Source organism: Methylobacterium nodulans ORS 2060 (assembly GCF_000022085.1).
In the GTDB taxonomy this organism is placed as follows: Bacteria; Pseudomonadota; Alphaproteobacteria; order Rhizobiales; family Beijerinckiaceae; genus Methylobacterium; species Methylobacterium nodulans.
Genome location: NC_011894.1, coordinates 553,153 through 609,143, shown reverse-complemented (window position 1 = coordinate 609,143; position 55,991 = coordinate 553,153). Strand labels below are relative to the sequence as shown.

Sequence of the window (55,991 nt, the reverse complement as noted above, 5' to 3'; positions counted from 1 at the left end):
TCCCGGCGCGATGTTTGGCAACCAGAGCACTGAAACGCTTCAGGAATTTGCCCTCGCCAACATCTTCGTAATGAGAGGGTCGGGGGTTCGAATCCCTCTTGCGGCACCACCAACTAGCTGATTTTTCCCATTCGGTTTATAGGATCAGGGTAACGCAGCGGGTAACAGCGCTGCCGTCCACTGAGGCATCTCGATTCGTGGGCCGGGTCTCCGGCTGACACCGGGCTCAAACCGAATCACTATGGGATCCACTCGCCTTCCAGCGGTTCGGCGTTACCCATGGCGCGCAGGTCGTTGATGATGTTGAGCGCAAGGTCCGTCTGCCCGGAACTGACCGCCTTCGCTTTAACAATGACTCCCTCCAGGGTCGTGGCGGGCATGCGCTCCATCGGGCGAACCCACGTCGATCATGGCGTGATAGGTCTAATCCATGCGCGCGTTGTAGGCATCCCACGCAGCGCGGAACTCGGGTGTGCCCTTCCCGTATCTCGCTTCGGCGGCATCCATCGCCGCCTCCTCGCCGTAGAAGGTGCGTTCATTCTCAGCCCAGCGCTCGGCGAAGGCGGGATCCGGCGCCAGCAGTTCGGCATCTGGGTGCGCCTCGGCGTTGAGGCGATAACGCCGGCCAGCATGCGCGCAAATGCGATTGTGTCTGGATGCGAAACCTCCTTGGCGGCCGCAACAACCTTGAGGCTTTGGGGAGCGCGTCCGGGTCAGGCGGTCGCGTGACGGGCTTGGCCAACGTGGGTTTCACCTTCAGGCGATCACGCAGCACCAGGTCTGGGGAGCGGCCCTTCAGGACACGTTGACGGCGGCCGTTGTGGGCCGTGTTGAAGCCGGCCAGCACCGCTTCAAGATCACGATGGCTATCGAGTGTGATGCCCAAAACCTCGCGCGGCACCCGCCCGTTGAAGTGCTCAACCATGATGCTGGTGCGCGGCGTGTAGCGCTTGGCGAGCACGCCGGAGGGCTCGGGGAGCGAGCGGTTTCGGCGCGCACGGCCGGGGTGGTGCGGGCATTGGGATGGATTGCGAGCATCAGCGCGTCCTCCGGGACGAGGAGCGCCGCCGTGTCGGCTCGAAGCACCAAGCCTGCTCCTCGATCTCCCAACGTACCTGATCCCAACAACGTTCCGCTACCAGAGAGGCGCCCAGCACAAGGCGAGTGTGGTCATCGAGCGTCCCTCGCCGCGTACAAGCTGCTGAACGAGCCGCCGCCGGCCGACCGCAGCCTCACCGCTCAAGAGCTGATCGCGATGGCGCGTGCTGCACGGGCACGGACGAGCCAGCACTAACGCAGCATTGAACCGGCGGCCAGGCCGACAGGTCCGGATCAGCCCGGCCACCAGCTGCAGCAACCAGTCCGCCGAGCCCTCGTGGCGGTCTGCCGGTCGCTGCCTTCGCCTGCTCAGATCCGTGATGACAAGAGCAGGCGGTCTCGGAAATTCAGGAGCAACGGCCCAGCGCTCTGCCAACAGGTTGACTCTGGGTCGTAGCCTTTGCCAGCTCGGGGTCTCCGGTTCGGCTGTCGGCAGGCTGTGGCGGAATGGTTGATGAAGCCTTACCGACAGCTGAACGCCCGGCCGGGGCTCAGGACCCGCACACCAGCGGATACAGTGCAGTGCTCATCAATGGTATGAATGACAGTAATGATCATCAAATCCCTGGTATGGTGAGCGATTGAGGTTGCAATCAGAGCACTGCGTCGCCCAATTTCAGCTCACGGGACGGTCTAAATTTTAAATATTTGGGGTGACACCATGTAGATGGTCCACACTGAGGTCATTCTAAAGGCGATGCTTCCGGACAATATTTGCTTCCATGCCGGCATCTCTTTGTGCATTACATGCCAGTCCGCCCCACGATAATCGGCGGAGTTGAGCCTGGATTACCCAACGCACTGCCGGCTGGGTCCTGCCCGAGCCGGCTTTCCTTCACGCCTCTAGGAGGATGACGGCCGGGCCGATGGGGTAAGACCGGACGCTAATGACACCCGCCGAGCAAAGAGGCAGGGCAGGCGTGACAAGCGCAGGTAGGACTGCTTCAGCGCGTAAGCAACCAGTTCGTTCCAGTCTTGCCGGATTTCTGCTATTGAGAGGCCAATAACGTCCCCGAACGTGGGGCGGATCAGAACGGAGAGATGCGGATGGAAGCTGATGCATGGGGGAGCAAGCGGTTTCGTGTGCTTGTGTTCCGCAACGGACAGCGCAGGCCCGATCGAACTCGGGTGCCAGCGCGAGCAATTCCGCATCCGGATGCGGCGTCGGCAGGATCGGATCGGTGCCCGCCATGAGCTGGGCAAGCGCGATCGGCATGCGCGACTTCGATCATGAGCTTGATCGCAGCGGCGCCGAATGGCGCCCCCGCCGACGAGACGTGGCCCGCCACGCCAACTCGGCCGACATGTCCCGCAGAGTGCGGCGGCCGGCGAGTCTAGTCGTTGGAAATCCGCAAAACAGCGATTATATCGAATCGTTATCGGCTCCATAACGAGCTATCCCGCGATCTCTGAAATAGATCGCCGCGTTAGCTATGGCGACTCTCATGCTGAAAGAACATGAATCAGGCCATCTGGCTAATTTGTCAGATGTTGATGCACAATATCATCAAGATGAAACCTTTGTTGTGGATAATTTCATAACGCACGGCTCGGCAAGGAACTATGTTGGTCGAATGCCTCTTAAAAGAGAACTGGTGGCCATGTCGTTCAAGGACCGCGTGGCCGCACTGATGCAGTGTGCAGACCACCATTTAGAAGAGATGGACCGCCTTGAGGATCGGGGGCAAACGGGCCGCTTGAGTGAGTGGGATCGGCGGCAGCTTTCTAGCCACCGCGCTAGTCTGAAGCGAGTACTTGACCGCGCGCTTGAGTTCGGAATCAAGCTGTCTGTCGTGGAGGAGTAATCCATCCTCAAAGGCGCCCAACTGCTCTCATCGATCAAAAACGGACCAGCACGCGCTGCACCTGCGTCTTGCCGATCTCGAGCTGCAACTGCCTCCTCGCCCACGTAATCTTACTGAAACATGCGTGGTGCATTGCCCGCGCACATACTCAGGGCGAGGGGAATGACATGACCGGCATGACGGACCGGCCCACCATTGGCGACTTGCTCAGACTCAAGATCGTGAGCCGCGACGAGCTGCAGGCGGCCGTGGACGGCTACATTGCTGACCCGAAGCCGGGCTGGCGTGAAATCGCAGGCGGGGTCGGCATCGACATCGCGGCGGCTGTCAACGCTGACGCCCATACAAAGCAGCTGATGAGGTGGTCGGATGTGCCGTTGGCGACGCGTGAGATGGCGCTAAGGACAGCGATCCTAATGGCCAAGCCGGAGGGCATGTGGCGGACCAGGTTGCCACGCCCAAGAGGGATTGCTCGGGTGGTCAGCGCAATGCCACAAATGCAGGAAGACCTCTGGCCCTCGCGAGCTGAGAGGCGCCTTTCCATGCAGTCAGGCGCCCAGCAGGATCGGAACCCTCCGCCGGGCGTTTTGCTGCCAGACCATCGTTGAAGCAGTCAGCTTTTTGCCTTGTCTGTGCTGCCGGTGCCTTTCACCTCCGAGGTGGCCTTCCCGTCCGGGCTGATCTTCGCGGCAGGCGGGGGCGGGCCGGCCGCAGTTGGATCCGTGGCGGGCGGGGTCTGGAAATCGGCCTTCTTACCGTTGTCGGGCATTGGGGCCTCCATGGCTGGGGCAGCGATAGGTAGAGCCCGACGGTTGCGCGGCGACTGTGCTGACATGTAGGGTCTGGGGAGATCATTTCACCTCGGCCGGCGGCTCGGCTCCACCAGCCCCGCGGGATCGGCGGCCTGATACCTCCGCCACTATTTGCGCAGCGTCGGGCGCGAGATGCCGCAGCGCTGGCAGACGAGGCCGGCATCGCCGGTCTGGGCATAGAGCTCGACCCATCCCAGACGTGCCTTCGCCAGATCCATGGCCGTCTCCCGCCCCGGCTGTGGATCTGATGGACAGCGCGTGCCGCGCTGCCCACAGCTCCACAGCCGCAACAGCATCAGAAGGCCAGATCAGCCAGACACTGGGGCGGTGAAATTGAAACGATGTCGCCGAACCTCACAGCGAGAAGCCGCCTCAGTCCGGCTGACAGCCTCGGCTGCACAACGCGCCGCGGCGCGGGTGCTACCGTGCCGCCTGCCAAGCGGCCCGCCCCTCCTGATCAAGAGCGTTAAACTCTTCAGAAGTCAGCTCAACGGTGGCGCCCCGCATGTTCTCGGCAAGATGTTCAGGGTCGCCCGTACCCGGGATTGGCAGCATGACAGGAGAGCGCTTGAGGAGCCAAGCGAGCGCTATGGCTCCTTCTCCCACACTGTGCCGGGCTGCAGCTTGAGCGATGGCTGAGCCGTAGCGGGCCAGCGCCCCACGATCCAGAGGAGCCCATGGAATGAACCCAATGCCGGCCGATTCGCAGTAGTCGAGCACCGCCTCACTGGTTCGGTCGACCAGATTGTACCGGTTCTGCACTGCCGCGACGGGGAAGAATCGCTGCGCAGCCTGGATGTCGTCGATCGAGACCTCGCTTAGGCCGACATGCCGGATCAAGCCCTCGTCGCGCATCCGCGCAATCGCCTCGAACTGGACCTCGCGGGGACAGTCAGGGCCGATGCGGTGGAGCTGCCAAAGATCAATGCGCTCCAGGCCGAGCCGACGAAGGCTCATCAGCACGCATTGGCGCAGGTAATCGGGGTTGCCGACCGGACGCCAGATATCCGGCCCATGGCGAGTCAGACCTCCCTTTGTCGCGATCACAAGACCCGTGTACGGGTGCAGCACCTCGCGGATGAGGTCCTCGCTGACGAACGGACCGTAGCTGTCAGCGGTGTCGATCAGGTCGACGCCAAGCTCCGGCACGCGTCTCAGGGTCGCGATCGCTGCCTCTCGGGAGGCCGGCTCGCCCCATATGCCTGGCCCGGTGATGCGCATGGCACCGAAGCCGAGACGGTGCACCACCAAGTCGCCGCCGATTGCGAAGGTGCCGGACGGATTGAGTTCGGTCATACAGCAACTCCACTGGTGTGACGAACGCGGATATGACTGCGAAACCCGCGGTATGCAGGCGATGTTGCGCTGAGCCGCGATCAACAACTCTCGAACGTAGGGGACGTGCACGGAGCCGCCACCTGGGCCGGCATTTCGTGGTGCCCTCGCTGAACACGCCGGACGGAGCTTTGTAGCTGAACCTCTCTTTAGCGGTCTGAGCAGAAACGACAGTAGTCGCAAAATATCGCCATGCCGGATAGAACAAAATTCAGCTTGCTCATGTCGGTCATCGTTCATTCAAAGAAAGATGATCTTGTCATTTCTTGATTTTCGATACGCCTGGTGTCATCGCCTGTTTATCGATGTGATCAGTAATGAAGGTGATAATTGACATGTTGCACGGTAGGATGCACAGTTTTCATGTCGCTGCTGGGGCATGACCCGTATGGGGTCGGTAGCCGAATCACCTCACGCCGACCCCAGCCTGACCGGCGGAGGCTCAATCTTCGCTGTGCGGTGCGACGGTTTCGAACCCTTACGCAGCTGATAAAAGCCGCATGAGATGGCCACGACCGATCGACGGGAAGGCTGGCGGAGGACGTACGTGAACTGGCGCCAACTCGATCTCAATCTCCTCGTCATTTTCGACGCGGTCGTCCAAGAGCGGAGCGCCAGTCGAGCCGCCGCCAGGCTCAACATGTCTCAGCCGGCTCTTAGCCACGCCTTGGCGCGTCTGCGCAGTTCGCTCGGTGACGAACTCTTCGTGAGAACTCCAAGTGGTATGGAGCCGACGCCATATGCAGAGCGGCTTGCCAGTCCCGTTCGCGCCGCACTGGAAAACCTGCGGCTCGGATTAGAAGGTGCGGCGGAGTTCGACCCGAATACTGCCGAGCGTTGTTTCACGATTGCGGTCGACAATAGCGCGGCGCTGATCCTCGCGGCGCCGCTTGCAGCCGCCATCGCCGCAGAGGCTACGGGTATTGGTCTCAATCTGCGCCCAAGCGGTACCATCGACCTTGCCGAGCGACTCGACCGCGGTGAGATTGATCTCGCACTCGGTGGCCTCGCTGCGCCGGGCGAGCGGTTCGCAGACCGTAGGCTCTTCGACGGCGGATTCGCGGTTCTCCTGCGGCGTGGGCACCCTGCCGAGCGGAACGAAACTCTCGATCTCGATGCACTCGGAGCCTTCCCCCACCTGATCGTGTCCTCTACGCGCGAAGGCACTGAGTTCGTCGATGTCGAGCTGGCCCGCCATGGCTTGCAGCGGCACATCGCGCTGCGAGCCCCACTGCTTGCAACCCCCGCCGTACTGGCACAGTCCGACATGCTCGCCGTGCTCGGAGAGCGCGCGGCCCGTGAGTTTGCGCGCGTGGCGCCACTTGAGGTGCTTCAGCTGCCATTCGTATCGCCGAGATTGCAAACGGCCATGCTGTGGCACCGCCGGTTCGACGATGTCGCCGCACACGCATGGTTGCGCAGCATCGTGTTGCGAGTCGCCCGGGCGTTCAGACGGCCTCGTCACGATGCCGCCTCGTGAGGCCCGCCCGATCGCGTCACGTTGCACACGCGGTCATACAGCTTCCGGCTGCTGTGCTCGCCTACTTCATGCACCACACTCATGGCCGCGAAGCACCAACCTCCGGGCGCCGAAGTCTCTGCAACTTATGTTTGTGGTCCCGTGCCTGTTGTCGCCCAAGACCACTTCACCAAGACCACCTCACATGTCGCATACCGAATATCGCCATGAAGGCTCTGCATGAGACTTCATCATGCATCCTGGGTTCTACGGTAACGAGAGCGTCGTAGATCACCTGGAGTATGCACCGTGTTGTCACTCTGCAGACTCGATGATTATCGCTGGCAGGATCGTGTCGTCACAATCCGTCATGCCTTTGTTGATTCGTGTATGGCGGCAGCGGTTCTCGCTGCAATGGTAACGGTCGGCTCGTTCGAGCAGGCCCCCAATCAATGCCGCCCGGAACACAGGCCGATCACTGCCTCAGCGATGTCCTATCCGGACCGCACCGCCTCCGTTGGGGAGTGCTGCCAACGCCAGATCGTCCGAATGCAAAGACGCTCTGATGAGCAGAGATCGTCATTCTTCTGACCCGGGCAGATAATCCATGAGGATCTGGTCTCGCGTGCTCGTGGCGAGCCTGACGCTTGCTGCTGTCGGATTTGCTGCTGAACTCCACCTTGCGGGCCAGCAGCACCAAATTCAGCCTGCTCCGCCATCACCTGTTCCGGTCGTCATCGCCACCGTCCAGCAGCACGACGTGCCGCTGGTCCTGAGCGGGGTCGGCACAGTTCAGGCGCTCAATGCGGCAACCGTCCGGACACAGGTCACGGGCATCCTCGAGAACGTGGAATTCACCGAGGGGCAGTTCGTCAAGCGCGGCGACGTGCTGGCGACGATCGATCCACGCATCTACCAGGCGCAGCTCGATCAGGCCCGCGCCCAGCTCGCCCGCGATCAAGCCCTCCTCACCAACCAGGAGACGAACCTCAGGCGCGACGAGCCGCTCCTCCAGCGCGGCTTCGCCACGGACCAGCAGGTCGTCACCGAGCGGGCCCAGATCGCGCAGACGCAGAGCACCTTGAGGGCTGACCAGGCCCTGATCGACAACGCCGCGACGCAGTTCGACTTCGCGACTCTGCGCGCACCTTTCGACGGCGTCACGGGCGTGCGGCTCATCGACGTCGGCAACGTGGTTCATCCCACGGACCCGACCGGCATCGTGGTGCTGACCCAGGTGCAACCGATCAGCGTGATCTTCACTCTCCCGTCCGCGGACATCCCGGCCGTGCAAGAGGCGCTGGCGCGCGGACCCGTCCAGACCGCCATCTACGACCAGTCGGGCACGCGCCAGCTCGACACCGGCACCCTGCTCCTGATCAACAACCAGGCGGACCCGAACTCCGGCACGGTCCAGCTCAAGGCGACCTTCCCGAACGCGCACCGGCAGCTCTGGCCGGGTACTTTCGTGAACGCCCAGGTCATCACCTCGGTCGGCCGCGGCGCCCTGACCATCCCGACCGACGCCGTGCAGCAGAACGACCGAGGGCAGTACGTCTTCGTCGTCGGTCCGGACCGCACGGTCTCGATGCGCCCGGTCCGCGTCGCGCAGCGCGTGCGGGGCACGGCCCTGATCGCGTCGGGCCTCACCGCCGGCGAGAGCGTGGTGGTGCAGGGCCAGTACCGCCTCACGCCCGGGACGGCCGTCGTGAGCGCACCGGCCTCCGAGGTCCCGAACACCACTACGGCGAGCGCGGGGATGCTGCCATGAACCTCTCGGCCGGCTTCATCACCCGCCCGATCGCGACCGCGCTTCTGATGGTCGCCATCGTGGTGCTGGGCGCGATTAGCTACACGCTGCTCCCCGTCGCGGCGCTGCCGAACATCGACACGCCCACCATCCAGGTCACGGCCCAGCTCCCGGGCGCCGATCCGAGCACGGTCGCCTCCTCGGTCGCGACTCAGCTCGAACGGCAGTTCGGCCAGATCCCCGGTCTCACTCAGATGACGTCGAGCAGCGGCACCGGCTTCACCCAGATCACCCTGCAGTTCGACCGCAGCCGCACCGTCGACTCGGCGGCTGGCGACGTGCAGGCCGCGATCAACGCCACGCAGGGGCAGCTGCCGGCCGCTCTTCTCAACCCGCCGACCTACCACAAGACCAATCCGGCCGACACGCCGATCCTGCTGATCGCGCTGACCTCGGACGTGCTGCCGATCATGACGGTCAGCGACTACGCGAACTCGATCCTCGCCCAGAAGATCTCGCAGATCCCGGGCGTCGGCTTCGTCGGGGTGGGCGGCCTGCAGAGCCCGGCCCTCCGCATCCAGGTCAATCCCGCGCAGCTCGCGGCCGAGAACCTCGACTTCGAGACCGTCCGCTCTGCCCTCGCGAACCTGACCGTCCTCCAGCCGAAGGGCCAGCTCTACGGCCCCCAGCAGGCGGTCGCCCTGCAGACCAACGACCAGCTTATGACCGTGTCCGGCTTCGAGGACGCCATCGTTGCCTACCGCAACGGCGCCCCTATCCGGGTCCGCGACATCGGCCGTGTGGTCAAGGCCCCGCAGGACACCACACTCGCCGGGTGGCTGAACGAGAAGCCCGCCGTGCTCTTGGCCGTCCAGCGCCAACCGGGCGCCAACGTCACCTCGACCGTTGCGGCGATCAAGGCCGCCCTGCCGCAGCTCCGCGCATCGCTCCCACCCGGAATCCAAGTCGAGATGGTCTCCGACCGCACTCAGACCATCCAGGCGAGCCTCGCGGACGTCCAGTTCACGCTCCTCCTCACGATCGCGCTGGTGGTCGGGGTGATCGCGCTGTTCCTGCGCAAGCTCTGGGCGACCGTGATCCCGGCGATCGCCGTGCCGATCTCGCTGGTGGGCACCTTCGCGGTCATGGATGCGCTCGGCTACTCGCTCGATAACCTGTCCCTGATGGCGCTCACCATCGCGATCGGCTTCGTGGTCGACGACGCGATCGTCATGGTCGAGAATATCGTACGCCACATCGAGGAGGGCGCGGCGCCGCTGCAGGCCGCGCTCAAGGGGGCGGGCGAGATCGGCTTCACCATCCTGTCGATCTCGATCTCGCTGATCGCGGTGTTCATCCCGTTCTTCCTGATGGGCGGCGTCGTCGGCCTGCTGTTTCGCGAGTTCGCCGTCACGGTGGCAGTCTCGATCCTCGTCTCGGTGGTGGTATCGCTGACGCTGACCCCGATGCTCTGCGCGCGGCTGCTCCCGGCCGGCGAGGGCAGTCCCGGGCGGATGTCGCGTCTCCTGGAGGATTTCTTCACCTGGCTGACCCGGGCGTACGGGCGCGGGCTCCGGGTTGCTCTGCGCCACCGCTTCCTCACGCTGATGAGCTTCCTCGCCACGGTCGCGCTCACCGGATACCTCTTCGTGATCATCCCGAAGGGCTTCTTCCCGCAGCAGGATACGGGCCTGATCATCGGCATCAGCGAGGCGGCCCAGGACGTCTCTCCGCAAGGCATGCGCCAGCGCCAGGAGGCGATCCTCGCCATCGCCAGCCGCGACCCGGCAGTGGCCTCTGCGGTCGGCTACATCGGGCCGGGCGGCCCGACCGTCACGGAGAACAACGGCCGCGTCTTCATCACCCTGAAGCCCGAGGGCGAGCGGGACGTCACCGCGGATCAGGTCATCGTCCGCCTCGGCAAGGCACTGGAGCAGGTCCAGGGCATCACGCTCTACATGCAGGCGGCGCAGGACATCACCATTGGTAGCCGCCTGTCGAAGACGCAGTACCAGTACACGCTCACCGACGTGAATCTCGACGAGCTGAACCTCTACGCGCCGAAGCTCCTGGAGGCGCTCCGGAGGCTGCCCGAACTCACCGCGGTGGCGAGCGACCAGCAATCGACCGCGCGCACGCTCACCGTCGAGATCGACCGCGCCGCCGCCTCCCGCCTCGGGATCGACCCGTCGCTCGTGGACGCGACGCTCTACGACGCGTTCGGACAGCGCCACGTGGCGCGGATCTACACGGCGCTCAACCAGTACTACGCGATCCTGGAGGTCGCCCCGAGCTACCAACTCGGCCCGGCGGCGCTCAACCGGATCTACGTCCGCTCGCAGAGCGGCACCTCGGTTCCGATCAGCCAGATCGCCCGTCTCGTGCCGGGTGTCGCGCCGGCGGCTGTCAACCACCAGGGCCAGTTTCCGTCCGTCACCCTGAGCTTCAACCTGGCGCCGGGCGCGACGATCGGGGCGGCGGTCGCCGCGGTGCAGAAGGCGACGGTGGATCTCCACCTGCCGCCCTCGATCGCGACGAGCTTCCAGGGCAACGCGCAGGCCTTCCAGAGTTCGCTCGGCAGCACCCCGCCGCTGATCCTGGCGGCCCTGTTCGCGGTCTACGTCATCCTGGGCATGCTCTACGAGAGCACGATCCATCCCCTGACCATCCTGTCGACGCTCCCGTCCGCGGGTTTGGGGGCGCTCGCCACGTTGATGCTGTTCGGCCGCCCCCTCGATCTGATCGGGATCATCGGCATCATCCTGCTGATCGGCATCGTGAAGAAGAACGGCATCATGCTGGTCGATGTCGCGATCGACGCCGAGCGGCACGGCCATGCATCGGCGGAGGAAGCGATCTACGACGCCTGCCTGCTGCGCTTTCGGCCGATCCTGATGACCACGATGTGCGCGCTGCTGGGCGGCGTGCCGTTGATGCTCGGGACCGGGACGGGCTCGGAGATCCGGCAACCTCTCGGCTACGCCATCGTGGGTGGCCTTCTCGTGTCGCAGGCTCTCACGCTGTTCACGACACCGGTCGTCTACCTCTCCATGGATCGGCTTAGCGGCGCGCTGGCATCGCTGTGGGGACGGAAGCAAGCGTCAGGAATCGAGCCAGCATGAGCAACCCGATCATCGAGGCGCCGATGATCTCGTCACGAAGGGCTTTCGTCCCGGAGTCGACAGCATCCGCCAGAGTGCTCCGGCCAGTAACTGATCTGTCTGGCCGAGCTGTCGCGTGGTATGGTGTTGCTGCGTTCTAATCACCGAAAAAATAGAAACCAGGGTATGGGTATAGAGGGAGGATTCACATGGCCGTCAGCATGCGACGTCGATCTTTCTTGGGTGGTCTTGCGGTATCCGGCGTGATCGGAGCCGGCCACCTCGACGTCTTCGCCAGGGCTTGGGCTGAGACAGCCGAGTGGAAGCCTGAACCCAATGCGAGCCTCTCGCTGCTGCGGTGGAAGCGGTTCGTTCCCTCGGAGGATGAGGCATTCATGCGACTGGTGGATGCGTTCATCAAGGCGACCGGCGTCAGAATCAGTGTCACCAACGAGTCCTATGACGACATCCAGCCCAAGGCATCCGTCGCTGCGAATACGGGGCAAGGACCCGACCTGGTTTGGGGGCTCTACTCCTTCCCGGCATTGTTTCCCTCCAAATGTCTCCCCGTCGACGACGTGGCTGCATCTCTCGAAAGGAAGTATGGTCCCTGGCTTCCGGCCGCCGCGGCCTATGGAAGGATCAAAGGCAGGTGGCTCGCCATACCAGTGGCTTTCACCGGTTCGGGGATCAACTATCGCATCTCATCCCTGAAGAAGGCGGGATTCAGTTCGTTTCCGGCCAACACAGAAGAGTTCCTGGAACTCTGTAAAGGTCTGAAGCGGAATAACACTCCTGCAGGAATGGCGCTGGGCCATGCCACGGGCGATGCAAATTCCTGGCTGCACTGGGCCTTGTGGGCTCACGGTGGCGGCCTCGTGGATCGGAACGAAAAGATCGTCATCAATTCGCCCGAGACCACCAAGTCGCTGGAATATGTGAAAGCGCTTTATGAAACCTTCATTCCGGGCACCGTGTCTTGGAATGATTCATCAAACAACAAGGCTTTTCTGGCCGGCGACCTTCATCTTACCGTCAATGGCGTGTCGATCTACGCAACGGCAAAGACGGACAATCCTCGGATCGCTGAGGATATGGATCACGCGCCGCTGCCGATTGGCCCAGCAGGGAAGCCGACGGAGTTCACCCTGGCCTTCCCGATACTCGCCTACACATACACCAAGGCGCCAAACGCCTGTAAGGCATTCATGGCATTCATGATGGACGCCGCGAATTACTGCCCCTGGCTGAACGATGCTCAAGGCTACTTGGTGGAACCCCTTTCGGCTTATCCGGCAAACCCGGTCTGGGCGAAGGATCCGAAGCTGGGCGCAATCGCCGGAGGCGTCAAACGCTCTCTCGCCGCTGGTGGGAGTGCGCCCGTGAGCGAGCGGATAGCAGCGGCTCTGGCTGAGTTCATCGTCGTCGACATGTATGCCGGTTACTGCACTGGGCGCGAGGATGTGCGAGGGGCGATGCGGATGGCGGAGCGGTCAGCACAACGCATTTTCCGCAATGCGTGATTGCCGATAGTGAGCCAGGAACGCTCATCCGACGAACCGGAGGTGAGGGTGACCGCACCGCCAGTCCCTGCTCATCCGAAGCAGGACAAGGCCGCGCTCCTGGCCGCGTTCTATGGCTATCTTGGTGGACGGATCGACTCGGTCGCACGCCGGTCTTCTCTTCTGATGGCCTTCCTTGCCTCGTTCCTCGGCTTCGCGATGTCGCCCTTGATGAAAAGAGACGCCGCTTCGGTATCCGAGAAGGTCGAATTTGTTCTCTCTCATCCATCTCTACTGATCGGCGTTGCTGGAATGATAATATTATTATGGTCCGATCTGGCGAGGGTTCGGAGGGCGGATGACCTGTTCAGCCGGATAGCGTTCTCTGATCTCGATATCGGAAGTTTGCAGGACAGGTACGTTGGCTCTCAGATCGATGACCTGTTCCGTCAGATGATCGCCAACACGCGCGTCGTTGGCGAATTCCTCAAAAGGAAAATCAGGCTGTATAATGCAGGAGCCATCCTTTTTGCTGTCAGTGTCTCCCTGTACGTGATCGGGTTGTAAGCCGTAGGACGGGCGCAGCGTCGCGATTCCCTTTGCGCCGCGCCTTGTGTCGGACGACATGCTCACCCTGCGCCAGGCCGCCCGGGAGGGGGTCGGGGTCGTCCGCCTGCCCACCTATCTGGTGCAGGCGGCCCTGGACAAGGGCGACCTCGAAGCCGTGCTTCCGGCCTGGACGCCGCGCAGCGGCATCATCCACGCCGTCCTGCCGTCCCGTCGCGGTCTCGCGCGGGCCACGCGCCTGTTCGTCGACAGCCTGGTCGAGGGGTTCAGGCAGCCCGCACGCGGATAGGGGGACCGTGATCCCGGCCGAGGCCGTGCGGGTTCGCCCCGAGCCGGACGGTCCCGCGGGCCGCGGGAACCCGCCGCCTCGACGCGGAGCGCACCTCGCGCGGCGACCGGTCGGGTCTTGCGAGCGCTACAGGCCGCTGGTCGTGTTTCGACGGGCGTTCCGCCATTTCAAATAGGCCTGATAAAGCTCTTCCTTGTCGGTTGCTGCACCTGGCTGCTGCTCGTTCAAGAACTTGGTAAGATTGTCGTTGGATGAAACCTGATGCTCGCGCTGGCTGTCGAGCCAGTCCTGGGCGGGCCGGAACCGCGTCCACCCGCTCACTTCGGCCGCGAGGTTGACCTCGCGCCATTTCGGATGGCGCTGCGGGGAGAGGAACTCGTCGAACCGGCTGAAGAAGGATTCCACGAAACGAGACAGTTTCTTGTAACGGAAGGATCCTTTCGGGTGGTTGTAGACACCGAGCACCGTGCCGACCGCCAGTGTTTCGACTTGCCCATCGTCCTTGATCAGCTTGGGATAATCCTTCTTTGAGATAGATGCTGGCGCGTAAGACTCGTTTATCGACTCCGAGTATTTCACCGGGATGAGGTGAAATTTATCGGCTGGATCGAAATTCGCGACCACGGCCACCGGCTTTGCAGCCACTGAAACGACGGCGTCGACTTCGCCCTTTCGCAACATCTCAAATGCGGTTGGTTGGTCGACATTGATTGCCTGCACGGAAATCCCAAGGTTGCGGAACATCGCTTTGCCGCTGTAATCGGTGCCGCTCCCTTTGACGTCGAAGGTCACTTTCTTGCCCGCCAGCTGCCGAGCATCGGTGATGTCGTTCGGTCCAATGACATGAAGTTCATCATCGAACAGCTTTGCAATATAGTGAATGTGGTATTCAATTCTGGAGAGGCGTTTGTCTTGTCGAAGCTGCTCAAGCGTATCGGTTCTCAGAAACGCGAGATCGACTCCCTTCAGAAAGCGCAGATCGTAGGCATTCTGGCCGGCTCCTTTGCCCAGGATCGGCAGGATGCGCAGCTTGCTGTCGTCGTCCAGCACGAAGGCAAGATCTGCCCCGATGCGGAAATAGGTGCCTCCCGGCGTGCCGGTGATGATGGACACGGTGGAGGAATTCATGTGATCGGTGATGGCCGCCTCGGTTTCGAGCTTGTCGCTGGCCGTGGCGCTGTTGGAACTCTGGGTTTGATCACGGGCGACTGCGACCGAGCCGGCTGTCCAGCCGATGCTGAGAACGCACAAGGCGGCCGTCGTGAAGATCCTGGCGCGCTTTCTGTCCATCGTGTCCTCCGTCCGATGTTTTATTGTCTTTATCTGCCCGATTTCGCTTGGCGTTGAATGCCGGCATAGCCGGCGCGGGCTGCAGCGTCGTAATAGGTGCGGGCCTGTTCCGGATCGGCTTTCAGACCGCGGACTCCCAAATGCCGCAGGAAGCTCTCGTCATATGTCTGCGCCAGCATGAACGTGGCTTCGGCATCGCCACTCGACGCCGCTCTCTGCAGCAGCAATCTGGCTCCGCTCACATTGCCAAGTCGGAGTGCTTGCTGCGCTCTCTGAGTGAGCGACTTGGCCAGGGCGCTCTCGCCTGCATCCCGAGCCGTTGTCGGCCCGGCTTGTGCCGCCGTATCGGGGGCCTGACTGGATGCGGTTGCCTGATCCTGCGCGGTGTCCCGTGTTTTCTCTGCTGTGCTCGGGGCTTGTTTTAGTTGTGCCGAGGTTGGCTCGCCGGTGTTGTCCGGTTTCGGTTTTCCTTCGGCGGATTTGGGATTGAGCCAGGGAGTCTCGGGCTTGTCGTCTTTCGGCGTGGGTTGCGACGCGGGTTGCGGGGTGAGTGCCGGAGGTGGTGGATTGTCTGGTTGAGCGCTCGGCTGCGTGCTCACCGTTTCGGGTGATTTCGTCGCCTTGATCTCGGGAATGATAACTGTCGTCGACAGCGTTTCGGTTCTTATGGAACCGGCTTTTTCCGATCGCGGCAGAATGGCGACAATGCTCGTCACGATAGGATCCGGAAAGCGTGACGCTATATCGTCCGGCAAAAGCAATGAAATCCCTTCAAGATTCCAGTTGCTGACGTCCAGCGTTCGGCTTTCGCTGGTAATCGTTGCATCATGGATGTTGTCGGATACCATGGCGCCGGGTGGTAGACCGACCATATAGATCGATCTGAAATTGCGATTCTGCGTGGATGCGTTGGTGATCGGCAGAACGATTCGCTCCCCCTGCGGGACTCTGATCGTTGCCATGGAGAGGCTGCCGCCTGCAACGCTGTCCGATTTCGTCGCCGAGACCGGGCTTCCAGAGGGGTCGGACGGATCTTGGGCGGCGACCGGATCTGCAAGAAGACAGGCAGACAAGCAAACCACCGTGAAAGATGACACGAGCCTGTTGCTCTGGCCCGGTGAAGCGTGCAGTTCCCCTCGCATGACGTCGCCTCCCTGCGATCTTGCTCTATTGTTCGGCTGTGCGTCTCCGCTTATGAATATGCTGTGTTGCCACCCTCCGACTGGGCAGTTGTACAAAGCTCGGGCGCAAATAGTCGGCCGGCAGGTCGTGCGTGACCGGCAGGCCGTAGCTGCGTGATTGAGGCCGATTTCGAGACTTGCCCGGGTTCTGCGTGGAACGGATCGTTCTACATACCTTTGATCCTTGGCGGTTGCGGCCCCGGGCCTGCATGATAACCTTCATTATGGAGCTTATCACGTGAATCGCGGAACGCAATTATTCCGATTTTAAACATTGATCAATATGTATAGGCAGTCGATATCTTCATATTTGCTGTATCATTCAATCGATATCGGTATCTGTGTTATGTGATGTTTGAATGCGATCCTGACTGATATTTGTTAAATCGCCTCGCATAACGGAAGACCGGCTCCAGAGCTGCCTGTGCATTGGAGGTCCGGGGCCTGGGAGCGTTCCGCGCTTTCACTTTTCGGATGGTCGAAGTTCTCGTCCGAGAGGGTCTCCTGACGCCGAAAGTCTGGAGCTTATTGATTGGCGTGCAAAATTTGACGAATCCAAAAGCGGGCAGCAAATCCGATATCGGAGACCATATAGAGGCGGGTTCGGCCGGTTGGCGGTTTGCCTTGCTATATCTTGCTGAGTTGCGCGAACTGGCACTGGTTGTCTGTGAGCATGACAGGCCCGGCTCCGGCCTGCGCAGGCGTCGACTCCGCGGCGCCGGGGCGGGCTGACAGCTCGCGATCCATTCCGGTGTGAGCATCGCCCGGCGAGATGGCTGTCGCGACCTCAGTCTTGCCACGTTTCTACGGCCGCATCGGGCAGGGCGCACCGGTGACATTGCGCCAGTTGCAAGGAGGCGGGCCATGCGTGTGATCGGCGTATCTTTGGCACTCCTGCCGATCGTCGTCGTCCTGCTGGTCAGCAGCATTCTGCGGGGCCTGACCCTGCCGTTCCGCGCCCTGCTCGCCTTGAGGCGGGGCGCGGCGAAGGCTTAGGCCAGCGCCGAGACTACGCTCCCTGCACCGCCCCGGGACGCTCCACGGGAACGCGCGGGAGGGGCTGAGGCTGCTCGGACGGTGCGTCGGGCATCGCGTGGCTGGCGGCGCGCAGGGGGATGGCGGAATCGTCGCGGCGGGTGCGCATCGCCGCGCTCGCCCGAAACGGCTGGACGCTCTCGGCCGCGATGAATCCCGGCGTGCTTCAGCCGGTCGCGCGCGGCGACCGCGATCAGCCGCGACGGCAACCCTCCGGTCCGCCCAGGCCCTTCGACGCGATCCACGAACGATCTTCGGAGCGCAGGGGATCGTTGCTCCGGCCGAACCCTCACAAGCCGTGCCGTTCCGGGGACGCTTGCGCCCTGCTGCTCAGGTTTTCCTGCGTGCTCTGGTCAGAGCGTGAGATCATCCTAGACTATTCGCCGGCGGTTGGCCGGCGAGTTTTGCCCATATGGCCGCCGAGAACGGAGGATCCGATGCCGATCGACCTTCCTCGCGAGCCTTTTCCTCCGGCGGTCCCGTTCACCAGCAGGCTAAAACTCTTCGCCACCGACATGCGCCTGGGGGTGACCGGCTGGCGGTTGGACCAAGCCCGGAGGCGGCGTGATCACCGCGGCCTGTTGCGTCATCTGGAGGTCTGGACGACCCTGCAGGACCGCCGCGCGGTCTATCTGGGCCAGCGCCTGCCCCTCGCAGCCGACAGGGCCCGCGACGAGACCTGCCGCCGTATCCGTGGGATCGTGCACCGGATCGACCGGGAGACCCGTCGCCTTGAATGGGCCACGGGCCGGATGCAGCGGGCCTACCTGGCGCAGGATCAGCGGGCCTTCAGCCACGCCGAGCTGCTGGGCCAGCTCGCCTGCCAGCGGCTTCAGAGGCTATGGACCTCCCTGTAGGCCGTCATCCCCGCTCCCGGCATCAGCCAGCCGCAGGTGATGGGCGGGCATTCGGCGCGGCATCGCCGCGGCTGAGACAGGCCGACGATCGGCAGCGGGCGCCGGCTCAGGGCCGCCTGCACGGGCGGAGCGATCCTGGCGGCGGGGCCTCCCGGAGGAACTGCGCTGCCGTGACGGGCCGAACCACCGGGCCCGCTCCCCGATCTTCCATTGCGCCTGATCCCCATAGCGGCCGGTGGCCGGACACGACGGCACTCCCCGGCACGCGAGGACCGGCTCATCGGAGGAGGTGATCGGAGCGGCACCCGCCGCGCAAGGAGGATGGTATGCCTGACTGGCGAGCCCTGTTCGTGCCGGAGCATTCCCTGGTGGAAATCGCCCTGCGCGGCACCATCATGTACCTCGCCCTCTTCGTCATCCTGCGCTTCGTGATGCAGCGCCAGGCCGGAGCGGTCGGCCTGGCGGACCTGCTGGTGATCGTTCTGATCGCGGACGTATCGCAGAACGCCTTCTCCAACGAGTACAAGTCGCTCACGGAAGGTGTGCTGCTCGTCCTGACCATCGTGGGCTGGAATTACGGCATCGATTGGCTCGGCTACCGGTTCCCGGCCTTCGAGCGCTTCATCACGCCGCGACGATTGCCGCTGGTCGTCGATGGCGAGATCTGCTGGAGGAACATGCGCCGGGAAATGATCACGCATGCGGAGCTGATGAGCCAGCTCCGGCAGCAGGGCATCGAGGATCCCGCCATGGTGCGGATTGCATCCATCGAGGGCGACGGACGCATCAGCGTGATCCGGCGCGACGACGATGACACGGGGAGGGACGGGGACAAGCGCCGGGAGGTGGCGTGAGGCCGGACTCCCACGCCTTCGAGGCGTCGGATGTCCGGACGGAGAACCGGTTCGGCGCAGGAGAGCGCGACACCGCAGGAACTCGCGAGCGGTGCGGCGGATCGGGCCGGCGACGAAGGGCCGATCCGGGAGGCGACCGCATCCCGAGACGAGCCTGGACCGTGACCGTCGGCCACAGGGCCTTGGCGGAAGGGCGTCATCGGACCTTATCGCAAGGGGCGCATGCTGCGGCCATCTCCCGGGACGGCCGATGTGCGCTGTTGCACCGACCGCTGCGACGGCCGCATGCCCCGTTCCCGGTCTCGCGATCGGCCAGTTCAGGTGAGGTGAGAATGAGCTCTGTCATCGCCACCCTCGTGGCGCAGGCGATCCGGCATCAGGATGGCCAGCTCCGCACCCCGTACGGGATCGAGGCCCGTGACGCGGAGGATCTCGCGCGCGCCGCGATCGGAGCCTACGGGGACGCGCTCGCGGCGGCGGGGCTGGCGATCGTGCCGCTCGCGGCTGCCGAGCGGGCGAGGGGTCAGGAGAGCCGGGACGGCCGGCAGGTGGGGGGCCGCGAGATCCTGAAGGCGCGGCTGCGCCCCTACCGCTCTGTCGGGGGCCGCAGGCTATAGACCCTGCGGCAGCGGGCCGGGCGGGCGTGTGTCGCGGCGAGCGACGTCCACGCAATTCTGCTGAAACGCGCATCGGGCAGGTCCTGGGCCGGCCGGCGCACCGCGAGGGCCTCGCGGGGCGGCCGGCGGCATCACGCAGGAGAGCCGATGACTGGGAGCGAGCGCCCGACGCTGGGCGAGCTGTTCAGGATCAAGGCGGTGACGGACCACGACCTCAGCGCGGCCGTGGCGGCCTATTTCGCCGACCCGACACCGGGGCCGCGCGAGATCGCGCGCGGCATCAGGATCGACGTCGCCGCGGCCGTCGCGGCACATGATTGGGCCAGGCGCATCGTGGAGGACGAGGCGATAATCGAGCGGGCCCGCCGCAATGCGGTCAGGACCGCGATCCTCCACGCTAGGCCCATGTGAGCAGGCGCATGTGAACAGGCGCATGTGAACAAGACCCCTGTGAGCGCGGCCGGCCGCCGGGGGCGCTACTCCCTGTCGGGCGCAGCGGCTCCGGTCTCGCCCTCGCCGTCGATCACCCGCCGCGCGAGCGAGGGGGCGAAGCCCGCCCGGGCCATCGCGGCCAGATCCCGCATTCGCGCCTCCGCCCGCTCCTCCGCCCGGCGCCAGGGGCCGAGGCGGCGGCGGCGGGCATAGGCCCGGGCCGCGGCGGCCTCGTCGTCCTCCCCCCTGTCGGCCTCGTGCGCGGCGAGGGCCGCCTGCACGGTCTCGCGATCGACGCCCTTCGCCGCGAGCTTCGCGTGGATCGCCCGGGCCGAGCCGCCGCGGCGGCGTAAGGTGCGGACCTTGGCATCGGCGAAGATCGTGTCGTCCACGAGGCCGGCCCGGCCTGCCTTCGCGACCACCGCCTCCACCAGGGCGGCGAAATCGGCCGGATCCTCGCCGCGCAGGCGGCAGCGCCCGGCGACCCGGCGCAGCAGCACGCGCCGCAGCATGTCGGTCGAGGCGCCGTAGCGCTCCAGATAGGCGAGGGCCGCCCGCTCCAGAGAGGCCGCGCTGATCGGAAGCGCCGTCATTCCGCCATGCCGGTCGGCATCCTCGTGCGCCGCAGGGATCGCGGAGGCGTCTTCAATGGTTTTGACCCGCATCCGGTGTGAGGAGTGATGCCGACGATTCTCCACAGGCGCGATACCCTTCTGCTGACCGGCGGGCTCCTGCTCCTCGCGCTCGCCGCCCTCGTGCTCGTGCTCACGCGGCCGACGACCCTCCGGGTGGCGGTGGGCCCGCGCGACGGGGTCGAGGCCCGGCTGATCGAGGCCTACGCGGAGGCTCTCGCCCGCGGCCAGGAGGATATACGCCTGAAGGTCGTCCCGTTCGACGACGTGCGCGACAGCGCCGCGGCGCTGCAGGCGGGTCAGGCCGATCTCGCGGTGGTGCGTCCCGACGTGCGGCTGCCCGAGAACGGCCTCACCCTCGCGGTGCTGCAGGACGAGGCGCTGGTGGTCGCCGCGCCCGCCGCCGCCGGCATCACCGCCTTTCACGAACTCACGGGCAAGCGCCTCGGCCTCGTCGCCCATCACGGGGCCGACCAGCCCTTCGTGACGAGCCTGCTGACCTACTACGACCTCGCGCAGGCGCCGGCCGAGCGGGCCGGGGCGCCCGGGACGGTGACCCTGGTGCCGCTGCGGGCGGAGGAGATCACCGCCGCACTGACGAGCGGCCGGATCGACGCGGTTGCGGTGATCGCCGCCCCCTCGTCCCGCCGGGCGGGGCATGTGGTCCGGGCCGTGGAGGCCGCGGCGCCCGACCGGAGCGCCGTCCTGGTGGCGATCCCGGACGGCGAGGCCATCATCCAGCGCCTGCCCGAGCTCCAGGCCATGACGATCCCGGCCGGCACCTTCGGCGGGCGGCCCAAGCGGCCCGAGGAGGAGGTGCGCACGGTCGGCGCCTCCTACCGGCTGATGGCCCGCGCTTCCCTCGACCGCGACACCGCCGCGCGGGTCACCCAGCACCTGTTCGAGCTGCGCTCGCGGCTCGCCGCCCGCACCACCACCGCCAACCTGATGAAGGCGCCGGACTTCGACAGCTCCGTCGCCGCGACCAGCGCCCGGCTGCCGAACCATCCGGGCGCGGTCGACTATTTCGAGCGCGAGCAGCAGACCTTCCTGCAGCGCTACGAGGATTGGATCTACCTCGTGGCCTTCTTCGGCGGCGGGCTCGGCTCCGCGGGGGCCTGGCTCGGGCAGCGCTTCGCCCGCGAGAAGCGCGCGCGCATCGACGCGGTGCTCGACCGCCTCCTCTCGATCCTGTCGGAGGCCCGCACGGCCCCGGACGCGGCCACCCTCGATGCGCTCGCCATCGAGATCGACGGCCTCGTGGTCGACGTGGTGGGCCATGCCCGCTCGCATGCCACCGACATCCGCACCATGAGCGCGCTCATTCTTGCAGTGGATGCCGCCCGCGCCGCGGTGGCGGATTGCCGGCGGGCCCGGGACGACGGGAGCGCGCGGGAGCGCATCGCGCGGGTGCTGACGCTTCACGCGCCCGGTGCCTGAGGGGCGCCCGGCCGCGCCCTGGAGCCGGCGTCTCAGACCGCCAGCACCTTGCCCGGATTCATGATGTTGTCCGGATCGATGGTGCGCTTGAGGCTGCGCATCAGCTCGAGCGCGGCCGAGCCGTGCTCGATCTCCATGAAGCGCATCTTCTTCTGGCCGATGCCGTGCTCGCCCGTGCAGGTGCCCTCCATGGCGATGGCCCGCGCGACGAGGCGCTCGATGAAGGCGGTGACGCGGGCGATCTCGTCGGGATCGTCCATCATCACGAGCGGCGAGGTGTGGAAGTTGCCATCCCCCACATGGCCCGCGATCGGCGCGACGATGCCGCTCGCGACGATGTCGCGCTTGGTCTCGTCCACGCATTCGGCCAGCCGCGAGATCGGCACGCAGACATCCGTGGCGATCACCTTGGCGCCCGGGCGCATCCCGCTCGCCGCCCAGTAGACGTCGTGGCGGGCCTGCCAGAGGCGCGAGCGCTCCTCGGCCTTCGTCGCCCATTCGTAGGGGCCGCCGCCGAACTCCGCGGTGATCTCGCCGAAGCGCTCCGCCTGCTCGGCGACCCCGGCCTCCGAGCCGTGGAACTCCACCAGGAGCAGCGGCGTCTCGGGCAGGGTGAGCTTCGAATGGGCGTTGCAGGCCGCGACCTGGACCTCGTCGAGGAGCTCGATCCGCGCCACCGGCAGGCCGGACTGGATCGTCATGATCACCGCATCGCAGGCCGCCTTGATGGTCGGGAACGGGCAGATGCCGGCCGAGATCGCCTCCGGAATCCCAGAGAGCCGCAGGGTCAGCTCGGTGATGATGCCGAGCGTCCCCTCCGAGCCGACGAGGAGCCGCGTCAGGTCGTAGCCCGCCGAGCTCTTGCGCGCCCGCGAGCCGGTGCGGACGATCTCGCCGCTCGGGAGCACCGCGGTCAGCGCCAGCACGTTGTCCTTCATGGTCCCGTAGCGCACCGCATTGGTGCCCGAGGCCCGCGTCGCCGCCATGCCGCCCAGGGAGGCGTCGGCGCCGGGATCGATGGGGAAGAACAGCCCCTGGTCGCGCAGATGCTCGTTCAGCGCCTTGCGGGTCACGCCCGGCTGCACCACGCAGTCGAGATCCTCCGCATGGACGGCGAGCACCCGGTTCATCTGCGAGAGGTCGACCGACACGCCGCCGAAGGGGGCATTCACGTGGCCCTCGAGCGAGGTGCCGGTGCCGAAGGCGACCACCGGCATCCGGTGCGCGGCGCAGATCCGCACGATCTCCTGCACCTCCTCGGTGCTCTGCGCGAAGACCACCGCGTCCGGCGGCTGGTTCGGCACCCAGGTCAGGGTGCTCCCGTGCTGCTCACGCACGGCCTGCGAGGTGACGAGGCGGTTGCCGAATCGGGCGGCAAGCGCGGCGGTCACCGCCGCCACCGTCTCCTGGCTCGGGCGCTCGCGCAGCGGGGCGGGACTGGGTGCATTCATGATCATCGGGCCTCCCGGCGCGGCCGGCTCGCCCGGCTCGTGTCGTCACGCCGTCTACGCATCCTTCATCCTCCTGTCACACTGCTTGCGGCGTAATGTCGCGGGTGCTGATATGTTGTGCAAAAATCACAGTCAAGCCTCTGTAAATCGCCCTTGTGGCGCATCGCCCCCCTTCCTGGGGGGTAGACCTATCGGACGAGCATGTTACGCCGGACCGCGGAATCCAGAGATCCCGCCGCGCTTGCCAGGGAGTCCGCCATGGCACACGAGCGAACCGCATCGGTGTTCTTCTTCGCCCCCTTCGTCTCATCGACGATGGCGGTCGAGCCGGACTGGATCGACTACAATGGCCATCTGAACATGGCCTATTATCACGTGTTGTTCGACCGCGCGGTCGATGAAGCCTTCGGCATCGTCGGATTGGGGCCGGACTACGTGGTGGAGCGTCAGGCAAGTTACTTTGCCGCCGAAGTCCATGTGCGGTACCGGCGAGAGTTGACGCGTGACGATCGCGTGCGGGTGACGCTGCAGTTGATCGACTTCGACGAGAAGCGGCTGCACTTCTATTCCGAGATCCGCCACGCGCAGGACGGCTGGGTCGCGGCCTCGTCCGAGAACATGTCGCTCCACGTCGATGCGACGACGCGGCGGGTGTCGTCCTTCCCGGACGATATCATGGCGAATCTCGCCGTGATGAAGGCCAGCCACGCACGCCTACCGCGGCCGGACGATCTCGGCCGCGTGATGAGCATCCCGTGCCGCGGGCGCGGCCAGAACGGGCCGGTCGCCCTGACGGCCGGCACGCGGCACTGAGTCTCTCTCTCCGATCCGGGCCGGCAGGATCAGGCGCGGGATCCTCTCCCCCGGTGCCGCATCGCGCAGGCCGCCGGACCCCTCAGGCCGCCCGGCTCTCGAAGTCGATCCGCGGGTCGATCCAGCTGTAGGTGAGGTCCGAGATCAGGTTCACCACCAGCCCGAGCAGCGAGAAGATGTAGAGGTTCGCGAACACGACCGGGTAGTCGCGGTTCACGATCGACTCGAAGGAGAGGAGGCCGAGCCCGTCCAGGGAGAAGATGGTCTCGATCAGGAGCGAGCCGGCGAAGAAGGCCGAGATGAAGGCGCCCGGAAAGCCCGCCACCACGATCAGCATGGCGTTGCGGAAGACGTGCCCATAGAGCACTTGTCGCTCGGACAGACCCTTCATGCGCGCGGTGAGCACGTATTGCTTGCGGATCTCATCGAGGAAGGAGTTCTTGGTGAGCAGCGTCGAGGTGGCGAAGGCGCCGAGCGCCATCGACAGGATCGGCAGCGTGATGTGCCAGAGGTAATCCGTCACCTTCTGCCAGAGCGGGAAGCTCTGCCAGCCCTCGCTGGTGAGGCCCCGCAGCGGGAAGATCTGCAGGAAGGAGCCGCCTGAGAACAGCACGATCAAGAGGATCGCGAACAGGAAGCCCGGAATCGCGTAGCCCACGATCACGACCCCCGAGGTCCAGACGTCGAAGGGCGAGCCGTCCCGCACCGCCTTGCGGATGCCGAGCGGGATCGAGACCGCGTAGGAGATCAGCGTCATCCACAGGCCCAGCGTGATCGAGACCGGCAGCTTCTCGCGGATGAGCTGCAGCACCGAGACATCGCGGAAATAGCTCTTGCCGAAGTCGAAGCGGGCGTAGTCCCAGATCATCTTGGCGAAGCGCTCGTGGGCCGGCTTGTCGAAGCCGAACTGCTGCTCCAGGCGCTTGATGAAGGCGGGATCGAGCCCCTGCGCGCCGCGGTAGCGGGAATTCGTCTCGCCGCCGCCGCGCGGTCCGGATGCCGGCGCGCCGAGGTCGCCCGAACTGCCCGAGACGCGCGACATCGCGGTGTTCTGGCCCTGGAGCTGGGCAAGCACGCGCTCCACGGGGCCGCCCGGCGCGAATTGGACGATCACGAAGGAGATCAGCATGATCCCCAGGATGGTCGGGATCATCAGGAGCAGGCGGCGGAGGATGTAGTTCGCCATCGCGTCACCCGCGTCCGATCCGCCGCGCCCGGGCGGCGTCGTGCCACCAGATCGCCGGGGCGCCGAGGCCGTATTTCGGCAGCTCCGCCGGGCGGCCATAGATGTCCCAGAGGGCGAGCCGGTGCGAGGCGGAGTACCACATCGGCACCCAGTAGCGCCCCGCCCGCAGGCAGCGGTCGAGGGCCCGGCAGGCCACGGTCAGCTCCGCCCGCGTCGCCGCGGTGGCGACGCGGTCGAGCAGCGCGTCGACCGCCGGATCGGCGATCCCGGCGAGGTTCTGGGAGCCGGGCGTCGCGGCGCTGCGGCTGCCATAGACCTCCCGCAGGCCCGCGCCCGGCGTCAGCGAGCCGCCGAAACGGGCCGACACCACGTCGAAGTCGAAATCCTTGAGCCGCGCCTGGTACTGGGCCGGATCGACGATCCGCGACGTCGCCCGGATGCCCAGAAGCCCGAGATTCTTGATGAAGGGCTGCACCAGCGGCTGGAAGACCGGGTTCGAATCGAGGAACTCGAAGGCGAGGGGCTGCCCGTCCGGCAGCCTGAGCTGGCCGCCGTCGCGGGTGCAGCCGGCCTCGCGCAGGAGCGCATCGGCACGGCGCAGCAGCGCCCGGTCCTGGCCCGACCCGTCCGAACGGGGAGGGGACCAGGGCGGGCCGAACACCTCGTCCGGCACCCGGCCCCGGAAGGGTTCGAGCAGCGCCAGCTCCTCGGGCCCGGGCGGGCCCTCCGCCTTCAGGTCCGAATTCTCGAAGAACGACGCCGTGCGGCGATAGGCGCCGTACATCAGGTTCTGGTTCGACCACTCGAAGTCGAAGGCGAGGCCGATCGCCTCGCGGATCCGCGGATCCTTGAAGATCGGCCGGCGGGTGTTGAACCACCAGCCTTGCGTCCCCGACGGGGTGGCGTCCGGTACGGTCTCGCGCTTGACCCGGCCCTCCTGGGCGGCCGGGAAGTCGTAGCCCGTGGCCCAGACCCGCGAGGTGAATTCCTCCCGCCAGGTGAAGGCCCCGGCCTTGAACGCCTCGAAGGCGACGTCGCGATCGCGAAAATACTCGAAGCGGATCTCGTCGAAGTTGTTCTGGCCGACATTCACCGGCAGGTCGGCGCCCCAATAGTCGCGCACCCGTTCGAAGGCGATGAAACGCCCGACCTCGAACCGCGCCACCTGATAGGGGCCCGAGCCGAGCGGCGCCTCCAGCGTCGAGGCCTCGAAGTCGTGTCCGCCGTAATAGGCTTCCGAGAAGATCGGCAGTTCGGCCACGATGAGCGGCAGGTCGCGGCTGCGCCCGGCCGCGAAGGTGACGCTGACCGCCTCGTCGCCCTCCGCGACCGCGTCGGCCACGTCCCGCAGCACCTGCGAGATCCGCGGGTGGCCCTTCTCCTTGAGGGTCCTGATCGAGAAGGCGACGTCCCGGGCGGTCAGGCGCGAGCCGTCGTGGAAGCGCGCCTGCGGGCGAAGCGCGAAGCGGTAGGTGAGCCCGTCCGGGCTCACCCGGACCGAGCGGGCGACGAGGCCGTAGAGCGCGTCGGGCTCGTCGAGGGCCCGGGTCATCAGGCTGTCGAAGGTGAGGTCCATGCCGGCCGCACCGTCGCCCTTCAGCACGTAGATGTTGAGCGTGTTGAAGGTCTCGAAGGCTTGGTTGCCGGTGGTGGTGGCGATCTGCGCCGAGAAGGTGCCGCCGCGCGGCGCCATCGGCTCGACATAGTCGAAGCGCTGGAAGTCGCGGGGGTATTTCAGCTCGCCGAAGCTCGACAGGCCGTGGCGCTCGTCCGCCTGGGCGTCGGGCGCCTGGGGGCCCGATTGGGCGCGCGGTGGGCGGGGGAGGGCCCCCGCGAGGGCGGCGCCGGCCGCGAGGCTCAAGAGCGTGCGGCGGGTCGCGCTCATCGCGCCACCCCCGTCCTGGCGGCGAGCGCCTGGTCGTACCACCATGTCCAGGGGAAGCCGGAGCCCCCGTATTGCGGCAGGGTGGCGGGGCGGCTGAAGCGGTTCCAGCGCAGGGTGCGGGTGACCCCGGCCGCCCATTGCGGCACCACGTAGTCGTGGGCGAGGAGCACGCGGTCGAGCGCCCGCGTCGCGGCGACGAGCTCCGCCCGATCGCTCGCGAAGATCACCTTGTCGATGAGGGCGTCGACGCCCGCATCCTTGATGCCCGCGAGGTTGCGCGAGCCCGGCCGGTCGGCGGCGGCCGAGCCCCAGAAGTCGCGCTGCTCGTTGCCGGGCGAGAGCGACTCAGGCCAGGAATTCAGCGCCAGCGCGTCGAAGTCGAAGCTGCGCACCAGGTTCTGGTACTGGGCCGGATCGACGATGCGCAGGGACACCCTGATGCCGAGGCGCTCCAATTGCTGCTTGTAGGGCAGCACGATCCGCTCGGCCGAGTTGTCGTAGCCGAGGAACTCGACGGTGAGCGGCTGGCCCGTCGCCGCCTCGACCATCTGCCCGTTGCGCTGCGTATAGCCCGCCGCCTGGAGGAGGCGCACCGCCTCGCGCAGGTTGGCGCGCTGCGCCTCGGGGCTGCCGCCCACGGGATTGCGGTAGGGCTCGGTGAAGACTTGGGCCGGGATCTTGTCCTTCACGCTCTCCAGGATCTCGCGCTCGCGCCCTTCCGGCAGGCCGGAGGAGGCGAGTTCGGTGCCGAAGAAGTAGGAATCGATCCGCTTGTAGAGCCCGTAGAACAGGGTGCGGTTCATCTCCTCGAAATCGAAGGCGAGGTTGAACGCCCGGCGCACCCGCGCATCGGCGAATTTCTGGCGGCGCATGTTGAAGGTGAAGCACTGCATGATGCCGCTGCCGCGGGAGGGGAATTCCTCCTTGAGGATCCGGCCCTCCCGGACGGCCGGAAAGCCGTCATAGGCGGTGGCCCAGTTGCGGGCGATGTTCTCGGTGCGCCAGTCGAACTGGTCGGCCTTGAAGGCCTCGATCAGCACGGTCGCGTCGCGATAGTACTCGTTGCGCAGCGTGTCGAAGTTGTAGCGGCCCTTGTTCACCGGGATGTCGCGGCCCCAATAGTCGGGCACCCGCTCGTACGTGATGGTGCGCCCGGCCTCGACCCGCGCCACCCGGTAGGGGCCGGAGCCGAGGGGGATCTCGAGGCTGGTCTCGGTCGGGTTGCGCGGGCGGCCATTCGCGTCCTTGCCCTCCCACCAGTGCTTGGGCAGGACGGGCATCTGGCCGACGATCTGCGGCAGCTCCCGGTTGCCGCTCTCCGAGAAGGTGAAGCGCACCTCGCGCTCGCCCACCGCCTCGGCCTTGGCCACGTTGTGGTAGTAGAAGGCGTATTGCGGGCTGTTCTCCTTCAGCACGCCGAAGGAGAAGACCACGTCGGCGGGCGTCACCGGCGCGCCGTCATGCCACTTGGCCTGCGGGCGCAGGCGGTAGGTGACGCTGCCGAGATCCTCGGCCACCTGCACGCTCTCGGCGAGCAGCCCATAGGAGGTGAAGGGCTCGTCGCCCGCCTCCGTCGTCAGTGTGTCGTAGATGATCGGGATCTCGCTCTCGAGGTCGCCCTTCACCCCCGCGACGACGAGGTTCAGGTTGTCGAAGGATCCCTGGAAGCCGAGCCGCAGCAGGCCGCCCTTGGGCGCCTCCGGGTTGGCATAGGCGAAATGCGTGAAGTCGGCCGGGTATTTCGGCGTGCCGAGCAGCGAGAGGCCATGGCGCCAGGGCGCTTCCGCGGCAGTGGCGGGGAGCGCCGTGAGGCAAACGAGAGCGAGCGCGGCGAGGCGGCGGGCGATCACGCGGGGGGATCCTCCGGCTGGGCGCCCGGCCGGATGGGCCGGGCCGTCGTGGGGTCGCCCCTGTTCTTAAGTCCCGTGATCCCCCCGCGCCACCCGCCCCAAGCAGGTCGCAAGCGCGCAGGTCTCAGGCGCGCAGGTCCCCGCCCGCCCGGGATCCCGCGCTTCGCCTTCCGAAACGCGAAAGGCCGGGCGGGAGCCCGGCCTTTCGTCCCGCATCCCGCGCCCGGTCAGGGCTTGGGGAAGTCCACCGGCTTGTCCGAGAGCGTCTTCAGGTAGGCCAGGATGTCGGCGCGCTCGGCGCCCGAGGGCACGCCCGCGAAGGCCATGATCGTGCCCGACACGAAGCCCTTCGGCGCGTGGATGAAATGGTCGAGGTCGTCATAGGACCAATCGCCGCCCTTGGCCTTCATGGCGGCCGAGTAGTTGAAGCCCTCGTGGCTGCCCTTCGGCCGGCCGACGATGCCCCAGAGGTTCGGGCCGACCTTGTTCGGGCCGCCCTTGTCGAAGCTGTGGCAGGCGGCGCACTTCTTGGCGGCCGACTGGCCCTTGGCCGCATCCGCGCTCGCGAGGCGCACCGGCAGGGGCTCCTCCTTGGCGGCTTCGGCGGCCCCCCCGCCGGCCGGCTCCTCCTGGGCCGCGGGCAGCGGGTAGCCGTGATCCCCCGCGGGCTTCGGCTTGTAGATCAGCTCGGCGAGGAAGCCCGTGCCCATCGCGAACAACAGCGTGCCGAGCACGGCACCGGCGACCTTGTTAAGCTCGAAGGAATCCATGTCTCGGCAGCTCCGGTGCTCGAACGAGCAGGGCCTCGTAGGCGGTTGGGGGTAGTCGGGACGGCCGCATCAGGGCCGCGCGCACGGGAACAACACGGGCGGGTGCTTAGCCGTTCTCCTGCGGCGTTGACAATGGCTTGCGGCAATGTCGGTTGGTCGCAGAGGGAGCGGCATGTGGAGAGCGCCCCCGGTGCGGCGGGCCGCCGCCGTCCCGCCGCGCGCGGCGGCGGTGGCGGGATTGGCCGAAAATGCTCTATGGAGCGGCTCGAACAGCCGGCCAGTCCTCGCGCCCCAGACCCGATCGACCATGTCCGATCCCCTGATCCTGATCCCCGCCCGCCTCGGCGCCACACGCCTGCCGGACAAGCCGCTGGCGGATATCTGCGGCGAGCCGATGATCGTGCATGTCTGGCGCCGCGCCATCGCGGCCGGCCTCGGCCCCGTGGTGGTCTGCACCGATGCGCCGACGGTCGTGGCGGCGGTGGAGGCGGTCGGGGGGCTCGCGGTGCTGACGCGGCCCGACCATCCTTCCGGCTCCGATCGCCTCGCCGAGGCCCTCGGCATCATCGACCCCGAGGGCCGCCACGACGTGGTGGTGAACCTGCAGGGCGACCTGCCGACGATCGATCCCGGCATCGTCGCGGCCGCCGTGACGCCGCTCGCCGACAGGGCGGTGGACATCGCCACCCTCTGCGCGGTGATCACCCGCGACGAGGAGCGGACCGAGCCGAGCGTGGTCAAGCTCGTGGGCTCGCCGATCACGCCGACCCGGCTGCGCGCCCTCTACTTCACCCGCGCCACCGCCCCCTGGGGCGAGGGGCCGCTCTACCACCATATCGGCCTCTACGCCTATCGTCGCCGGGCCCTGGAGCGCTTCGTCTCCTTGAGCCCGAGCGTGCTGGAGCGGCGCGAGAAGCTCGAGCAGCTGCGGGCCCTCGAAGCCGGCATGCGGATCGATGCGGTGGTGGTCGACGACGTGCCGCTCGGCGTCGACACCCCCCACGACCTCGACCGCGCCCGCGCCGTGATGGCGGCGCGGCGCCTCAACTGATACGGTTTCCGAACCGATCGGTTCGGAAACCGTATCACCAAGCCCGCGCGGCGATTGAGCGAAGCCGAAATCCGCATTGCGAAGCAATCATCCGGATTTCGTATGACGGAAGGCCTTCTCCCTCCCCATGACCAGGACGATCTCCTACCAGGGCGAGCCCGGCGCGAACTCGCACATCATCTGCGCCGAGGCCTATCCGGACTGGACGCCGCTGCCCTGCGCCACCTTCGAGGATGCGCTGACCGCGGTCTCGGACGGCACCGCCGATCTCGGCATGATCCCGATCGAGAATTCCATCGCGGGCCGCGTGGCGGACATCCATCACCTGCTGCCGGCCTCCGGCCTGCACATCGTCGGCGAGCAGTTCCTGCCGATCCACTTCCAGCTGATGGCGCTGCCGGGCGCCGACCCGGAGAAGATCCGCACGGTCTACAGCCACGTCCACGCCCTCGGCCAGTGCCGCAAGGTGATCCGCCGCCGCGGGCTGAAGGCCGTGGTGGCCGCCGACACGGCGGGCGCCGCCCGCGAGGTGGCGCTGAGCGGCGACCCGACCCGCGCCAGCCTCTCGCCGCGGCTCGCCGCCGAGATCTACGGACTGAGCATCATCGAGGAGGACGTGGAGGACGAGGCCCACAACACCACCCGCTTCGTGGTGCTCGCCCGCGAGCCGTCACCGCCCCCGCCCGAAAGCGGGCCGACCGTGACGAGCTTCGTGTTCCGGGTCCGCAACCTGCCGGCCGCGCTCTACAAGGCGCTCGGGGGCTTCGCGACGAACGGCGTCAACATGACGAAGCTCGAGAGCTACATGGTCGAGGGCCAGTTCACCGCGACGCAGTTCTACGCCGAGGTGGACGGCCATCCCGAGGAGGCGCCCCTGCGCCGCGCCCTCGACGAGCTCTCCTTCTTCTCCCGCGAGCTGCGCATCATCGGCACCTATCCGGCTCACCCCTTCCGCGAGAGCACGCGGCTCGTCGCCGAGTGAGCGCGGCGCCTCCGGCGCCGGGACCATCCCGGATTGCGGCGCGACGACGGGCCGGGGGCTCGACAGCCCGCCCCGGTCCCGGGCAATCATCGGGCCGTATGCCGACCGTGCCGGACCGCATGAGCCCGATCGACGCCCTGTTCTCCGCCGCCCTGGCCGTGCAGGCCCGCGCCCACGCGCCCTATTCGGGCTTCCGCGTGGGGGCGGCGGTGCTGGACGAGACGGGCGCCGTCCATGCCGGCTGCAACGTCGAGAACGCGGCCTACCCGGTCGGCACCTGCGCGGAGGCGGGCGCCATCGCCGCCATGGTGGCGGGCGGAGGACGGCGCATCGCCGCCATCCTCGTCCTCGGCGACGGCGAGGCGCTGGTCACGCCCTGCGGCGCCTGCCGCCAGCGCATCCGCGAATTCGCCGCTCCGGATGCACCGGTCCACGTGGCGGGGCCCGAGGGCTTACGCCGCAGCTTTACCCTCGATGCGTTGCTGCCGGTGTCGTTCGGCCCCGACAATCTCGGGGTCGGCGCATGAGCCGAGGTGCGGACCCGAGCGCAGCCGGGGCCGCCGCGGATCCGCGCGTCGGGCAAGCCGTGGCGCGCCTGCGGGCGGGCGGCTTCGGCGGCCCCTTCGCGCTCGCCGTCGTGGCCGGCACCGGCCTCGGGCCGCTTGCGGCGCGCATCGAGGCGCCCCGGATCCTGCCCTACGCGGAGATCCCGCACTTCCCGGTCTCGGGGGTCTCGGGTCATGCCGGGCAGCTGGTGGCGGGCGATCTCGGCGGCCGGCCCGTGCTGCTGTTCCAGGGCCGGGCGCACGCTTACGAGCAGGGCGATGCCGCGGCCATGCGGGTTCCCCTCGGTGTCCTGGCGGCCCTCGGCGCACCGCCGCTCCTCCTCACCAACGCGGCGGGCTCCCTGCGCCACGAAGCCGGCCCCGGCCGACTTGCGCTCATCACCGACCACCTCAACCTGTCGGGGCTCAACCCGCTCATCGGCGAACACTCGGAGGCGCGCTTCGTGCCGATGGTCGACGCCTATGATCCCGGTCTGCGGAAAAGCCTGCACGGGGCCGCCGCGGCGGCTGACCTCGTGCTCCACGAGGGCGTCTATGCGTGGTTCTTGGGCCCGAGCTTCGAGACGCCGGCGGAGATCCGCATGGCGGGCCGGCTCGGGGCCGATCTCGTCGGCATGTCGACGGTGCCGGAGGTGATCCTGGCGCGGTTCTTCGGCCTGCGGGTCGCCGCCCTGTCGATCGTGACCAACTACGCCGCGGGCTTCGACGGCGGCGCGCCGCACCACGCCGAGACGAAGCGCGTCGCTGCCGCGGCCGCCGAGGATGTCGGCCGGCTCCTCGCCGTGTGGCTCGCGAGCGGAGGTCCGGGAGAGGGGTAGCCCGGTTCTCCGTCCAGACATCCGACAAATCCGAACGGATCCTTCGCAGACCGGATCACAGGGTCTCCGCCCCCCCCCGCTCCCTCTTTCCGGGCCCGTTCGGGCCTGCACGACTGCAGCGTCAGCGGAAGGAGATCCGGAAACCAGCATGAGGACTCGCCGCGCAGCGGCTCAATATTCCGGCAACGGCGCTGCAAAGCGGTCGCTTCGCGGCTCCTTGTGCTGGGTCCCGGGTCGCATTCCGCTGACGCTGCATGCGCCCGGGACAGGGAGAGCGGGCGACGGGAGGCCGGGCGAGACCACGGTCTCCGAATGCTCCGCTGGGAGACCGTCTCTGGGCCAGCCGCCACCGGGAAAGGGCCCGGGATCGACCGCGTGGCCGATCCCCCTGCGCCGCAGCCTCAGGCGCGCCGATAGGCCGATCCGTCCTCGGCCCGCGCGGGCGTCTCCACGTAGCGGCCGTCGCGGGGCACCGCCACGATGACGAAATCGCGCGCCAGCGCGTCGAGCCCCTCCCGCAGGCCGGGCCCCCTGAGCGGGCGCCCGTGCCCGGTGATGGCGGTCTCGGGCCGCAGCCGCGCCAGCGCCTCGACGGAACCGTGCGCCGCCTCCCAGTCGAGCGTCAGGTAGCGGGGCGGCCCGTGCAGCTCCGGCTCCTGCAGCGCGACCGCATAGACGGATTCCTGCGCCGTGGTGACGAAGGCATCGCCCGCCACCAGCAGCCGGTCGACCGGCCGCCAGAAGGAGACATGGCCGACCGAATGGCCGGGCGTGTGCAGCCAGCGCCAGCCCGGCAGGGGCGGCACGCTGCCGTCCTGCGGCAGCAGGTGCAGGCGCTCGCCGACATCGACGGGCTTCGTCGGGAAGAGCGGCGAGATCAGGGAGAACAGCCCGCCGCCCACCCGCGGATCCGGCCGCGGATAGGAGGCGCTGCCGTCGAGATAGGGCTTCTCCAGCGGGTGCGCCCAGACCGGCGCATCCCAGGCCATCGCAAGATCCTCCAGCACCCCGACATGATCGAAATGGCCGTGGGTCAGCAGGATCGCGGAGGGCCGCGCGCCCTCGCCGAACCGGGCGGTCGCCGCCCGCTCGATCGCGGTCCGGGAACCCAGGATGCCCGCATCGATCAGCACCCAGCCGCGGTCGCCGGCCCCGGGCGGCCCGACGAAGATCACGTTCACGAGGGTGAGGCGCTGATAGGCGACGTCCGGCGCGATGGCGTGGGTGCCGTCCGGACCGGCCGGGCCGTCGGCCCGCGCCTCGGGGGAAATCGGGATCTGCTGCGCCATGCCGGCCCCTCCCAGTCGGGTGTGCGGGTCAATGCGCCCTGGCAGGAGGGGGTTCCTGGCCGGCTGGGGTTTGTCCGACACCGAATCTCCGTCCGGACATCCGATGGATCGATGCCCTCAAGTCCGTCGGGCACCTCTCGGAGAGCCCGAGTGTCCCGTCTTACAAAAGGGAAATGTGCGTCTGCCGTAATGTACGTGTAACGGGCGGCGATCATGGGCTTCGCGAACTCGCATGGCGACAAAGCAGGCAAGCATGCCCTGGCCCAGCGGAGCAGACCGTGCGGGACAACAACTCAGGAATGACCTTAATGCTGGCCTGGCGTAATCAGGCAAAGCGCGGCGCGTTGAGTTCATTCGCGTCCTCTCTCTGCCAAATCAAGCAGCGGAACAATCCCGTGGGCACTATTCGCCATTCTGTTTCGGCCGTTCTCATTTCCGCGTTGGCGGCTTGCGGGTACGTGCCGGTCACGTCCATGCTGAAGCTCTCGGCGATCGACTTCCGTGTGACAGATCCACGAGCATTGCGTGCAGCGGTGGAGCTGCCGAAAGCCATGTTGCCTCGTCGCGTTGTGCTTCGCTTCATCGGCCGGATCAATAACGGCCCTGACCAGACGGAAGAATTCGACCTTGAGGAGATCAACGATCCGACCGTCGCCGATGTCGGTAGCGTCAAGGCGGACCGGAGAATTTCGGCCTATCGATTGACGAGTGCCGATGCGAATCGCCTCACAGCCTTCAGATCATCCCTGTTCCGACAGAAGGCGGAGCAAGGAGGGAGGGGCGAGGTGAACCTGGAAGTCCGCACTGAGGGCTGCCGTGCGGGGCCATTTGCCAGCGGACCTGTTCTGGCCACGACCTACATAAAGACCTCCGAGACCGGCACTTACGTCCCGCTGATGCGTAACTTCGATCTCCGTACAATCGATCCCAAGCGAGACCTCGTCGAAACGGCGCCACAATGCCAGTGATCCGGTGCTTGGGTTTGCCGCTTCGTCGGAAATGGCTCTAGCGCCGCCAGATCCCGATGCGGTTCGAGCGGGCCTGCTCCTCGGCCGCGAGCAGATCCGGCGTCGCGTCGGCGCCGGCCCGGCCGCCGCCGTTGAACAGGATCAGCTCCGAGAGGTCCTGCCCGTCGAGGCTGCAGCGATAGGCGCCGCCCTCGGCGGGCAGGCAGGCGACGTCGCGGCGGCGCAGATAGCGGCCGAGCTCGCGGGCGTTGCGGCCCGCCAGCCCCTCCACGCCGAGGAGCCGGACCGTCTGACCGTCCAAGTTCAGGGTGCCGGTGTCGATCACCGAGGGGGTGCCGCGCAGCGATCCGCGGCCCGGCCGCTGATCGGCGTCGGGATCGGCGGCGGCCATCTCGGACCGCGGCGGCGGCCGCTCGGGCCTGGCGGCCTGGGCCTTGGCGGCGCGGCCCCGCACGGCGAGGGCCTGGGTGACGAAGTCCCGCCAGATCGCGGCCGGCAGATCGCCGCCGGTAACGCCCTGCATCGGCGCGTTGTCGTCGTTGCCGAGCCAGACCCCGACCACGAGATCGCCCGCAAAGCCGATGAACCACGCGTCGCGGTTGTCCTGCGTGGTGCCGGTCTTTCCGCCCGCGGGCACGGCGACGCGCGCGCCCTTGCCGGTGCCCTCCCGCATCACGGCCGCGAGGAGATCGAGCATCCCGGCCCGGGCCGCAGTGTCGCGGGCGGGCGGCAGCGCGGTGGCGGGCCGCGTGTACAGGATCTGATCGCGGCTCGCGATCTGCCGGATGGCATAGGGCTCGACGCTCTCGGCCCCCGCCGCCACGGCCGCGTAGGCCCGGGTGAGTTCGAGGAGCGTCGTCTCGGCGGAGCCGAGGGCGAGGCTCGGCAGGTTCGGCAGGTCCGACTGGACGCCGAGCGCTTTGGCGGTCTCGATCACCGCCGGGATGCCGACCGCCTCGGCGAGCTGCACCGCCACGGTGTTGATCGACTGCGCGAAGGCGGAGCGCAGGGTGACGGCGCCCCGGTAGCGCCCGCCGTAATTCTCCGGCTCCCATTCGCCGACCTGCGTCGGGCGGTCCATCATCACCGAATCGGGCCGGTAGCCGTTCCTCAGGGCCGTCAGGTAGACGAAGAGCTTGAAGATCGAGCCCGGCTGGCGGCGCGCCTGCGTCACCCGGTTGAACTGGCTCTCGGCGTAGTCGCGTCCGCCGACCATCGCCAGGATCGCCCCGTCGGTCGCCATGGCGACGAGCGCTCCCTGGGAGACCTTGCGCCGCTCCCCGTCCTGGTCGAGGCGGCGGGCGAGCACGCTCTCGGCGATGTTCTGGAGCGTCAGGTCGAGGGTGGTGCGCAGCGAGGCGTCGGCCGGTCCGGCGCCGATCAGGGCCTTGGCCTGGTCGGCGACCATGTCGACGAAATAGTTCGTGCCGACCGGCGTGTCGGTCGGCACCTGCACGGCCGCCGGGTTCCTGCGGGCGGCCTCGGCCTCGGCGGGCGTGATGGCCCCGGTCTCCACCATGGCCTCCAGCACCTGGGCGGCCCGGCCGCGGGCGCCGTCGAGGTTGCGGTGGGGCGCGAGCTGCGAGGGCGCGCGCACGAGGCCCGCCAGCATGGCGGCTTCGCTCAAGCTGAGGTCGCGGGCCGGCTTGCCGAAATAGCGCTGGGCCGCCGCGTCGGCCCCGTAGACGCCCGCCCCGAAATAGGCGGCGTTGAGATAGCGGGTGAGGATCTCCTCCTTGGGGAGCTGCGATTCGAGCCAGAGGGCGAGGATCGCTTCCTGGACCTTCCGCTTCAGCGTGCGGTCCTGCGATAGATAGCTCATCCGCACGAGCTGCTGGGTGAGCGTGCTGCCGCCCTCGCGGGTGCCGCCCGCCGCGAGATTGCGGAATGCCGCGCGGGCGAGCCCGCGCAGGTCGATGCCGTGATGCGCGTAGAAGCGCCGGTCCTCGATGGCGACGATGGCCTCAGCCAGGACCTTCGGCACCTCGCGGGGGTTGAGCTTCGCGCCCTTGATGACGCCGCGGGTCGCGAAGGCCTGCCCGCCCTCGGCCCGCACCACCAGGGCGGAGGCGGTCGGCTCGATCGCGAGGCCGCCATTCACCGGCAGCGTCGCGAGGGCATAGACGACGAGGCCGGCGATCAGGAGCGCGGCGAGCGCGAGGGTGCCGGCGATCGTCCGTCCCCAGGGAATCCGCGCCGCGCCGCGCCGCACCGGCCGCCATGCGGCGGCAGCGCCGGCCGCTGCCCGCCGTGCGGCCGGGTGCGCCGCGGCCCGCGCCGCCGCCGCACGCACCGCGCCGAGGCCGGTCCGAACATGATCCCGGGCCGCGCGCGCCCGCTCGGCGAGCCGCGGTGGCGGAGCTCCGGCCGCGCCGCCGGTGCTGGGCTCCGATCCGATATCGAGCCAGTCGCGCGGCGGCCGGGGCATCGCCGCTCAGTGCCCCGCCGCCTGGTGGGGCTCAATCCACGAACGGGTCGCTGCCGGACGGCTGAAGCGCAGGGGGCGGGCGTGGTGCCGCCGGTAATGGTGCCGCCGGTGCCAGTGCCGCCGATGATGCCAATGACGGCGGTAGTGCCAGTGGCGCCGGTGGTAGTGGTGGCGGCGCCAGTGCCGGTGATGGCGCCAGTGCCGATGATGCCGCCAGTGCCGGTGACGCCGCCAGCGCACGGTCTCGACCGCGGCGGGCTGATCCAGCGCGACGGTGACCGCGGCGCGCGGAAGCAGCGGCGATGCGGCAGCCCAGCCGCAGAGCGCCACGAGAAGGCCCAAGGCCAGCACAAGGTGACGGACGCGCACGCACACCTCCGGGTCGCGGGAGCAGGGATGGAGCCTCAACGCCAAGCTCGCCGTTCCGTTCCGCCGCACCGCCGGGAGCGCCCGGCCCGCGTGCCGTCGCCGGACCTGGACCGACGAGCCGGACCGGACGCCATCCAGGCCACAGATCGGCTCGAATCCCGTCGTGTCGTCGCGGCCGCTTTGCGAGAGGGACGCTGCGATGGATCTCCTGCTGCTCTTCATTGCCGCCGTTCCGGCCGCGATCCTGGGGCTCGCTCTTCTCGGCTGGCACGCTCACAAGACCCGGCGGCCGCCTGCCGACGGCGTGATCCACCGCTCGCGCGGCTATCTCCTGTGAGCCGACGGTCCATCGGTCGCCCGTGGTGGTTGTCGGGCATGCGAGTTGGTTGCCGGGCATGTCGGTGATCGGAATTCGGCTCAGGGCCGCAATATTGCCGCGACATGAATCTCTTTGGTTGGTTGAGTATATGGTGATGCGATCCTTCGGTGTTGCCGGCGTATAGTCATCAATGAATGAAAATTTCTGTTCTCGAGTTGTAACCATGCAATATGGAGAATGATCGTCCTGATATTTCATGGCGCCATTGATGGCCTTTTCGGTTCTCAGGATATCCTGACGCAAGCAGAGAGGCGCGCGTTGTGTTGCCGGTCGTTTCGTTGCAAGATGGCGCCGCTCGATAATCTGGGAGGGCACCATGCAGAGGCACGGTCTGCCGGCGCTGATGCTGTTTTGCGCTCTGACGGCCGTCACGGGGGTGGCCGGCGCCAAGGACGCCGAAACCTGGCGCGTCGAGGGCAAGCTGGTCGGCAAGGACAAGAAGTCCAAGGACGTCAGCGGCATCGCCTGCGCTCCGGCGAACGGCGGTCAGGCTCGCAAGTGCCTCGTCATCGACGACAATCTGCAGGCCGCCCAGATCGTCGAGCTGCATGCCGATCATCTCAAGACTGACAAGGATCAGAAGGTCCCGCTGATCAGGAACGAGTTCGGCGGTGAAGCGCTCGAGCTCGACGGCGAGGGCGTCGCCTACGCGGACGGCCTTTTCTACGTCATCGGATCGCACGGGCATCCGCGGGACAAGAAGGGCAAGCTCAAGTCGGCGGAGCATGCCGACATGGTCGCGGCGCGGATCGCCGCGGCCAGCCAGATCGTGCGCGTCAGGCTGTCCCCGGAGGGCAAGGGGTCGGTCGTGCCCCCGGTGGCTTCGCTCACCAGGGCCATCGAGGCCGAGCCGGCCCTCGCGCCCTTCGCCGGACGGCGGCTGGAGAACGACGGCGTGACCATCGAGGGGATCGCCGTGAGGGGAGACCGGCTCTACGCGGGGTTCCGCGGCCCGCCGCTCGACAACGGGCGCGCCGCGGTCCTGGCGGTGGACCTCGGCAGTGCCTTCGGAGAGGCGCCGGCGAAGCCCTCCCGGCTGTTCCGGCTGCCGGTCGGCGAACGCCGGGGCGTCCGCGACCTCGCGGTGCACGGGACGAAGATCCTGGTCCTGGTCGGCCCCGTCGGCGACGAGCCGGGGCCGTCCTCCATCTACGAATGGGACGGTGAGAGCGACGAGGCCATCCGCAGCCTGGGCGATCTCGGAGCCCTTGCGGGTGTCTCCCCCAAGCAAAAGCCGGAGGCGATCCTCCCGCTGGATACGACGCCGTCGGGCCTGCGCGTCCTCGTCATGTTCGACGGCGAGGAGGAGGGCGCACCGATCGTCGTGACGCTGCCCTGACGGCAGGCTCCATCCGGGAGACCCGGAGGTCGGTTCTCCATCCGGGCGGACGATCGATCGAGAGCTGATGGTCCGCCGGGCGCTTGCCGGACCGTCCGGCGGATTCTCGGGCGGGGCACAGCTTGACGGGACGAGGTTTCGCGCCACTCTCGGGGGCAGCAGGGAGGACACCGACCGTGATGCTGCGCCCAACGCTCGCCGTGACCATCCTCGTCGCCCTTGCCGCCCCGGCGGCGGCCCAGCCGCGGCCGAAGGCACCGCCCCCGCCCCCGAAGGAGGCTGCCCCGCCGCCGGACGCCGCCGCGGGCCTGCTCTTCCCCTGCCGGAGCGAGACGGAGATCTGCTACATCGGCGTCGCCAAGGACGGCAAGCTGACCGTGCTCTTCACCAACGACCCGAAGGGCGAGACGATCTCCGGCAAGCCGCTCGCCGTGGCGGGGGAGGGGCCCAACGCTCCCGACCTCGCCAAGAACGACGGCAAGGTGGTGATGCTCGTCGGCACCTACGACCCGAAGGCCGGCCTCACCAAGGCCGAGCTCGTGGATGTGGCGGGCCCGCTCCTCGCCTTCGCCATCAAGGGGTCCCTCGGCGGCGGGGGTGAGGAGCGGGCCCCGCCGCCGGCGCCCAAGCGGAGGTAGTGGCGGCCATGTTATGATCGCGCCCTCCCGGGGCACCCTCACCGGCCCTCATGCTGAGGTGCTGGTCCGATGGCGATCTCACGCCGCGTCGTGGAAGATGAGGCCGGTCGTATAGCGCTCGCCCGTGCGCACCCGGCTGACCCCGTGCCGCATCGCGACCCGGTAGGTCCCGCGGGTTCCCCGCACGGGGCGATGGTGGACCGCGAAGATGGCCGCCTCGCCCTGCGAGAGCGGCACCACCTCGACGCGCGACTGCCGCCGCGGGCGCTGCTCGGTGAGCACGAACTCCCCGCCCGTGAAGTCGCGGCCCGGCGCCGAGAGCAGGATCGCCACCTGGAGCGGGAAGACGTGCTCGCCGTAGAGATCCTGGTGCAGGCAATTGTAGTCGCCCGGACCATACCGCAGGAGGAGCGGCGTCGGGCGCCGCTGACCGGCCGCGTGGCAGCGTGCGAGGAACTCCGCATGGCCGGGCGGGTAGCGCACGGGCGAGCCCAGCGCGGCGTTCCACCTTTCCGCCAGCGGGGCGAGCCGGGCATAGAGGGCCGAGCGCAGGGCGCCGAGGGGCTCGGGCAGCGGATAGGCGTAATATTTGTACTAGCCCTGCCCGAAGCCGTGCCGGGCCATCACGATCCGGCTGCGGAACCGGGCCTCGTCGGCATAGAGCGCCCGCAGCCGTGCGCAGGCCGCCGGATCGAGGAGCGGGCCGGAAGCGGCGCAGCCATGGGCGTCGAGCTCCGCGAGGATCCGCGGCCAGTCGAGGGCTTCGACGGGATCGGCGCTCATCACTTGCCGTCCAGGGCGAGGTCGCCCTGGGCCTCGTCGCGCGTAGTCGTGCTCTCGCGGGCCAGAAGATCCCGCTTGCGGGCCACGCCCCAGCGATAGCCGGAGAGCGCCCCGTCGTGGCGCACCACCCGGTGGCAGGGGATCGCGACGGCGAGCGGGTTGGCGCCGCAGGCCTGGGCCACCGCCCGCACGGCCTTCGGCTCGCCGATGGCCTGCGCGATCTGCGTGTAGGTGGCGGTCCGGCCCGGCGGGATCGCCCGCAGCGCCTGCCAGACCCGCTGCTGGAAGGCGGTGCCGTTGATGTCGAGCGGGAGGTCGAAACGGGCCGTCCCCGGCGCCTCGACGAGGCCCACCACCTGCGCGACGACGGTCTCGAATTCCGCGTCGCCCCCGGTCAGCTCGGCCCGGGGAAAGCGGTCCTGAAGATCGCGCACCAGCGCCTCCGGGTCGTCGCCGAGCATGATCGCGCAGACGCCCTTCTGGGTCGCCGCGACCAGGACGGCCCCGAGGGAGCAGGCGGCCACGGCAAAGCGGATCGCCGTGCCGGCGCCGCCCCGGCGATAGGCGGTCGGGGTCATGCCGAGGCGCGCCGCCGCCGCGGCGTAGAAGCGGCTCGACGTGCCGTAGCCGGCCTCGAAGATCGCCTCCGTCACGGTGCCGGCGTCGCGCAGCAGGCCGGATTCGAGCCGCGCCGCGCGCCGCGCGGCCGCATAGGCTTTGGGAGTCACGCCGGTGATCCTCTTGAAGATGCGGTGGAAGTGATAGGGGCTCAGGCCCTCCGTGCGGGAGAGCGCATCGAGGGAGGGCGGCGTCTCCGCCTCCTCGATCAGCCGGCAGGCGCGGGCCACCGCCTCGGCCTGCCGCGCGGCGAGCCCCGGCTCGTTGGGGCGGCAGCGGCGGCAGGGACGGAAGCCCGCCGCCTCCGCCTCCGCGCAGGTCGCGTAGAAGGACACGTTCTCGGGGCGCGCCGTGCGGGCCGGGCAGCTCGGGCGGCAATACACGCCGGTCGTCCGCACCGCGTAGACGAAGGTGCCGTCGGCGGCCGGATCGCGTCGGGCGAGCGCGGCCCGGCAGGCGGCCTCGTCGGGGCGCATCACCGGGGGATCGGGGTCGGGAAGCTTCATGGCTGTCATCCTGTGACGGAGATGGGGCTTGGAGCCCGCCGGTGCCGCCACTCTTGCGCGGTCCGGCCCGGTCCGCATCCCGGCTCTTGCGCTCGAATTCGCGCCGGATGCGAGCGCAAGAAACCGGATGCCCCGCGGCGCGGGACGCGCCAGCTTGCGGCGATCGACAGGGAGGCGGCCCGATGATGCGATGGCTGGGATTGGTGAGCGCGGTGCTCGCGGCCGGCGGGCCGGAGCCGGTGCGCCTGCGCCCGGGCGCCTACGAGGTGGAGGTCCGCCTCGACCTGCCGCATCTCGACGAGGCCGGAGCCCGCAAGATCGTGCGCCTGTGCCTCGCGGGCCTGCCGGCGCAAGGCTTTCCGGTATTGAGCGACAACACGCCGTTCGCCCACTGCCCCGCGACCGGCCTGCGCCAGGAGGGCGAGGCCGTTCACTTTGCGATCCAGTGCGAGGGACGCAATGCGGGGCAGGGCTCGGCGATCTACCGGCTCGCGCCGGAGGGGTTCGAGGGGCGCATCGCTCTGCGGCTCGGCGGCAAGAACATGACCCTGACCGAGCTGCAGACCGGCCGCTGGCGCGGCGAGTGCGCTCCCGGCGACCGTCCGCTGCCTTGAAGGTTCATACGGCTTCCGGTTGATCTGTTCCGAGACGAGTCCACGCGCGGGAACCCCTCTCCCGCACGGGAGAGGGGTTCCCGCGCCCTCTTGTCTCCGAACGGATCAACCGAAACCGGATCAGTCCTTTCGGTGTCGCTCGCGCCAGCGCGGGCCGGGACCCCGCATATAGTGGAGCTCGGGCCGGTACGGGTCGGTCACCGAGGCAAGAACGGTGTGCCACGCCTCGGCGAGGCGGCCGAGAAGGGCCATCAGCATCGCGTCGTCCTCCTGCACCATCAGATCGCACAGGGTCCAAGGCAGGGATCATGCCGCGGGCCGCGTTGCGAATCCGTTGCGGCAGCATCGGACAGGCGGCGGAGCTTTTTCGCGGCCGGAATCCGGACGGGTCAGGGCATGAATCCGGCAAGCGACAGGGCGCCCGCCAGGATCACGAACAGGGCCGAGGCCAGGCAGTCGAGCGGAACGCTCTCCCAGAGGGCAGGCGCGTTCGCGGCGCCCGGCAGGGGAGACTCGCGGGCGATCGGGGTCATCGTCACCTCCGGGCGGCCCATCGCTCGGGCCGGCATTTCCTCTGGGCGGCGCCTCTGGCGGGCGGCCGTTCCGCGGGCAGTCTACACTGGTGGGCGGCCGGGCGCAGCGTCGGGCGGTCGCTCTTGCGGGGTCGGGCCGCCCGTGCTCCGTTCGGCCGCCCCGCCCAGGATTCCGTCATGACTCTTCCGTCCGATCTCGTCACCCTGCATGCCACCGACCTCGCGCAGGCGATCCGCAGCCGGGCCGTCTCGGCCCGCGAGGTGATGCAGGCCCATCTCGACCAGATCGCGCGGTTCAACCCCGCCGTCACCGCGATCGTCTCCCTGCGCGATCCCGAGCTGCTGCTGGCGGAGGCCGAGGCCGCCGACCGCGATCTCGCCGCCGGGCGCTGGCGCGGCCCGCTCCACGGCCTTCCCCACGCGGTGAAGGATACCTCGCCGGCGCAGGGCATGCCCTGGACCCAGGGCTCGCCCGTCTTCCGCAGCCGGATGCCGGAGGCGGATGCGCCCTACGTGGCGCGCCTGCGGCAGGCGGGGGCGATCCTGATCGGCAAGACCAACGTCCCGGAATTCGGGCTCGGCTCCCACACGGTCAACCCGGTCTTCGGCCCGACCCGCAATGCCTATGATCCGGGCCGCAGCGCGGGCGGGTCGAGCGGGGGCGCCGCCGTCGCCCTGGCGCTGCGCATGCTGCCGCTCGCCGATGGCAGCGACCATGCCGGCTCGCTGCGCAACCCCGCGGCCTGGAACGGTGTCCTGGGCCTGCGCCCCTCGCCCGGGCGGGTTCCCCTGCGCACCGACGAGGTCTTCCTGCCGGACCTCACCGTGGCGGGCCCGATGGCCCGCTGCACCGCCGATCTCGGCCTGCTGCTCTCGGTGATGGCGGGTCCCGATCCGCGCCTGCCGCAGGCGATCCAGGAGGATCCCGCGCCCTTTGCGCGCCCGCAGCCCCGCGACCTGCCCGGTCTGCGCGTCGGCTGGCTCGGCGATTGCGGCGGGCATCTCGCGACGGAGCCTGGCGTCCTCGACCTCTGCGAGCAGGGCCTCGCCGTGCTCGAGGCGCGCGGCGCCCGGGTGGAGCCGCTGGCGCTCGGCCTCGATCCGGAGGAGGTCTGGCAGGCGTGGCGGGTGCTGCGGGCTTGGCTCGCGGGCGGGGCGCAGGCGCCCCTCTGGCGCGATCCGCAGACCCGCGCGGCGCTGAAGCCCGAGGCCGCCTGGGAGGTGGAGGAGGGGCTCAAGCTCGATGCCTTCGCCATCCTGGAGGCGAGCGCCATGCGCAGCCGCTGGTACGCGCAGGTGCTCCGCCTGTTCGAGACGGTCGATCTGCTGGCGCTGCCGGCCGCCCAGGTCTTCCCCTTCCCGATCGAGGAGGCGTGGCCGCGCCGCATCGCGGGGCGGGACATGGACACCTATCACCGCTGGATGGAGGTCACGATTCCGGCGACGATGGCGGGCTGCCCGGCGATCAGCCTCCCGGCCGGCCGCAACCAGGGCGGCCTGCCCATGGGCCTCCAGCTCATCGCCCCGCACCGGGGCGAGGCCGCGCTCCTCTCCGTCGCCGCGGCCTACGAGGAGGCGACCGCCTTCGACCGGATGCTGCCGCCGCCGCTCACGGCTCCATGAATGCGCGGCCGAGCGCTTGCCGTGCCGCCTCGGCGGCCCATACTTCGGGCGTAAACCAAGCGCGTCCGACCCAATCGGCCGCAGATCCCGGGAGGAGACGATGAGATCGGGTCTGATCGCGGCGCTCACCGCGGGCGCCACGCTCGCCGCGAGCGTGTCGCTCGCGAGCTTGGCCGCAGCGCAGGAGGCCGGCGACACCAAGGCCAAGGTCGACAACCTGGAGAAGCTGCAGGGCTTCAGGACGACCGGCGTGGCCGAGCCGCCGCCGATCCCCCAGACCGGCCGGCGCGCCGACGCCATCAACCGCACCCTGCAGAAGATCAAGCTGCCCGAGGGCTTCAAGATCAGCCTCTACGCCATCGTGCCCGATGCCCGCGCCATGGCGGTCGGCCCGAATGCCGGCGTGGTCTTCGTGGGCACCCGCAAATCCAAGGTCTACACCGTCACCGACCGGGCGAAGGACCGGGTGGCCGACGAGGTGAAGGTCTTCGCGCCCGCCATCGACTTCAAGATCCCGAACGGCGTGTGCTTCTCGCGCGACGGGGTGCTGACCGTGGTGGAGCAGAACCGGGTGCTGGCCTTCCCGGCCGCCGAGTTCTTCTACGAGGGGCCGGACGTCGCGGCGAGCGTGGTGGTCAAGCAGGGCGAGCTGATCCCGGTCTCGGAGGAGAGCTACAACCACACGGCCCGGGTCTGCCGGATCGGACCCGACGGCAAGCTCTACATCGCGCTCGGCCAGCCCTACAACGTGCCCCCGAAGGAGAAGGCCGAGCTCTACGCCAGGACCGGCATCGGCGGCATCATCCGCATGGACGCCGACGGCAAGAACCGCGAGGTGTTCGCCACCGGCATCCGCAATTCCGTCGGCATGGATTTCGCGCCCGACAAGACGCTGTGGTTCACCGACAACCAAGTGGACGGGATGGGCGACGACCAGCCGCCGGGCGAGCTGAACCAGGCCACGAAGCCGGGCCAGAATTTCGGCTTCCCCTGGTACGGTGGCGGGGCGGTGCGCACCGTCGAGTACAAGAACGACACCGTGCCGCCCGACGTGGTGCCGCCGAAGGCCGAACTGGCGCCGCACGCGGCCGATCTCGGCATGATCGTCTACCGGGGCAAGATGTTTCCCGAGAAGTACCGGGGCGGGGTGTTCACGGCCGAGCACGGCTCGTGGAACCGCACCACGCCGATCGGCGCCCGGGTGATGTTCGTGCCCATCACCAAGGACGGCACCGCCGGCAGACCTGAGCCCTTCGCAGAGGGCTGGCTGACGGAGAGCGGCGAGTATCTCGGGCGGCCGGTCGATGTCGCGACCCTGCCGGACGGCTCGCTCCTCGTCTCGGACGACACGGCGGGTGCGATCTACCGCATCGCCTACGAGAAATAGGTGCGGCCGGGTTCGTCGGCCGGGGAGGCGTCGGGCTCCCCGGCGCAGGCGCGCCTCGCCGCTCCATCGGACCTGGCAGTGGAATCTCAGGCAGGCATCCCCTATGCGCTGAGGGGCGTCGGCGTCGTGCGGGTTGTCTCGGGTGCAAGAGCTGGTCACCGCGTGGTTCGGATTGCTCAGCGCGGTCCGGGTGGAGGGGCTGGCGCTCCTCGGCTTCGCCCTGGCCTTCGCGGTCACCCTGCACGCCCTCCTCAACAAGCGGGAGGTCGGGGCGGCCATCGGCTGGATCGGGCTGGCCTGGCTCTCGCCGCTCGCCGGCAGCGCCCTCTACGCGCTGTTCGGCATCAACCGGGTGATGCGCCGGGCGCGCCGCCTGCCCGTGCTGCCGGTGCGCAAGCCCGGCGTGCCGCAGGCCGATCCCGTCCGGGTGCCCGAGCCCTTCCTGCCCCTCGAACGGGCCGGCGACGAGCTGACCGGGCTGCCGCTCACCGGCGGCAACCGCGTGGCGCTGCTGCGCCACGGCGACGAGGCCTATCCGGCGATGCTGGAGGCGATCGGGACCGCGCAGCACAGCATCGGCCTGTCGAGCTACATCATGCGCGACGATGCGAGCGGGGAGGCCTTCGTGCGGGCGCTCGCCGCCGCCAAGGCCCGGGGCACCGCGATCTGCGTACTCGTCGACGGCATCGGCAGCGGCTATTTCTCCCCGGCGATCTACCGGCGCCTGCGGGCCGAGGGCATCCCGGCGGGCCTGTTCATGCATTCCGCCGTGCCCTGGCGCATGCCCTTCCTGAACCTGCGCACGCACAAGAAGCTGCTCGTGGTGGATGGGCGGATCGGCTTCGTCGGGGGCGTCAATATCGGGGACGAGAACCGGGTGTCGCAGAACCCGCCCGAGCCCGTGCGCGACACGCATTTCCGCCTCGACGGGCCGGTGGTCGGTCAGCTCACCCAGGCCTTCGCCCGCGACTGGGCCTTCGTGATGGGCGAGGATCTCGACGGGCCGGCATGGTTCCCGGCGATTCCGCCGGCGGGCGCCATTCCGGCCCGGGTCGTCACCTCGGGGCCCGATGCCGATATCGAGAAGATCGAATTCGTGGTGCTGGCCGCGCTCGCCACCGCCCGGCGCTCGATCCGGCTCGCCACGCCCTATTTCCTGCCGAGCGAGATCCTGCTCACCTCGCTCGCGCTCGCGGCGATGCGCGGGATCGCGGTCGACGTCGTCATCCCGCAGGCGAGCAACCACCGGCTCGTCGACTGGGCGACCCGCGCGCATGTGGGGCCGCTGCTCAAGTCGGGGGTGCGGATCTGGCTCGACCGGCCGCCCTTCGACCATTCGAAGCTGATGGTCGTCGACGACGTGTGGTGCTTCGTCGGCAGCGCCAACTGGGACACGCGCAGCTTCCGGCTCAATTTCGAGCTGAACGTCGAACTCTACGATCCGGCCTTCGCGGCGCAGCTGGACCGGCTGCTCGCGGCCAAGATGGAGACGCAGCTCACCCGCGAGGCGCTTAAGGCAAGGGGGATGCCGGTGCGCCTGCGCGACGCCGGCGTGCGATTGCTGCTGCCATACCTCTGAGGTCGACGCGGTCGCGCAGATGCGCGATCCCGGGGCGGCTGAGGGGCAGAGATGAGGGCTCCAGATGCACCACGATCGGCCGGTGGTCCGAGGCGCCCCGCGGCAGCACCGCCGTGTGCCGGCAGATCAGGCCGCGCACGAGGCAGCGGTCGAGGCGCAGGGGAACGATCTCCACCATCGCGTGGGTCGGATGACGCGGCCCCACATCCCGGAAGCCCGGCAGCAGGGCCGGCCCGACGAGATTGTAGTCCCCGAGGACGGCGGCGCGCACCGGCAGGTGCTGCTCGATGCGTCGCAGCTGGCGCCGGTTGAGCATCTGCCCGTGCGAGAGGTGGACGTTGGCAACCCCGTAGGTGCCGCAATCGAGCACCTGGCAGACGCGGTCGACCAGGGCGCCGGACGGGATCGGGATCACCCGCGGGGTGCTAAGCCAGGGCGTCGGGCTCCACATCGCCAGCCCGTGGATGCGCCGCGGCAGGGGCGCCCAGGCATAATGCCCGCCCACGCGCTCCTGCAGGTCGGTGATCTCGACCGTCGCCTCCTGCATCAGCAGCAGGTCGGGCTTCTCGTGCTCGATCAGCGCCGCTACGGCCTCCACCGTCGCCCCGCTCCGCCGCAGCAGGTTCCAGCTGATGATCTTGCGGGGCGCACGGTGCACCGGGACCTGGATCGGAGCCCCGCCGGCCGGCAGGAGATGGGGGTGATTCAGCATGGCTCCTTGCAGGCCAGGATTGCGCCACGACGATGGCAGGAGGGGGCGGGAGGCGCGTACGCGACGCAGAGCAGGCCCCAACCATACGCCGATCGGCCGAGGGACGGAACCGGAGGGCCTCACCCGCCCGTCGGCACCAGCCCCGGCAGGGCCCGCACCATCGCCCGGAACTGGTCGCCGCGATCCTCGAAGCTGCGGAACTGATCGTAGGACGCGCAGGCCGGCGAGAGCAGGACCACCGCCTCCGGCTCATGCGCCGCATCCTCGGCCGCCTGCGCCACGGCCGCTTCCAGCGTGCCGCAGCGGCTGACGGGCGCGTGCCCCTCCAGCGTCGCCGCGAAGGCGTCGCTCGCGGCGCCGATCAGGTAGGCGTGGGCGATGCGCGGGAAATAGGGGGCGAGGCTCGCGATGCCGCCCTCCTTCGGCTTGCCGCCGAGGATCCAGTGCACGCGCGGGAAGGCCGCCAGCGCCTTCTCGGTCGAATCGGCGTTGGTCGCCTTCGAGTCGTTGATGAAGAGCACGGAGCCGCGCCGCCCCACCTCCTCCATCCGGTGGGGCAGGCCGGGGAAGCTGCGCAGGGCCTGCGCGAAGGCGTCCGGCGCCACCCCGAGCGCGCGCGCCACCGCATAGGCGATCCCGGCATTCTGCCAGTTGTGCGATCCGCGTAAGGAAGGGATGCCGGTGAGATCCGCGACCGGGGAGGGCGGTTCGGTGCAGCCGTCGATCAGGACGCCGTGGCGGGCGAGGATGCCGGGCCCGGGCGCGGTTTCGCCCACATGCACCCGCGTAAGCGGCCCGGCATGCCGCGCCGCGATCGCCCGGGTGTAGTCGTCGTCGACCCCGATCACCGCGTGGTCGGAACTCGCGATCAGCCGCTCCTTGATGCCCGCGTAGTTGGCCATGTCCCCGTGGCGGTCGAGGTGGTCGGGCGTGATGTTGAGGAGCACGCCGACGCTCGGCTTCAGCGTCGGCGTGAGGTCGATCTGAAAGGACGACATCTCGATCACGTGGACGCGGCCGGGGGCGGGCGGCGCGAGCGACAGGATCGCCGTGCCGATATTGCCGCCCATCTGCACGTCGTGGCCGGTCTCCCGCAGGACATGGGCGATGAGCGCCGTGGTGGTCGACTTGCCGTTGGTGCCCGTGATGGCGACGAAGGGGGCGTCCGGGGCCGTGGTGGCGCGCTCGCGGCAGAACAGCTCGATGTCGCCGATCACCGGCACGCCCGCGCTCGCCGCGCGCTTGACCGTCCAGTGCGGCTCCGGATGGGTGAAGGGCACGCCGGGGGCGAGGAGGAGCGCCGCGAATTCCGCCCAGTCGGCTCCCCGCAGATCGGCGGTAGCGACGCCCTCAGCCTCGGCCGCCGCCATGCGCTCCGGATTGTCGTCGCAGGCGACGACCCGGGCGCCGCCCGCCTGGAGGCTCAGCGCGGTGGCGAGGCCCGAGCCGCCGAGGCCGAACAGAGCGAGGGTGCGGCCGGCGAAGGTGGTGCTGGGCGTCATGGAGCGCGACTCGTCGAAATGGGGCGCGACCCTAGACCATCCCTCCCCGGAGAGGAAACGGCCTGGCTGCCGGCCGGATCATAGGCGTCTGGTTGATCTGTTCCGAGACAAGAGGCGCGGGAACCGCGGGATCCCCTCTCCCGTGCGGGAGAGGGGTAGGCGATCGAAGATCGCGCGTGAGGGCCCAGGTGGTTCAGTAAGAAGACGGAACCGGCCCGCTGCCAGCACTACCGTCTCAGTTTTATTCTGAAGGGTCCGGGACCCTCACCCCCTGCCCCTCTCCCGCTCGGGAGAGGGGTTCCCCGCGCAGACTCGTCTCGGAAGGAATCAACCGGAAACCGGATCAGGCACCGAGGGGCAGCCCGCCGCGCCGCCGGGCGAGGCCCGACGCATGGGCGAGCGTCGCGACGTCCGGCGCTCCCGCCTCGCGCATGGCGGCGAGCGCCACTTCCGCGCAGACGAAGGCATCCTCCCCGGCATCGTGGTGGCGGAAGGCGATGCCGAGCCGCGCGGCCAGGGCCGGAAGCCGGTAGCGCTCCTGACCGGGCCATTGCCGCCGGGCGAGCTGGAGCGTGCACAGCGACGTGTAGTCCGGCTGCGGCAACCCGCAGGCCGCGAGCGCCGCGGCGAGCACGCCGATGTCGAAGCTCGCATTGTGGGCGAGCACCAGCGCGCCCGCGATCTCGGGCAGGAAGGGCGCCATCGCGGCGGCAAAATCCGGCGCATCCGCCACGTCCTCCGGGCGGATGCCGTGGACGCGGACGTTGAAGGGCGAGAAGCGCATCTCGGCCGGGCGGATCAGGCGGGCTTCGCGGCGCACCACGCGCCCGTCCTCGATCCAGGCGAGGCCGACCGCGCAGGCGCTGTCCCGGCGCTCATTCGCCGTTTCGAAATCGATCGCGAGCGTTCGCATCGGGGGCGCTTGGCGGCGAAATCCGCCGCTTTTCAGGCGGCCTCCACCATCGCCAGCCATTCCGCCTCGGAGATGACGCGCACGCCGTGCTTCTCGGCGTCCTTCAGCTTCGAGCCGGCGCCCGGCCCCGCGACGACGAGGTCGGTCTTGGCGGAGACCGAGCCCGAGACCTTCGCACCAAGGCGCTCGGCCGTCGCCTTGGCCTCGCTGCGGGTCATGCGTTCGAGCGAGCCCGTGAACACCACCGTCTGCCCGCTGAACACGGCGGCAGCGGCGGGCGTACCGGCCCGTTCCGTCCGGACCTCGCGCAGCAGGGCCTCCACCGCCTCGACGTTGTGGGCCTCCGAGAAGAACTCGATCAGGGAGGCCGTCGTCACCGCCCCGATCTCGCTGTCATCCGCGAGGTGGCGGTAGGCGTCGCCGGGCTTCTGGCGGAGCGCCCGCTCCACCGCGTTGCGCAGGCCATCCCGATCACCGTAGGCGGCGAGCAGCGCCTCCTTCTGGGCGGAGGTGAGCCGCGTCACCGCGCCATCGGCGAGGAGGTCGGTCTCGCCGGCCTCGGCCGCGGCGAGGAGCCGCTCGCGCGTGGTCGGACCGACCCGCGGCAGGCTCGCAAGCTCGATCCAGTCCGGCCCCGGCCGGCAGGCGGCGGCCGCCCGCACGCCCTCCATCAGGGCGGGCATATCGGGAAAATGCTTGGCCAGCGCCTTGGCGGTCGCCTCGCCGACCTGCTCGATGCCGAGCGCGAAGATGAACCGGTTGAGCGGGATCGTCCGGCGCGCCTCGACGGCGGCGAGGAGGTTGTGGATCGCCTTGTCCTCCTCGTTCGCCTTGGGCTTGGCCTTCTTGGCCTCCGGCGTCTTGCCGGCCGCGAGCGCCCGCTCGGCGGAGAGCGCCTGGCGCCGCGCCACGATGGCCGCCTTCAGGGGCTCGAAATCCAGCCGAAACAGGTCGGCGGGCTGGCGCACGAGCCCGGCCTCGAACAGGGTGGCGATGTAGGTCTCGCCGAACCCCTCGATGTCGAAGGCGTTGCGCGAGACGAAGTGCCTGAGCCGCTCCTGCCCCTGCGCCGGGCAGATCAGGCCGCCGGTGCAGCGGCGCACGGAATCGAGCTTGCCGGTGCGGGGATTGTAGGCGCGCACCGCATGGCTGCCGCAGGCCGGGCAGGTCTCCGGGAAGGCATACGGCACCGCATCGGCCGGGCGGCGCTCCAGCACCACGTCGGCGACCTTCGGGATCACGTCCCCTGCGCGCAGCACCACCACGGTGTCGCCGACCCGCACGTCCGAGCCCTGCCGCAGGTCGACGTCCTCGCGCAGCCGGAACCCGTCCCAGATGTTGATGCCGCTGCGGATCGTGTTCCCGTCCGCGTCGATGCCGCGGATGTAATCCTCGTTGTGGAGCGTCGCGTTGGACACCACGACGCCCCCCACCGTGACCGGCTTGAGGCGCGCGAGCGGGTTGAGCGAGCCCGTGCGCCCGACATTGATCTCGATCGCCTCGATCACCGTGACGGCGCGCTGGGCCGGGAACTTGTGGGCGAGGGCCCAGCGCGGGGCGCGGGCGACGAAGCCGAGCCGGCGCTGCAGCGCGAACTCGTCCACCTTGTAGACGACGCCGTCGATGTCGTAGCCGAGCTCCGCCCGCTCGGTCTCGATGGCGCGGTAATGCGCCAGCATCTCGGCGACGCTGGTGCAGCGCTTCGTGCGCGGATTCACCGGCAGGCCGAACCGCCGGAAGGCCCCGATCAGCCCGCTCTGGGTCTCGGCCGGCCAGGAGGACATCTCGCCTGCCGCATAGGCGAAGAAACGCAGCGGGCGCGAGGCGGTGATGCCCGGATCGAGCTGGCGGAGCGACCCGGCCGCGGCATTGCGCGGATTGGCGAAGAGGGGCCTGCCCGCCTCCTCTTGGCGCGCGTTGATGGCGGCGAAATCCGCATGCGAGAGATAGACCTCGCCGCGCACCTCGCAGATCTCAGGCACGTCGTCTCCGGCGAGTTCGTGCGGGATCTCCCGGATGGTGCGCACGTTGGCGGTGACGTCCTCGCCCACCTCGCCGTCGCCGCGGGTCGCGGCGGTGACGAGGCGCCCGCCCTCGTAGCGCAGCGACAGCGAGAGCCCGTCGATCTTCGGCTCGGCCGTGAAGGCGAGGGGCTCGGAGGCCGGCAGGCCGAGGAAGCGGCGCACGCGCTCGACGAACTCGGTGATCTCCTCCTCCGCGAAGGCGTTGCCGAGCGAGAGCATCGGCACGGCGTGGCGCACCTTGGCGAACTTGTCGGAGGCCTTGGCGCCGACGCTCACGGAGGCCGCGCCGGTGCCGGCAAGCTCGGGGAAGCGCTCCTCGATCGCCTCTAGGCGACGCCGCAGGGCGTCGTATTCGGCGTCCGAGATGATGGGCGCGTCTTCGCCGTGGTAGCGCCGATCGTGCTCGGCGATCTCCGCCGAGAGGGATTCGTGCGCCTCCCGGGCTTGCGCGGCGGTCATTTCCTCCACGGGGCGGGCGCGGGACGTCTGTGCGGGCATGGGCGGATGCGAATCGTGTGAAGCCGGGCGGAACCTAGCGCCGGGACGGTTAACGCCCAGGGCAGTCCGCGGGCCCCGGCCCGGGCGGACCGGATCCGGACCGCGGCGGAGGGAGCCGAAATCCGGGCGCACGGTTTGCCTGCTTCAGATCGCCGCTCTACCTAAGGTCGATCGAAGGCACGAGGCCGAACCCGTGAAGACAACCATCCTGCTCGCCGCCGTCGCCGGCGCGGCCGTCCTGGCCGCCCCCCTTCAGGCCAAGACCCTGGTCTATTGCTCGGAAGGCTCGCCGGAGAATTTCTATCCGGCGATCAACACCACGGGCACGACCTTCGACGCGACCGCCCAGGTCTACAACAATCTGGTCGAGTTCGAACGCGGCGGCACCAAGGTGGTGCCGGGCCTGGCCGAGAGCTGGGAGATCTCGCCGGACGGCACGGCCTACACCTTCCACCTGCGCAAGGGCGTGAAATGGCACAATGCCAACCGCGCCTTCAAGCCGACCCGCGACTTCAACGCCGACGACGTCGTGTTCGCCATCGAGCGGCAGTGGAAGGAGGATCATCCCTTCTACAAGGTCACCAGCTCGAACCACTCCTACTTCAACGACATGGGGCTGGCGAAGCTGCTGAAGTCGGTGGAGAGGCTCGACGATCACACCGTCCGCATCACGCTCAACCGGCCCGAGGCGCCGTTCCTCGCCGACCTCGCCATGTCCTACGCAGGGATCCAGTCGAAGGAATACGCCGATGCCATGCTGAAGGCCGGCACCCCGGAGAAGATCGACCAGGTCCCGATCGGAACCGGGCCGTTCTACCTCGTGCAGTACCAGAAGGACGCGATCATCCGCTACAAGGCCTTCCCCGAATACTGGGGTGGAAAGGCCAAGATCGACGACCTCGTGTTCGCAATCACGCCGGATGCGTCCGTCCGCTGGGCGAAGCTGCAGAAGGGCGAATGCCACCTGATGCCCTATCCGAACCCGGCCGACCTCGATGCCATGCGCAAGGATCCGGCGATTCAGGTGCTGGAGCAGCCGGGCCTCAACATCGGCTATCTCGCCTACAACACGACCAAGAAGCCCTTCGACGACGTGCGCGTGCGCAAGGCCTTCAACATGGCCATCAACAAGAAGGCCATCATCGAGGCGGTCTATCTCTCGACCGGCATCGCGGCGGTGAACCCGATCCCGCCCTCGATATGGTCCTACAACACGGCGGTGAAGGATGATCCCTACGATCCGGAGGCGGCGAGGAAGCTCCTCGCCGAGGCCGGCTTCCCGAACGGGTTCGAGACCGATCTCTGGGCGATGCCGGTGCAGCGCCCCTACAACCCCAATGCAAGGCGTATCGCCGAGCTGATGCAGGCCGATCTCGCCAAGGTCGGCATCAAGGCCGAGATCAAGTCCTACGAGTGGGGCGAGTACCGCAAGCGCATGCAGGCGGGCGAGCACCAGACCGGGATGCTCGGCTGGACCGGCGACAACGGCGATCCGGACAACTTCCTGCACACGCTGCTCGGCTGCGACGCCGCCAAGAACAATGGCGGCAACGTCGCCAAATGGTGCGACAAGACCTTCGACGACGTTGTGGTCAAGGCCAAGATGCTGACCGATCAGGCCGAGCGCACCAAGCTCTACGAACAGGCCCAGGTCGTGTTCAAGGAGCAGGCCCCCTGGTTCACCATCGCGCATGCGGTGCAGCTGAAGCCGATGCGCAAGGAGGTGATCGACTTCAAGCTGTCGCCCTTCAGCCGCCACGTCTTCTACGGCGTGGACATCAAGGGCTAAAGCCGTGAAGGGCGGCGCTGCCCGCGCCGCCCGGCCCGCCGCCCGATGCTGCGCTTCCTCCTCACCCGCCTC

The 55,991-nt window shown here is 68.3% G+C and carries 50 protein-coding genes and 3 pseudogenes (1 of these 53 running past the window's edge); 29 read left to right on the top strand and 24 right to left on the bottom strand.

What is annotated here, in order from left to right:
• Positions 1–239: 239 nt before the first annotated feature.
• Both MNOD_RS45975 and MNOD_RS45970 read right to left on the bottom strand, forming a co-directional pair.
• Positions 240–380: a hypothetical protein gene (locus tag MNOD_RS45975; RefSeq protein ID WP_157091365.1), complete on the bottom strand. Its 141-nt coding sequence runs from the start codon at positions 378–380 to the stop codon at positions 240–242.
• A gap of 270 nt (positions 381–650) precedes the next feature.
• Positions 651–952 (bottom strand): annotated as a pseudogene (locus MNOD_RS45970) (IS481 family transposase); the annotation flags it as partial.
• A gap of 1,591 nt (positions 953–2,543) precedes the next feature.
• Between MNOD_RS45970 and MNOD_RS48705 the strand changes: the two are divergent.
• Both MNOD_RS48705 and MNOD_RS41200 read left to right on the top strand, forming a co-directional pair.
• Positions 2,544–2,903, top strand: coding sequence for a hypothetical protein (locus MNOD_RS48705; RefSeq protein ID WP_244424647.1), 360 nt, complete (start codon positions 2,544–2,546; stop codon positions 2,901–2,903).
• A gap of 167 nt (positions 2,904–3,070) precedes the next feature.
• A complete protein-coding gene (locus tag MNOD_RS41200; protein WP_015927287.1) occupies positions 3,071–3,511 on the top strand; it encodes a hypothetical protein in 441 nt (146 codons plus the stop codon).
• 5 nt (positions 3,512–3,516) lie between these two features.
• On the opposite strand, the gene MNOD_RS45965 is transcribed toward MNOD_RS41200, so the two are convergent.
• The 3 genes and pseudogenes from MNOD_RS45965 to MNOD_RS02620 form a co-directional block, all read right to left on the bottom strand.
• A complete protein-coding gene (locus tag MNOD_RS45965) occupies positions 3,517–3,672 on the bottom strand; it encodes a hypothetical protein (protein WP_015927286.1) in 156 nt (51 codons plus the stop codon).
• Between the two features lie 153 nt (positions 3,673–3,825).
• Positions 3,826–3,933 (bottom strand): annotated as a pseudogene (locus MNOD_RS48700) (IS481 family transposase); the annotation flags it as partial.
• A 202-nt stretch (positions 3,934–4,135) separates the two neighbouring features.
• Positions 4,136–5,011, bottom strand: coding sequence for an aldo/keto reductase (locus tag MNOD_RS02620; RefSeq protein WP_015927285.1), 876 nt, complete (start codon positions 5,009–5,011; stop codon positions 4,136–4,138).
• Between the two features lie 586 nt (positions 5,012–5,597).
• On the opposite strand from MNOD_RS02620, the gene MNOD_RS42570 reads away from it, so the two are divergent.
• From MNOD_RS42570 to MNOD_RS02590, 6 genes are all read left to right on the top strand, one after another.
• Complete coding sequence (locus MNOD_RS42570; RefSeq protein ID WP_085984963.1) at positions 5,598–6,530, top strand: LysR family transcriptional regulator; 933 nt, start codon at positions 5,598–5,600, stop codon at positions 6,528–6,530.
• Between the two features lie 586 nt (positions 6,531–7,116).
• Complete coding sequence (locus tag MNOD_RS02610; RefSeq protein WP_043747895.1) at positions 7,117–8,280, top strand: efflux RND transporter periplasmic adaptor subunit; 1,164 nt, start codon at positions 7,117–7,119, stop codon at positions 8,278–8,280.
• Positions 8,277–11,381: an efflux RND transporter permease subunit gene (locus tag MNOD_RS02605; RefSeq protein WP_015927282.1), complete on the top strand. Its 3,105-nt coding sequence runs from the start codon at positions 8,277–8,279 to the stop codon at positions 11,379–11,381. Before MNOD_RS02610 ends, MNOD_RS02605 begins: the two co-directional genes overlap by 4 nt.
• A 188-nt stretch (positions 11,382–11,569) precedes the next feature.
• Positions 11,570–12,883 (top strand): ABC transporter substrate-binding protein, encoded by a 1,314-nt coding sequence (locus MNOD_RS02600; RefSeq protein WP_015927281.1) that lies wholly within the window; start codon positions 11,570–11,572, stop codon positions 12,881–12,883.
• A 48-nt stretch (positions 12,884–12,931) separates the two neighbouring features.
• On the top strand, positions 12,932–13,429 hold the full coding sequence (locus MNOD_RS02595; RefSeq protein WP_015927280.1) for a hypothetical protein: 498 nt from the start codon (positions 12,932–12,934) through the stop codon (positions 13,427–13,429).
• Between the two features lie 58 nt (positions 13,430–13,487).
• Positions 13,488–13,718: a LysR substrate-binding domain-containing protein gene (locus MNOD_RS02590; protein WP_083786655.1), complete on the top strand. Its 231-nt coding sequence runs from the start codon at positions 13,488–13,490 to the stop codon at positions 13,716–13,718.
• A gap of 126 nt (positions 13,719–13,844) precedes the next feature.
• Here MNOD_RS02590 and MNOD_RS02585 read toward each other — a convergent pair whose 3' ends face one another.
• The gene (locus MNOD_RS02585) at positions 13,845–15,008 is read right to left on the bottom strand and encodes a TAXI family TRAP transporter solute-binding subunit (RefSeq protein ID WP_015927279.1); all 1,164 of its coding nucleotides are present in this window, start codon (positions 15,006–15,008) and stop codon (positions 13,845–13,847) included.
• A 29-nt stretch (positions 15,009–15,037) separates the two neighbouring features.
• On the bottom strand, positions 15,038–16,150 hold the full coding sequence (locus MNOD_RS45960) for an SEL1-like repeat protein (RefSeq protein ID WP_015927278.1): 1,113 nt from the start codon (positions 16,148–16,150) through the stop codon (positions 15,038–15,040).
• Positions 16,151–17,053: 903 nt separating this feature from the next.
• On the opposite strand from MNOD_RS45960, the gene MNOD_RS49850 reads away from it, so the two are divergent.
• The 5 genes from MNOD_RS49850 (at position 17,054) to MNOD_RS02560 (ending at position 19,963) form a co-directional block, all read left to right on the top strand.
• Positions 17,054–17,185, top strand: coding sequence for a hypothetical protein (locus tag MNOD_RS49850; protein ID WP_015927277.1), 132 nt, complete (start codon positions 17,054–17,056; stop codon positions 17,183–17,185).
• Positions 17,186–17,661: 476 nt separating this feature from the next.
• Positions 17,662–18,081 carry a hypothetical protein gene (locus MNOD_RS02575; protein ID WP_015927275.1) on the top strand — a complete coding sequence of 140 codons (420 nt, stop codon included), beginning with the start codon at positions 17,662–17,664 and terminating at the stop codon, positions 18,079–18,081.
• A gap of 326 nt (positions 18,082–18,407) precedes the next feature.
• Positions 18,408–18,935, top strand: a complete 528-nt coding sequence (locus MNOD_RS02570) for a DUF421 domain-containing protein (RefSeq protein ID WP_015927274.1) — start codon at positions 18,408–18,410, stop codon at positions 18,933–18,935.
• 332 nt (positions 18,936–19,267) lie between these two features.
• A complete protein-coding gene (locus MNOD_RS02565; RefSeq protein ID WP_015927273.1) occupies positions 19,268–19,552 on the top strand; it encodes a hypothetical protein in 285 nt (94 codons plus the stop codon).
• A gap of 147 nt (positions 19,553–19,699) precedes the next feature.
• Positions 19,700–19,963, top strand: a complete 264-nt coding sequence (locus MNOD_RS02560) for a hypothetical protein (RefSeq protein WP_015927272.1) — start codon at positions 19,700–19,702, stop codon at positions 19,961–19,963.
• Positions 19,964–20,028: 65 nt separating this feature from the next.
• On the opposite strand, the gene MNOD_RS02555 is transcribed toward MNOD_RS02560, so the two are convergent.
• Positions 20,029–20,577: a regulatory protein RecX gene (locus MNOD_RS02555; protein ID WP_244424646.1), complete on the bottom strand. Its 549-nt coding sequence runs from the start codon at positions 20,575–20,577 to the stop codon at positions 20,029–20,031.
• Between the two features lie 87 nt (positions 20,578–20,664).
• Between MNOD_RS02555 and MNOD_RS02550 the strand changes: the two genes are divergently transcribed.
• A complete protein-coding gene (locus MNOD_RS02550; protein ID WP_015927270.1) occupies positions 20,665–22,056 on the top strand; it encodes a TAXI family TRAP transporter solute-binding subunit in 1,392 nt (463 codons plus the stop codon).
• 32 nt (positions 22,057–22,088) lie between these two features.
• Here the strand turns inward: MNOD_RS02550 and MNOD_RS02545 are convergent, their stop codons facing one another.
• Entirely contained in the window at positions 22,089–23,507 is a 1,419-nt protein-coding gene (locus MNOD_RS02545; protein ID WP_015927269.1) for an FAD-binding oxidoreductase, read from the bottom strand.
• A gap of 258 nt (positions 23,508–23,765) precedes the next feature.
• Here MNOD_RS02545 and MNOD_RS02540 point away from each other — a divergent pair, with 258 nt between their 5' ends.
• On the top strand, positions 23,766–24,320 hold the full coding sequence (locus MNOD_RS02540) for a thioesterase family protein (RefSeq protein ID WP_015927268.1): 555 nt from the start codon (positions 23,766–23,768) through the stop codon (positions 24,318–24,320).
• A gap of 82 nt (positions 24,321–24,402) precedes the next feature.
• Here the strand turns inward: MNOD_RS02540 and MNOD_RS02535 are convergent, their stop codons facing one another.
• The 4 genes from MNOD_RS02535 to MNOD_RS02520 form a co-directional block, all read right to left on the bottom strand.
• Positions 24,403–25,506 carry a microcin C ABC transporter permease YejB gene (locus MNOD_RS02535; protein ID WP_015927267.1) on the bottom strand — a complete coding sequence of 368 codons (1,104 nt, stop codon included), beginning with the start codon at positions 25,504–25,506 and terminating at the stop codon, positions 24,403–24,405.
• Positions 25,507–25,510: 4 nt separating this feature from the next.
• On the bottom strand, positions 25,511–27,391 hold the full coding sequence (locus MNOD_RS02530) for an extracellular solute-binding protein (RefSeq protein WP_015927266.1): 1,881 nt from the start codon (positions 27,389–27,391) through the stop codon (positions 25,511–25,513).
• The gene (locus MNOD_RS02525; RefSeq protein WP_015927265.1) at positions 27,388–29,241 is read right to left on the bottom strand and encodes an extracellular solute-binding protein; all 1,854 of its coding nucleotides are present in this window, start codon (positions 29,239–29,241) and stop codon (positions 27,388–27,390) included. The genes MNOD_RS02530 and MNOD_RS02525 overlap by 4 nt, the downstream gene beginning before the upstream one ends.
• 227 nt (positions 29,242–29,468) lie before the next feature.
• Positions 29,469–30,011, bottom strand: a complete 543-nt coding sequence (locus MNOD_RS02520; RefSeq protein ID WP_015927264.1) for a c-type cytochrome — start codon at positions 30,009–30,011, stop codon at positions 29,469–29,471.
• A 307-nt stretch (positions 30,012–30,318) separates the two neighbouring features.
• Between MNOD_RS02520 and MNOD_RS02515 the strand changes: the two genes are divergently transcribed.
• From MNOD_RS02515 to MNOD_RS02500, 4 genes are all read left to right on the top strand, one after another.
• Positions 30,319–31,062: a 3-deoxy-manno-octulosonate cytidylyltransferase gene (locus MNOD_RS02515; RefSeq protein WP_015927263.1), complete on the top strand. Its 744-nt coding sequence runs from the start codon at positions 30,319–30,321 to the stop codon at positions 31,060–31,062.
• A gap of 127 nt (positions 31,063–31,189) precedes the next feature.
• Positions 31,190–32,044, top strand: coding sequence for a prephenate dehydratase (locus MNOD_RS02510; protein WP_015927262.1), 855 nt, complete (start codon positions 31,190–31,192; stop codon positions 32,042–32,044).
• Positions 32,045–32,163: 119 nt separating this feature from the next.
• A complete protein-coding gene (locus MNOD_RS02505) occupies positions 32,164–32,571 on the top strand; it encodes a cytidine deaminase (protein WP_043750187.1) in 408 nt (135 codons plus the stop codon).
• On the top strand, positions 32,568–33,428 hold the full coding sequence (locus MNOD_RS02500; RefSeq protein ID WP_015927260.1) for a purine-nucleoside phosphorylase: 861 nt from the start codon (positions 32,568–32,570) through the stop codon (positions 33,426–33,428). Before MNOD_RS02505 ends, MNOD_RS02500 begins: the two co-directional genes overlap by 4 nt.
• 401 nt (positions 33,429–33,829) lie before the next feature.
• Here MNOD_RS02500 and MNOD_RS02495 read toward each other — a convergent pair whose 3' ends face one another.
• Positions 33,830–34,717 carry an MBL fold metallo-hydrolase gene (locus tag MNOD_RS02495; RefSeq protein WP_015927259.1) on the bottom strand — a complete coding sequence of 296 codons (888 nt, stop codon included), beginning with the start codon at positions 34,715–34,717 and terminating at the stop codon, positions 33,830–33,832.
• A gap of 278 nt (positions 34,718–34,995) precedes the next feature.
• Here MNOD_RS02495 and MNOD_RS02490 point away from each other — a divergent pair, with 278 nt between their 5' ends.
• Entirely contained in the window at positions 34,996–35,685 is a 690-nt protein-coding gene (locus MNOD_RS02490) for a hypothetical protein (RefSeq protein WP_157091364.1), read from the top strand.
• A gap of 37 nt (positions 35,686–35,722) precedes the next feature.
• Here MNOD_RS02490 and MNOD_RS02485 read toward each other — a convergent pair whose 3' ends face one another.
• Both MNOD_RS02485 and MNOD_RS02480 read right to left on the bottom strand, forming a co-directional pair.
• Complete coding sequence (locus tag MNOD_RS02485) at positions 35,723–38,113, bottom strand: PBP1A family penicillin-binding protein (protein ID WP_015927257.1); 2,391 nt, start codon at positions 38,111–38,113, stop codon at positions 35,723–35,725.
• Between the two features lie 6 nt (positions 38,114–38,119).
• Positions 38,120–38,482, bottom strand: a complete 363-nt coding sequence (locus tag MNOD_RS02480; protein WP_043747884.1) for a hypothetical protein — start codon at positions 38,480–38,482, stop codon at positions 38,120–38,122.
• Between the two features lie 199 nt (positions 38,483–38,681).
• Here MNOD_RS02480 and MNOD_RS45955 point away from each other — a divergent pair, with 199 nt between their 5' ends.
• The 3 genes from MNOD_RS45955 to MNOD_RS02470 all read left to right on the top strand — a co-directional run bounded on the left by MNOD_RS45955 (position 38,682) and on the right by MNOD_RS02470 (position 40,838).
• Positions 38,682–38,819 carry a hypothetical protein gene (locus MNOD_RS45955; RefSeq protein WP_015927256.1) on the top strand — a complete coding sequence of 46 codons (138 nt, stop codon included), beginning with the start codon at positions 38,682–38,684 and terminating at the stop codon, positions 38,817–38,819.
• 358 nt (positions 38,820–39,177) lie between these two features.
• A complete protein-coding gene (locus tag MNOD_RS02475; RefSeq protein WP_015927255.1) occupies positions 39,178–40,200 on the top strand; it encodes a DUF3616 domain-containing protein in 1,023 nt (340 codons plus the stop codon).
• 179 nt (positions 40,201–40,379) lie between these two features.
• Positions 40,380–40,838, top strand: a complete 459-nt coding sequence (locus MNOD_RS02470; protein ID WP_043747877.1) for a hypothetical protein — start codon at positions 40,380–40,382, stop codon at positions 40,836–40,838.
• A gap of 78 nt (positions 40,839–40,916) precedes the next feature.
• Here MNOD_RS02470 and MNOD_RS02465 read toward each other — a convergent pair.
• Both MNOD_RS02465 and ada read right to left on the bottom strand, forming a co-directional pair.
• Positions 40,917–41,621 (bottom strand): annotated as a pseudogene (locus MNOD_RS02465) (2OG-Fe(II) oxygenase).
• Positions 41,621–42,745 carry a bifunctional DNA-binding transcriptional regulator/O6-methylguanine-DNA methyltransferase Ada gene (gene ada / locus MNOD_RS02460; protein WP_015927253.1) on the bottom strand — a complete coding sequence of 375 codons (1,125 nt, stop codon included), beginning with the start codon at positions 42,743–42,745 and terminating at the stop codon, positions 41,621–41,623. Before ada ends, MNOD_RS02465 begins: the two are co-directional and overlap by 1 nt.
• A gap of 182 nt (positions 42,746–42,927) precedes the next feature.
• Between ada and MNOD_RS02455 the strand changes: the two genes are divergently transcribed.
• The gene (locus tag MNOD_RS02455) at positions 42,928–43,359 is read left to right on the top strand and encodes a DUF3617 domain-containing protein (protein ID WP_015927252.1); all 432 of its coding nucleotides are present in this window, start codon (positions 42,928–42,930) and stop codon (positions 43,357–43,359) included.
• Positions 43,360–43,479: 120 nt separating this feature from the next.
• On the opposite strand, the gene MNOD_RS45950 is transcribed toward MNOD_RS02455, so the two are convergent.
• Both MNOD_RS45950 and MNOD_RS47875 read right to left on the bottom strand, forming a co-directional pair.
• Positions 43,480–43,638 carry a hypothetical protein gene (locus tag MNOD_RS45950; RefSeq protein ID WP_015927251.1) on the bottom strand — a complete coding sequence of 53 codons (159 nt, stop codon included), beginning with the start codon at positions 43,636–43,638 and terminating at the stop codon, positions 43,480–43,482.
• Between the two features lie 110 nt (positions 43,639–43,748).
• On the bottom strand, positions 43,749–43,892 hold the full coding sequence (locus MNOD_RS47875; protein ID WP_015927250.1) for a hypothetical protein: 144 nt from the start codon (positions 43,890–43,892) through the stop codon (positions 43,749–43,751).
• 177 nt (positions 43,893–44,069) lie between these two features.
• Here MNOD_RS47875 and MNOD_RS02450 point away from each other — a divergent pair, with 177 nt between their 5' ends.
• From MNOD_RS02450 to MNOD_RS02440, 3 genes are all read left to right on the top strand, one after another.
• A complete protein-coding gene (locus MNOD_RS02450) occupies positions 44,070–45,515 on the top strand; it encodes an amidase (RefSeq protein ID WP_015927249.1) in 1,446 nt (481 codons plus the stop codon).
• A gap of 100 nt (positions 45,516–45,615) precedes the next feature.
• Entirely contained in the window at positions 45,616–46,902 is a 1,287-nt protein-coding gene (locus MNOD_RS02445; RefSeq protein ID WP_015927248.1) for a PQQ-dependent sugar dehydrogenase, read from the top strand.
• A gap of 142 nt (positions 46,903–47,044) precedes the next feature.
• Positions 47,045–48,481, top strand: a complete 1,437-nt coding sequence (locus tag MNOD_RS02440) for a phospholipase D-like domain-containing protein (protein ID WP_015927247.1) — start codon at positions 47,045–47,047, stop codon at positions 48,479–48,481.
• Here the strand turns inward: MNOD_RS02440 and MNOD_RS02435 are convergent.
• The 4 genes from MNOD_RS02435 to ligA form a co-directional block, all read right to left on the bottom strand.
• Entirely contained in the window at positions 48,414–49,193 is a 780-nt protein-coding gene (locus tag MNOD_RS02435) for an endonuclease/exonuclease/phosphatase family protein (protein ID WP_015927246.1), read from the bottom strand. The genes MNOD_RS02440 and MNOD_RS02435 overlap by 68 nt on opposite strands.
• 119 nt (positions 49,194–49,312) lie before the next feature.
• Positions 49,313–50,695, bottom strand: coding sequence for a UDP-N-acetylmuramoyl-L-alanine--D-glutamate ligase (gene murD, locus MNOD_RS02430; RefSeq protein WP_015927245.1), 1,383 nt, complete (start codon positions 50,693–50,695; stop codon positions 49,313–49,315).
• A gap of 343 nt (positions 50,696–51,038) precedes the next feature.
• Positions 51,039–51,608, bottom strand: a complete 570-nt coding sequence (locus MNOD_RS02425; RefSeq protein ID WP_015927244.1) for a 3'-5' exonuclease — start codon at positions 51,606–51,608, stop codon at positions 51,039–51,041.
• A gap of 32 nt (positions 51,609–51,640) precedes the next feature.
• Positions 51,641–54,130: an NAD-dependent DNA ligase LigA gene (gene ligA, locus MNOD_RS02420; protein WP_015927243.1), complete on the bottom strand. Its 2,490-nt coding sequence runs from the start codon at positions 54,128–54,130 to the stop codon at positions 51,641–51,643.
• 193 nt (positions 54,131–54,323) lie between these two features.
• Here ligA and MNOD_RS02415 point away from each other — a divergent pair, with 193 nt between their 5' ends.
• Together MNOD_RS02415 and MNOD_RS02410 are read left to right on the top strand one after the other, a co-directional pair.
• On the top strand, positions 54,324–55,919 hold the full coding sequence (locus tag MNOD_RS02415) for an ABC transporter substrate-binding protein (RefSeq protein ID WP_015927242.1): 1,596 nt from the start codon (positions 54,324–54,326) through the stop codon (positions 55,917–55,919).
• A 45-nt stretch (positions 55,920–55,964) separates the two neighbouring features.
• A protein-coding gene (locus MNOD_RS02410) for an ABC transporter permease subunit (RefSeq protein WP_015927241.1) crosses the window boundary here: on the top strand, positions 55,965–55,991 show its beginning. 984 nt of this gene lie beyond the right edge of the window; only the first 27 of its 1,011 coding nucleotides appear in the window; the start codon lies at positions 55,965–55,967; its stop codon lies off the right edge, out of view.

Coding starts and splice junctions, on each gene's coding strand:
- MNOD_RS45975 (WP_157091365.1), bottom strand. CDS start 380: ATGCCCGCCACGACCCTGGAGGGAGTCATTGTTAAAGCGAAGGCGGTC.
- MNOD_RS48705 (WP_244424647.1), top strand. CDS start 2,544: ATGCTGAAAGAACATGAATCAGGCCATCTGGCTAATTTGTCAGATGTT.
- MNOD_RS41200 (WP_015927287.1), top strand. CDS start 3,071: ATGACCGGCATGACGGACCGGCCCACCATTGGCGACTTGCTCAGACTC.
- MNOD_RS45965 (WP_015927286.1), bottom strand. CDS start 3,672: ATGCCCGACAACGGTAAGAAGGCCGATTTCCAGACCCCGCCCGCCACG.
- MNOD_RS02620 (WP_015927285.1), bottom strand. CDS start 5,011: ATGACCGAACTCAATCCGTCCGGCACCTTCGCAATCGGCGGCGACTTG.
- MNOD_RS02610 (WP_043747895.1), top strand. CDS start 7,117: ATGAGGATCTGGTCTCGCGTGCTCGTGGCGAGCCTGACGCTTGCTGCT.
- MNOD_RS02605 (WP_015927282.1), top strand. CDS start 8,277: ATGAACCTCTCGGCCGGCTTCATCACCCGCCCGATCGCGACCGCGCTT.
- MNOD_RS02600 (WP_015927281.1), top strand. CDS start 11,570: ATGGCCGTCAGCATGCGACGTCGATCTTTCTTGGGTGGTCTTGCGGTA.
- MNOD_RS02590 (WP_083786655.1), top strand. CDS start 13,488: ATGCTCACCCTGCGCCAGGCCGCCCGGGAGGGGGTCGGGGTCGTCCGC.
- MNOD_RS02585 (WP_015927279.1), bottom strand. CDS start 15,008: ATGGACAGAAAGCGCGCCAGGATCTTCACGACGGCCGCCTTGTGCGTT.
- MNOD_RS45960 (WP_015927278.1), bottom strand. CDS start 16,150: ATGCGAGGGGAACTGCACGCTTCACCGGGCCAGAGCAACAGGCTCGTG.
- MNOD_RS49850 (WP_015927277.1), top strand. CDS start 17,054: ATGCGTGTGATCGGCGTATCTTTGGCACTCCTGCCGATCGTCGTCGTC.
- MNOD_RS02575 (WP_015927275.1), top strand. CDS start 17,662: ATGCCGATCGACCTTCCTCGCGAGCCTTTTCCTCCGGCGGTCCCGTTC.
- MNOD_RS02570 (WP_015927274.1), top strand. CDS start 18,408: ATGCCTGACTGGCGAGCCCTGTTCGTGCCGGAGCATTCCCTGGTGGAA.
- MNOD_RS02565 (WP_015927273.1), top strand. CDS start 19,268: ATGAGCTCTGTCATCGCCACCCTCGTGGCGCAGGCGATCCGGCATCAG.
- MNOD_RS02560 (WP_015927272.1), top strand. CDS start 19,700: ATGACTGGGAGCGAGCGCCCGACGCTGGGCGAGCTGTTCAGGATCAAG.
- MNOD_RS02555 (WP_244424646.1), bottom strand. CDS start 20,577: ATGACGGCGCTTCCGATCAGCGCGGCCTCTCTGGAGCGGGCGGCCCTC.
- MNOD_RS02550 (WP_015927270.1), top strand. CDS start 20,665: ATGCCGACGATTCTCCACAGGCGCGATACCCTTCTGCTGACCGGCGGG.
- MNOD_RS02545 (WP_015927269.1), bottom strand. CDS start 23,507: ATGAATGCACCCAGTCCCGCCCCGCTGCGCGAGCGCCCGAGCCAGGAG.
- MNOD_RS02540 (WP_015927268.1), top strand. CDS start 23,766: ATGGCACACGAGCGAACCGCATCGGTGTTCTTCTTCGCCCCCTTCGTC.
- MNOD_RS02535 (WP_015927267.1), bottom strand. CDS start 25,506: ATGGCGAACTACATCCTCCGCCGCCTGCTCCTGATGATCCCGACCATC.
- MNOD_RS02530 (WP_015927266.1), bottom strand. CDS start 27,391: ATGAGCGCGACCCGCCGCACGCTCTTGAGCCTCGCGGCCGGCGCCGCC.
- MNOD_RS02520 (WP_015927264.1), bottom strand. CDS start 30,011: ATGGATTCCTTCGAGCTTAACAAGGTCGCCGGTGCCGTGCTCGGCACG.
- MNOD_RS02515 (WP_015927263.1), top strand. CDS start 30,319: ATGTCCGATCCCCTGATCCTGATCCCCGCCCGCCTCGGCGCCACACGC.
- MNOD_RS02510 (WP_015927262.1), top strand. CDS start 31,190: ATGACCAGGACGATCTCCTACCAGGGCGAGCCCGGCGCGAACTCGCAC.
- MNOD_RS02505 (WP_043750187.1), top strand. CDS start 32,164: ATGAGCCCGATCGACGCCCTGTTCTCCGCCGCCCTGGCCGTGCAGGCC.
- MNOD_RS02500 (WP_015927260.1), top strand. CDS start 32,568: ATGAGCCGAGGTGCGGACCCGAGCGCAGCCGGGGCCGCCGCGGATCCG.
- MNOD_RS02495 (WP_015927259.1), bottom strand. CDS start 34,717: ATGGCGCAGCAGATCCCGATTTCCCCCGAGGCGCGGGCCGACGGCCCG.
- MNOD_RS02485 (WP_015927257.1), bottom strand. CDS start 38,113: ATGCCCCGGCCGCCGCGCGACTGGCTCGATATCGGATCGGAGCCCAGC.
- MNOD_RS45955 (WP_015927256.1), top strand. CDS start 38,682: ATGGATCTCCTGCTGCTCTTCATTGCCGCCGTTCCGGCCGCGATCCTG.
- MNOD_RS02475 (WP_015927255.1), top strand. CDS start 39,178: ATGCAGAGGCACGGTCTGCCGGCGCTGATGCTGTTTTGCGCTCTGACG.
- MNOD_RS02470 (WP_043747877.1), top strand. CDS start 40,380: ATGCTGCGCCCAACGCTCGCCGTGACCATCCTCGTCGCCCTTGCCGCC.
- ada (WP_015927253.1), bottom strand. CDS start 42,745: ATGAAGCTTCCCGACCCCGATCCCCCGGTGATGCGCCCCGACGAGGCC.
- MNOD_RS02455 (WP_015927252.1), top strand. CDS start 42,928: ATGATGCGATGGCTGGGATTGGTGAGCGCGGTGCTCGCGGCCGGCGGG.
- MNOD_RS45950 (WP_015927251.1), bottom strand. CDS start 43,638: ATGGTGCAGGAGGACGACGCGATGCTGATGGCCCTTCTCGGCCGCCTC.
- MNOD_RS47875 (WP_015927250.1), bottom strand. CDS start 43,892: ATGACCCCGATCGCCCGCGAGTCTCCCCTGCCGGGCGCCGCGAACGCG.
- MNOD_RS02450 (WP_015927249.1), top strand. CDS start 44,070: ATGACTCTTCCGTCCGATCTCGTCACCCTGCATGCCACCGACCTCGCG.
- MNOD_RS02445 (WP_015927248.1), top strand. CDS start 45,616: ATGAGATCGGGTCTGATCGCGGCGCTCACCGCGGGCGCCACGCTCGCC.
- MNOD_RS02435 (WP_015927246.1), bottom strand. CDS start 49,193: ATGCTGAATCACCCCCATCTCCTGCCGGCCGGCGGGGCTCCGATCCAG.
- murD (WP_015927245.1), bottom strand. CDS start 50,695: ATGACGCCCAGCACCACCTTCGCCGGCCGCACCCTCGCTCTGTTCGGC.
- MNOD_RS02425 (WP_015927244.1), bottom strand. CDS start 51,608: ATGCGAACGCTCGCGATCGATTTCGAAACGGCGAATGAGCGCCGGGAC.
- ligA (WP_015927243.1), bottom strand. CDS start 54,130: ATGCCCGCACAGACGTCCCGCGCCCGCCCCGTGGAGGAAATGACCGCC.